The 57671-nt window shown below is 38.6% G+C and carries 52 protein-coding genes and 1 tRNA gene (1 of these 53 cut by a window edge); 38 read left to right on the top strand and 15 right to left on the bottom strand.

The annotated features are described in order from the left end of the window. Nucleotides 1-60 precede the first annotated feature (60 nt). The gene (locus tag ACH6EI_RS20705; protein ID WP_028412335.1) at nucleotides 61-597 is read left to right on the top strand and encodes a phosphatidylglycerophosphatase A family protein; all 537 of its coding nucleotides are present in this window, start codon (nucleotides 61-63) and stop codon (nucleotides 595-597) included. A gap of 125 nt (nucleotides 598-722) precedes the next feature. On the opposite strand, the gene ACH6EI_RS20700 is transcribed toward ACH6EI_RS20705, so the two are convergent. Both ACH6EI_RS20700 and ACH6EI_RS20695 read right to left on the bottom strand, forming a co-directional pair. After that, complete coding sequence (locus ACH6EI_RS20700; RefSeq protein ID WP_028412334.1) at nucleotides 723-1202, bottom strand: GNAT family N-acetyltransferase; 480 nt, start codon at nucleotides 1200-1202, stop codon at nucleotides 723-725. Between the two features lie 169 nt (nucleotides 1203-1371). Then, a complete protein-coding gene (locus ACH6EI_RS20695; protein WP_014461544.1) occupies nucleotides 1372-2217 on the bottom strand; it encodes a MurR/RpiR family transcriptional regulator in 846 nt (281 codons plus the stop codon). Nucleotides 2218-2367: 150 nt separating this feature from the next. On the opposite strand from ACH6EI_RS20695, the gene gnd reads away from it, so the two are divergent. From gnd to ACH6EI_RS20670, 5 genes are all read left to right on the top strand, one after another. Then, entirely contained in the window at nucleotides 2368-3267 is a 900-nt protein-coding gene (gene gnd, locus ACH6EI_RS20690; RefSeq protein WP_099000221.1) for a phosphogluconate dehydrogenase (NAD(+)-dependent, decarboxylating), read from the top strand. A 25-nt stretch (nucleotides 3268-3292) separates the two neighbouring features. Continuing rightward, nucleotides 3293-4834 (top strand): gluconokinase, encoded by a 1542-nt coding sequence (gene gntK / locus ACH6EI_RS20685; protein ID WP_028412332.1) that lies wholly within the window; start codon nucleotides 3293-3295, stop codon nucleotides 4832-4834. 278 nt (nucleotides 4835-5112) lie between these two features. Further along, nucleotides 5113-6639 carry an NCS1 family nucleobase:cation symporter-1 gene (locus ACH6EI_RS20680; RefSeq protein WP_033578068.1) on the top strand — a complete coding sequence of 509 codons (1527 nt, stop codon included), beginning with the start codon at nucleotides 5113-5115 and terminating at the stop codon, nucleotides 6637-6639. Nucleotides 6640-6908: 269 nt separating this feature from the next. Continuing rightward, nucleotides 6909-8237, top strand: a complete 1329-nt coding sequence (locus ACH6EI_RS20675; RefSeq protein ID WP_034269380.1) for a GntT/GntP/DsdX family permease — start codon at nucleotides 6909-6911, stop codon at nucleotides 8235-8237. A gap of 154 nt (nucleotides 8238-8391) precedes the next feature. After that, a complete protein-coding gene (locus ACH6EI_RS20670) occupies nucleotides 8392-9003 on the top strand; it encodes a DUF1349 domain-containing protein (RefSeq protein ID WP_063248132.1) in 612 nt (203 codons plus the stop codon). Between the two features lie 38 nt (nucleotides 9004-9041). On the opposite strand, the gene ACH6EI_RS20665 is transcribed toward ACH6EI_RS20670, so the two are convergent. Then, nucleotides 9042-9662: a YitT family protein gene (locus ACH6EI_RS20665; RefSeq protein ID WP_028412328.1), complete on the bottom strand. Its 621-nt coding sequence runs from the start codon at nucleotides 9660-9662 to the stop codon at nucleotides 9042-9044. A gap of 172 nt (nucleotides 9663-9834) precedes the next feature. Here ACH6EI_RS20665 and ACH6EI_RS20660 point away from each other — a divergent pair, with 172 nt between their 5' ends. Then, nucleotides 9835-10284, top strand: coding sequence for an Lrp/AsnC family transcriptional regulator (locus tag ACH6EI_RS20660; RefSeq protein ID WP_028412327.1), 450 nt, complete (start codon nucleotides 9835-9837; stop codon nucleotides 10282-10284). 27 nt (nucleotides 10285-10311) lie between these two features. Here ACH6EI_RS20660 and ACH6EI_RS20655 read toward each other — a convergent pair whose 3' ends face one another. Then, entirely contained in the window at nucleotides 10312-11067 is a 756-nt protein-coding gene (locus ACH6EI_RS20655) for an arylamine N-acetyltransferase family protein (RefSeq protein WP_028412326.1), read from the bottom strand. A gap of 334 nt (nucleotides 11068-11401) precedes the next feature. Between ACH6EI_RS20655 and ACH6EI_RS20650 the strand changes: the two genes are divergently transcribed. From ACH6EI_RS20650 to ACH6EI_RS20635, 4 genes are all read left to right on the top strand, one after another. After that, nucleotides 11402-11473 (top strand) — tRNA-Val (locus tag ACH6EI_RS20650). A 160-nt stretch (nucleotides 11474-11633) separates the two neighbouring features. Then, nucleotides 11634-11987, top strand: coding sequence for a hypothetical protein (locus tag ACH6EI_RS20645; protein WP_034269391.1), 354 nt, complete (start codon nucleotides 11634-11636; stop codon nucleotides 11985-11987). 194 nt (nucleotides 11988-12181) lie between these two features. After that, nucleotides 12182-13627, top strand: a complete 1446-nt coding sequence (locus tag ACH6EI_RS20640; RefSeq protein WP_034269394.1) for a DEAD/DEAH box helicase — start codon at nucleotides 12182-12184, stop codon at nucleotides 13625-13627. A 64-nt stretch (nucleotides 13628-13691) separates the two neighbouring features. After that, complete coding sequence (locus ACH6EI_RS20635) at nucleotides 13692-14321, top strand: copper homeostasis protein CutC (RefSeq protein WP_033578077.1); 630 nt, start codon at nucleotides 13692-13694, stop codon at nucleotides 14319-14321. Between the two features lie 289 nt (nucleotides 14322-14610). Here the strand turns inward: ACH6EI_RS20635 and ACH6EI_RS20630 are convergent, their stop codons facing one another. Then, nucleotides 14611-16002 (bottom strand): amino acid permease, encoded by a 1392-nt coding sequence (locus ACH6EI_RS20630; RefSeq protein WP_394530540.1) that lies wholly within the window; start codon nucleotides 16000-16002, stop codon nucleotides 14611-14613. A gap of 446 nt (nucleotides 16003-16448) precedes the next feature. On the opposite strand from ACH6EI_RS20630, the gene ACH6EI_RS20625 reads away from it, so the two are divergent. From ACH6EI_RS20625 to lrgB, 15 genes are all read left to right on the top strand, one after another. Continuing rightward, nucleotides 16449-16787 carry a YflT domain-containing protein gene (locus ACH6EI_RS20625; RefSeq protein ID WP_048020044.1) on the top strand — a complete coding sequence of 113 codons (339 nt, stop codon included), beginning with the start codon at nucleotides 16449-16451 and terminating at the stop codon, nucleotides 16785-16787. A gap of 272 nt (nucleotides 16788-17059) precedes the next feature. After that, nucleotides 17060-17782: an MBL fold metallo-hydrolase gene (locus ACH6EI_RS20620; RefSeq protein WP_028412321.1), complete on the top strand. Its 723-nt coding sequence runs from the start codon at nucleotides 17060-17062 to the stop codon at nucleotides 17780-17782. 4 nt (nucleotides 17783-17786) lie between these two features. Then, nucleotides 17787-18365: a TetR/AcrR family transcriptional regulator gene (locus ACH6EI_RS20615; RefSeq protein ID WP_047751634.1), complete on the top strand. Its 579-nt coding sequence runs from the start codon at nucleotides 17787-17789 to the stop codon at nucleotides 18363-18365. A gap of 259 nt (nucleotides 18366-18624) precedes the next feature. After that, nucleotides 18625-20574, top strand: a complete 1950-nt coding sequence (locus ACH6EI_RS20610; protein WP_033578082.1) for a BglG family transcription antiterminator — start codon at nucleotides 18625-18627, stop codon at nucleotides 20572-20574. Nucleotides 20575-20733: 159 nt separating this feature from the next. Beyond that, entirely contained in the window at nucleotides 20734-21039 is a 306-nt protein-coding gene (locus tag ACH6EI_RS20605) for a PTS sugar transporter subunit IIB (RefSeq protein ID WP_028412318.1), read from the top strand. 13 nt (nucleotides 21040-21052) lie between these two features. Beyond that, nucleotides 21053-22411 (top strand): PTS cellobiose transporter subunit IIC, encoded by a 1359-nt coding sequence (gene celB, locus ACH6EI_RS20600; RefSeq protein WP_098113868.1) that lies wholly within the window; start codon nucleotides 21053-21055, stop codon nucleotides 22409-22411. A gap of 13 nt (nucleotides 22412-22424) precedes the next feature. Next, a complete protein-coding gene (locus ACH6EI_RS20595; RefSeq protein ID WP_034269415.1) occupies nucleotides 22425-22754 on the top strand; it encodes a PTS lactose/cellobiose transporter subunit IIA in 330 nt (109 codons plus the stop codon). Continuing rightward, nucleotides 22751-24079, top strand: a complete 1329-nt coding sequence (locus ACH6EI_RS20590; protein WP_034269418.1) for a 6-phospho-beta-glucosidase — start codon at nucleotides 22751-22753, stop codon at nucleotides 24077-24079. The genes ACH6EI_RS20595 and ACH6EI_RS20590 overlap by 4 nt, the downstream gene beginning before the upstream one ends. A 114-nt stretch (nucleotides 24080-24193) precedes the next feature. Next, complete coding sequence (locus ACH6EI_RS20585; protein WP_397377918.1) at nucleotides 24194-25543, top strand: sigma 54-interacting transcriptional regulator; 1350 nt, start codon at nucleotides 24194-24196, stop codon at nucleotides 25541-25543. 217 nt (nucleotides 25544-25760) lie between these two features. Next, nucleotides 25761-27083 carry an MFS transporter gene (locus tag ACH6EI_RS20580; RefSeq protein ID WP_098113870.1) on the top strand — a complete coding sequence of 441 codons (1323 nt, stop codon included), beginning with the start codon at nucleotides 25761-25763 and terminating at the stop codon, nucleotides 27081-27083. Nucleotides 27084-27118: 35 nt separating this feature from the next. Further along, on the top strand, nucleotides 27119-28549 hold the full coding sequence (locus ACH6EI_RS20575) for an amidase (protein ID WP_223546315.1): 1431 nt from the start codon (nucleotides 27119-27121) through the stop codon (nucleotides 28547-28549). A gap of 106 nt (nucleotides 28550-28655) precedes the next feature. Continuing rightward, on the top strand, nucleotides 28656-30407 hold the full coding sequence (locus ACH6EI_RS20570; protein ID WP_099330626.1) for a sensor histidine kinase: 1752 nt from the start codon (nucleotides 28656-28658) through the stop codon (nucleotides 30405-30407). A 1-nt stretch (nucleotide 30408) separates the two neighbouring features. Further along, nucleotides 30409-31149, top strand: a complete 741-nt coding sequence (locus tag ACH6EI_RS20565; RefSeq protein ID WP_098113872.1) for a LytR/AlgR family response regulator transcription factor — start codon at nucleotides 30409-30411, stop codon at nucleotides 31147-31149. A gap of 162 nt (nucleotides 31150-31311) precedes the next feature. Further along, complete coding sequence (lrgA, locus tag ACH6EI_RS20560; protein ID WP_028412310.1) at nucleotides 31312-31746, top strand: antiholin-like murein hydrolase modulator LrgA; 435 nt, start codon at nucleotides 31312-31314, stop codon at nucleotides 31744-31746. A 33-nt stretch (nucleotides 31747-31779) separates the two neighbouring features. Beyond that, on the top strand, nucleotides 31780-32460 hold the full coding sequence (gene lrgB, locus ACH6EI_RS20555) for an antiholin-like protein LrgB (RefSeq protein ID WP_028412309.1): 681 nt from the start codon (nucleotides 31780-31782) through the stop codon (nucleotides 32458-32460). Between the two features lie 51 nt (nucleotides 32461-32511). Here lrgB and ACH6EI_RS20550 read toward each other — a convergent pair whose 3' ends face one another. Next, a complete protein-coding gene (locus tag ACH6EI_RS20550; protein WP_033578088.1) occupies nucleotides 32512-32946 on the bottom strand; it encodes a hypothetical protein in 435 nt (144 codons plus the stop codon). Between the two features lie 337 nt (nucleotides 32947-33283). Here ACH6EI_RS20550 and nirB point away from each other — a divergent pair, with 337 nt between their 5' ends. Both nirB and nasC read left to right on the top strand, forming a co-directional pair. After that, nucleotides 33284-35629 carry a nitrite reductase large subunit NirB gene (gene nirB, locus ACH6EI_RS20545; protein ID WP_098113873.1) on the top strand — a complete coding sequence of 782 codons (2346 nt, stop codon included), beginning with the start codon at nucleotides 33284-33286 and terminating at the stop codon, nucleotides 35627-35629. 19 nt (nucleotides 35630-35648) lie between these two features. Continuing rightward, nucleotides 35649-37799: an assimilatory nitrate reductase catalytic subunit NasC gene (gene nasC, locus ACH6EI_RS20540; protein WP_098113874.1), complete on the top strand. Its 2151-nt coding sequence runs from the start codon at nucleotides 35649-35651 to the stop codon at nucleotides 37797-37799. A 49-nt stretch (nucleotides 37800-37848) separates the two neighbouring features. Here the strand turns inward: nasC and ACH6EI_RS20535 are convergent, their stop codons facing one another. The 7 genes from ACH6EI_RS20535 to ACH6EI_RS20505 form a co-directional block, all read right to left on the bottom strand. Beyond that, entirely contained in the window at nucleotides 37849-39030 is a 1182-nt protein-coding gene (locus ACH6EI_RS20535; RefSeq protein WP_098113875.1) for an MFS transporter, read from the bottom strand. A gap of 237 nt (nucleotides 39031-39267) precedes the next feature. Continuing rightward, on the bottom strand, nucleotides 39268-39981 hold the full coding sequence (gene budA / locus ACH6EI_RS20530) for an acetolactate decarboxylase (protein ID WP_028412303.1): 714 nt from the start codon (nucleotides 39979-39981) through the stop codon (nucleotides 39268-39270). A 16-nt stretch (nucleotides 39982-39997) separates the two neighbouring features. Further along, nucleotides 39998-41677: an acetolactate synthase AlsS gene (gene alsS, locus ACH6EI_RS20525; RefSeq protein WP_098113876.1), complete on the bottom strand. Its 1680-nt coding sequence runs from the start codon at nucleotides 41675-41677 to the stop codon at nucleotides 39998-40000. 227 nt (nucleotides 41678-41904) lie between these two features. Continuing rightward, nucleotides 41905-42069: an aspartyl-phosphate phosphatase Spo0E family protein gene (locus tag ACH6EI_RS20520; RefSeq protein WP_080754377.1), complete on the bottom strand. Its 165-nt coding sequence runs from the start codon at nucleotides 42067-42069 to the stop codon at nucleotides 41905-41907. 863 nt (nucleotides 42070-42932) lie between these two features. After that, nucleotides 42933-43130 (bottom strand): YwbE family protein, encoded by a 198-nt coding sequence (locus ACH6EI_RS20515; protein WP_013055498.1) that lies wholly within the window; start codon nucleotides 43128-43130, stop codon nucleotides 42933-42935. Continuing rightward, complete coding sequence (locus ACH6EI_RS20510; RefSeq protein WP_028412301.1) at nucleotides 43130-43309, bottom strand: hypothetical protein; 180 nt, start codon at nucleotides 43307-43309, stop codon at nucleotides 43130-43132. The genes ACH6EI_RS20515 and ACH6EI_RS20510 overlap by 1 nt, the downstream gene beginning before the upstream one ends. Before the next feature lie 84 nt (nucleotides 43310-43393). Next, nucleotides 43394-43762, bottom strand: a complete 369-nt coding sequence (locus ACH6EI_RS20505; RefSeq protein WP_013055500.1) for a winged helix-turn-helix transcriptional regulator — start codon at nucleotides 43760-43762, stop codon at nucleotides 43394-43396. Nucleotides 43763-44090: 328 nt separating this feature from the next. Here ACH6EI_RS20505 and ACH6EI_RS20500 point away from each other — a divergent pair, with 328 nt between their 5' ends. From ACH6EI_RS20500 to ACH6EI_RS20465, 8 genes are all read left to right on the top strand, one after another. Further along, a complete protein-coding gene (locus ACH6EI_RS20500; protein WP_014461498.1) occupies nucleotides 44091-45290 on the top strand; it encodes an MFS transporter in 1200 nt (399 codons plus the stop codon). A gap of 56 nt (nucleotides 45291-45346) precedes the next feature. Then, nucleotides 45347-46303 (top strand): LLM class oxidoreductase, encoded by a 957-nt coding sequence (locus tag ACH6EI_RS20495; protein WP_028412299.1) that lies wholly within the window; start codon nucleotides 45347-45349, stop codon nucleotides 46301-46303. 262 nt (nucleotides 46304-46565) lie between these two features. Then, a complete protein-coding gene (locus ACH6EI_RS20490) occupies nucleotides 46566-47492 on the top strand; it encodes an ACP S-malonyltransferase (protein WP_033578095.1) in 927 nt (308 codons plus the stop codon). 37 nt (nucleotides 47493-47529) lie between these two features. Next, nucleotides 47530-49182, top strand: a complete 1653-nt coding sequence (gene mdcA, locus ACH6EI_RS20485; protein WP_098113878.1) for a malonate decarboxylase subunit alpha — start codon at nucleotides 47530-47532, stop codon at nucleotides 49180-49182. A 5-nt stretch (nucleotides 49183-49187) separates the two neighbouring features. Beyond that, on the top strand, nucleotides 49188-50045 hold the full coding sequence (locus ACH6EI_RS20480) for a triphosphoribosyl-dephospho-CoA synthase (protein WP_028412296.1): 858 nt from the start codon (nucleotides 49188-49190) through the stop codon (nucleotides 50043-50045). 27 nt (nucleotides 50046-50072) lie between these two features. After that, nucleotides 50073-50375, top strand: a complete 303-nt coding sequence (locus tag ACH6EI_RS20475; RefSeq protein ID WP_028412295.1) for a malonate decarboxylase subunit delta — start codon at nucleotides 50073-50075, stop codon at nucleotides 50373-50375. Next, nucleotides 50362-52062, top strand: a complete 1701-nt coding sequence (mdcD, locus tag ACH6EI_RS20470; protein WP_098113879.1) for a biotin-independent malonate decarboxylase subunit beta — start codon at nucleotides 50362-50364, stop codon at nucleotides 52060-52062. Before ACH6EI_RS20475 ends, mdcD begins: the two co-directional genes overlap by 14 nt. Next, on the top strand, nucleotides 52050-52658 hold the full coding sequence (locus ACH6EI_RS20465; protein WP_028412293.1) for a malonate decarboxylase holo-ACP synthase: 609 nt from the start codon (nucleotides 52050-52052) through the stop codon (nucleotides 52656-52658). The genes mdcD and ACH6EI_RS20465 overlap by 13 nt, the downstream gene beginning before the upstream one ends. A gap of 39 nt (nucleotides 52659-52697) precedes the next feature. Here ACH6EI_RS20465 and ACH6EI_RS20460 read toward each other — a convergent pair whose 3' ends face one another. Both ACH6EI_RS20460 and ACH6EI_RS20455 read right to left on the bottom strand, forming a co-directional pair. Then, nucleotides 52698-53636 (bottom strand): response regulator, encoded by a 939-nt coding sequence (locus tag ACH6EI_RS20460; protein ID WP_108674393.1) that lies wholly within the window; start codon nucleotides 53634-53636, stop codon nucleotides 52698-52700. Between the two features lie 4 nt (nucleotides 53637-53640). Next, nucleotides 53641-54891 (bottom strand): ATP-binding protein, encoded by a 1251-nt coding sequence (locus ACH6EI_RS20455; protein ID WP_394530710.1) that lies wholly within the window; start codon nucleotides 54889-54891, stop codon nucleotides 53641-53643. Nucleotides 54892-55157: 266 nt separating this feature from the next. Between ACH6EI_RS20455 and ACH6EI_RS20450 the strand changes: the two genes are divergently transcribed. Continuing rightward, nucleotides 55158-56147, top strand: a complete 990-nt coding sequence (locus ACH6EI_RS20450) for a glutaminase (protein WP_014461490.1) — start codon at nucleotides 55158-55160, stop codon at nucleotides 56145-56147. Between the two features lie 103 nt (nucleotides 56148-56250). Continuing rightward, nucleotides 56251-57671: the 5' portion of an alanine/glycine:cation symporter family protein gene (locus tag ACH6EI_RS20445; RefSeq protein ID WP_014461489.1), read on the top strand. Its footprint extends 10 nt past the window's final position; only the first 1421 of its 1431 coding nucleotides appear in the window; the start codon lies at nucleotides 56251-56253; its stop codon lies off the right edge, out of view.

The raw sequence follows: 57671 nt of genomic DNA, 5'->3' as shown, positions 1-57671 counted from the left end.
TAGCGGCTCTCATCGAATTTAGTATAAAGAGAGACAACAACTTGAAAAGGAGAGAGAGACATGACAGCGAAAAAAATCCCAACGAGCAAAGAAGTAGCAAAGGCAACATTTAATTTGCTGGAAGAGCGTGGCGTAACAGTTTTGGATATTGCTGAAATTGTGTATGATTTACAGCTTCCTTATCATCCAGCTCTAACCATTCAGGAATGCGCTGAAAGCGTAGAGAGAGTACTGCAAAAGCGAGAAATTCAGCATGCCCTTCTAGTTGGAATCGAACTTGATAAGTTAGCTGAGCAAAATAAATTATCAGAACCTCTTCAAAGTATTGTAGAACAAGACGAAGGGTTGTTTGGCGTTGACGAAACGATTGCTTTAGGTGCCGTTTTAACCTATGGCAGTATCGCTGTTACGACCTTTGGCTATTTAGATAAAGTAAAAGTAGGTATTATTGAAAAGCTGGACTGTAAAAAAGAAAAAGGAGTTAATACCTTTTTAGATGATTTGGTAGCGAGCGTAGCTTCTAGTGCGGCAAGTCGTTTGGCTCACCGTCAGCGTGATGAACAAGAACAGCTGCAAGAAGGCAATCCGGCTACGTAATAAACTTCTTTTAGTATGTATATAAGCTGCGTAAATTAACGCGTTAAAATGATTTAGTCTTTTATTTGAATAACGGAGGCTAGGCACGTAGGAGATACGTGCCTAGCCTCCGTTAATGGAACGATTTATGGCTGTAGTGAAGTAGTCATAAGATAGCTTAAGTTTTCCAGTCCAAGACTTTCATAAAAAGCACGTGCTTTTTCGTTAAATGCCCATACGGTAAGCTGGAGGTCATTTGCTCCTTTTTGTACAGCCCACTGTTTCGTAGCAGAAAAAAGACCTTTTCCTACCCCATAATTTTGAAAGCCTTTTTTTACACCAAAATATTGGATGTATGCTGTGTAGGAAAGCGGAGCTAACGTGGTGGGAGGGTTATATTTTAATTCAACAACAGACGCTCCAATAATTTGATTTCGATATTGAGCTACAAGAATATCAATGGTTGCATAATAAAGGGTAGCTTGATATTGTTCAGGAGATAAAACAGCCATTTGGTTATCAAACATAGAAGGAAGCGCATTTGCGTGGAGTTCTAGTGATTCTCCTAATATTTTATTTACTTCTGTATAATCATCTAGTTTTGCAGTGCGATAGATAATATCCATACACACTTCACCTACTTTTTAAAAGTTGTGCTTTATCATATGTAGCAACTTAGAAAATGTTAAATGAGAATGAAAACCTGAAAATTTTAAGTGAAGAACCGCACTAAACAGAGCATATATTTTATGCTCTGTTTGATGTTGTAGTTGAAGAATATATAAGGGCGAAACATTAAATTCTAGTTTCAGCAATAGCATCGCGTACTTTTTCAAGCGAATGTTTAGAGGTGTCTTTATTCGCAATCATTACATTAACATACAAAGCATCAATGAGGCTTAGCTGTCCAATTCTCGAGGCGAGAGCTTCAGATCGATATTCGGTTTCTTCTGAACTTGTATAAAGAGAAACGTCAACGTTTTGACTTAATGGAGATTTAGGAAAACCCGTGATCCCGATCGTTTTGGCACCGTTCGCTTTTGCTGTATTTAAAATGTTCATCGTGTCTTTATTTGTTCCCGAATGAGAAATCACTACCGCTACATCTTGTTTCGTCAATTGAGAAGCGGACATAAGCTGGAAATGGGAATCGATAAATGCAAACGTTTTAATTCCTGTTCGCACAAATTTATGAAAAGCATCCATAGCCACGACTGAAGAGCCTCCCGTGCCATAAAATTGAACTTTATCGGCCTTCATTAAAAGTTTGACGGCTTTTTCAATAGCATTGCCCTCTAGTATTTGTAATGTATTCTCAAGCGTTCGCACGTTGGAGCGAAAGATTTTTTCAGCGATCGTTTTTTCATTATCCGTTTCAGCAATTTCCTCGTGAATCTGCTGAATAGGCGTCATAATTTCAGCAGCCAGCGCTATTTTCATCGCCTGATAGCCCTTGAAGCCAATTCGTTTACAAAAGCGAAAGACTGTTGCATCAGCTACATTTAAATCGTCTGCTACTTCGTTAATGGTACTGTGAATAATTTGTTCCGGCTGTTCTAAAATATAATTTGCAATTTTTTTCTCTTTTTCACTGAATCTAGCATAGTGAGAACGAATTTTTCCTAAACAATTTTGCGTCATAACTGATGTTCCTTTCCACGAATTTAGTAGTAAAAAGAGTATAGCACAAAAATATGTGTGAAAAAAATTTTCTTGTAAACGATTGCAAAATGAAAAATAATTCGTATAATGGAGGTAATGTGAAATTTTTTTTCAAAGGGAGTTTATAAAATGAAAATTGGATTAATCGGTTTAGGAAAAATGGGATATAATTTATCATTAAATTTAATGGACAATCATCATGAAGTTGTAGCTTATGATGTGAATAAAGAAGCGGTAGAAAAACTTTCAAATGAAGGAGCAGCTGGTGCCTTTACTATTGAAGAGCTAGTCAACGAACTTCCCCCTTCACCTAAAGTTGTATGGGTTATGGTTCCGGCTGGAGAAGTAACGGAAAATGTGATTACAGAACTAAAAGACCTTCTGTCAGAAGGAGATATTGTAATAGATGGAGGAAACTCTAATTATAAAGAATCTGTTCGACGTGCTCAGGATCTTCAGGAAAAAGGTATTTACTTCTTTGATGTAGGGACAAGCGGCGGAATGGAAGGTGCAAGAAACGGAGCGTGTACAATGATTGGCGGAGATGCAGAAGCATTCCGTACAATTGAACCAATTTTTAGTGGTATTTGCGTAGAAAATGGATTTATGTACGCAGGCAAAAGCGGAAGCGGTCACTTTTTAAAAATGGTTCATAATGGTGTAGAATATGGAATGATGCAATCCATTGCTGAAGGATTTGAAGTTCTGGAAAAAAGTCAGTTTGATTTCGACTATGAAGCCGTAGCGCGCGTTTGGAATAACGGATCTGTCGTTCGCTCTTGGTTAATGGAACTAACGGAAAATGCGTTTTCAAAAGATCCTAAACTAGATAGTATTAAAGGAGTCATGCAGTCTTCTGGTGAAGGGAAATGGACCGTAGAGACTGCCCTTGATCTTCAAACGGCAACTCCTGTTATTGCTTTATCGCTAATGATGCGCTATCGTTCATTAGAGGAAGATACATTTACAGGAAAAGTTGTAGCAGCACTTCGAAATGAATTCGGCGGTCACGGTGTTGTAAATAAGTAAAGTAGTAAAGTAGGGGGACAGCAGCATGAGCAAAAAATATGCAATAGGTGTAGATATCGGAACAACGAGTACAAAGTCTGTATTATTTTCAGTAGACGGTACAGTCATTGCTAACCATGGGATTGAGTATCCACTATACTCGCCTACGCCCGCGATGGCTGAGCAAGATCCTGAAGAAATTTTTCAAGCAGTTGTACGTACCATTCAAACGGTTGTAAAAACAAGCGATGTAAAACCTGAGGATATTTTATGCGTTTCATTCAGCTCAGCTATGCACAGTGTTATTGCCGTTGATCAGCAGGGAAAGCCGCTGACAAAATGTATTACGTGGGCCGATAATAGAAGTGCAGAATGGACGGAAAAAATTAAAAATGAATACAACGGCCATGAGATTTATTTACGTACAGGCACGCCTATTCACCCGATGTCGCCACTTTCCAAGCTAACATGGCTTTCTAATGAACAGCCTGAATTAGTGAAGGGAACACATAAGTTTATTTCAATTAAAGAATATGTATTCTTTAAGTTGTTTAACGAATATGTGATCGACTATTCGATTGCATCAGCAACAGGTTTATTTAATCTGAAAAATCTTGCGTGGGATGAAGAAGCATTAAAAGTAGCAGGTGTGACGACAGATCAGCTATCCACTCCTGTTTCAACTATGCATCAAGTGAAAGGGCTAAACACAGAGCTTGCAGTTGAGATGCACTTACTGCCGGATACGCCCTTTATTGTAGGTGCAAGCGATGGCGTATTATCAAACTTAGGTGTAAATGCGATTGAACCAGGCGTTGTTGCAGTAACAATTGGGACAAGCGGAGCTATTCGAGCAGTCACTGACAAGCCAGTAGTCGATCCTAAAGGTCGTATTTTCTGTTATGCGTTGACAGAAGACCACTGGGTAATTGGCGGCCCTGTAAATAACGGAGGCATGATTTTTAGATGGGCTCGTGATCAATTTGGAGCGTCGGAAGTCGAAACAGCTAAACGTCTTGGAAAAGATCCATATGAAGTATTAACGGATATTGCGGCTTTAGTGAAACCTGGAGCAGACGGCTTATTGTTTCATCCATACCTGTCAGGAGAGCGTGCGCCGCTTTGGGATGCAAATGCTAAAGGTTCGTTCTTTGGCCTAGGTTTGCATCATAAAAAAGAACATATGATTCGCGCCGTATTAGAAGGCGTTATTTTTAACTTGTATACGGTATTATTGGCACTTGAAGAGTTAATTGGAGAACCTACGAAAATTCAGGCAACAGGCGGATTTGCACGTTCCGCACTTTGGCGCCAAATGATGGCAGATATTTTTAACCAAGAAGTATCCGTGCCGGAAAGCTTTGAAAGTTCATGTCTAGGAGCAGTTATTCTTGGCTTATATAGCCTTGGCGAAGTCGACTCATTAAACGTTGTTTCCGATATGGTTGGAGCGACTAATCATCATTATCCAATCAAAGAAAACAGTGAAGTATATAAAGAGTTAACGACTATCTATATTCGTTTGGCTCGTTTATTTAAAGAAGAATACGAAAGCATTACGGCTTTTCAAAAAAAATACGTACATTAAGTTCAAAAATCATCGCTTGAAGCTTTCAGGCGATGATTTTTTGTGTGTTAGGTTATCTAACAACCAAAAGAGTTAACACTACACAATATATAAAAGTTCCCTCAAATAATGTTACAATTTGTCCAGTGTATCCCTGTTTCGCATTAAATATAATAAGGAATAACGTTAGTATTTATCACATACTAGAAGGAATCGTCACAAACGCCTTTATATTTCAGAAAATTCAAATAAAATTTGTTTTTTGAAATGAACTTATTTTATGAAAAGGGGTTTTATGGATGAAAACACAAATCGAGCAAGATGGAATTGTGACGCTCACAGATGAGACGCACAATCAGCTGAGCGGCAGCGATCTTTGGAATGAAGATTTACGTCCTACTACGATGAAAGAACATTCTTGGAAAGGAGTTAACTTTGCCACGCTTTGGATTGGGATGTGTCTGTGTATTCCAGCTTACACAATGGCGAGCGGAATGATGACGCTTGGAATGAACTGGTGGCAGGCAATTGGTACAATCTTTTTAGGAAATGTAATTGTTCTTATTCCTATTTTGCTTAATTCTCACGCTGGAACCAAGTTTGGCATTCCTTATCCGGTATTTGCCCGCCTGTGGTTTGGAGATAAAGGAGCACATATCCCAGCACTGGCTAGGGCTATTGTGGCTGCTGGATGGTTTGGAATTAATACATGGATTGGAACGGAAGCAATTGATACACTGCTAAGCGCTTCATTTTCATCTTGGAATGGTTTAGCTGGTCATACAGCCATTGTATTTGCTCTCTTTTGGCTTTTAAATGTAGGAGTGGCGTATAAAGGACCGCAAGCAATTAAAGTGTTAGGAGCGATTGCTGCTCCGGTTATTGGTATTTCAGCTATTATTCTTTTTATATGGGCTTATACAAACTCAGGAGGGTGGGGACCCATTTTATCTACGCCTTCTAAATTTACATCCACCGGAGAATTTCTAGCTGTATTTTTCCCTGCTTTAACCGGAGTCATTGCATTTTGGGCGACGCTCGCTTTGAACATTCCGGATTTTTGTCGATATGCTAGAAGCCAGAAATCCCAAATGGTTGCGCAAACCTTCTCCTTGCCGTTGACGATGAGTGTTTTTTCATTTATTGGAATTGCTGTTACCTCGGCAACCATCGTTATATTCGGAGAAGCTATTTGGGATCCAGTGGCGTTAGTAGCTAAATTCCCTCCGTTTATCATTTTCTTAGGAACAATCGTTATCGTGCTTTCTTCTTTAACGATTAATGTGGGAGCAAATATTGTGGCGCCGGCCCGTGCAATTGAGAATCTGAATCCAAAGAAAATCACGTTTGCGATGGGAGCGCTAGTAACCGGTATCTTTGCTATTTTGCTTCAGCCATGGTACATCATGTCTAATTTCGGGAATTATATCTTTGGATGGCTTGGAACATACGGAGCGCTGCTTGGTCCTATAGACGGCATCGCCATTGCTGACTACTGGCTTGTAAGAAGGAGACAGATGGCATTAAAGGATTTATACGAGGTAAACGGTCGCTATAGTTATTCAACTGGTTTTAATAAAAACGGTATTTATGCATTAGTAATTGGCGTGGCCATACCTGTTTTAGGCTTACTGATTCCTGGACTGCGCTTTTTATGGGATAATGCCTGGACATTTGGTCTATTCATTTCTATCATCGCCTATACGTATCTCATGAGAGGAGATAAAAGTGTATTAGCGCCGGGAGAATATGAAGAAATAACGTTAAAAACAAGCGAAAAACCAATTATCGACAGTCAAACCGCTGATCCCACCATCACTAAATAAATAAGATAAATCCAATCATTAACATGATTGGATTTTTTTATGAGTTGAAACTCTATGGAAGAAAATTGATAAAATTTTTTTGAGTTTTTTTATTGATTTAAGAATTTTTTTTTCATATAATTTAAGTAATAAAAAGATGAAATCGTTTTCTGATTTAATTAATGTAAACGATTTCGATAATTAAAACGTATTTTTTAAAAAATTAACAGGTTTAGAGCTTTTTTGCTACATAAAGAAAGCGTTTACTTAAGGGGAAGGTGGAAAGCAAGATGGATGCATACTTATTAGCTATTACGGTTGTCGCAATTGTTATTGTTATTGTAGGTGTTTCAGTTTTTAAATGGCATGCGTTTATCAGTTTAACGGTTGCGAGTTTGTTTTTAGCAATTGCTTCTGGGTTATCAATGGATAAAATTGTTGCCGCTTACGAAACGGGAGTGGGCGGTGTTTTAGGACACTTAGTAGGAATTTTAGCACTGGGAACAATTTTAGGTAAGCTGATGGCTGATTCAGGCGCTGGCATGCAGGTAGCGGATTATTTTGTAAGAATATTCGGTGTGAAAAGATTGCCGTGGGCAATGCTAGTAGCAGGTTTCATTATTGGTATTCCTGTTTTCTTCGAAGTAGGAATTTTAATCTTACTGCCTTTAGTTATTTCGATTCATAAAACAACAAAACAAAATATATTATTGATTGCTCTGCCAGTTATTGCAGGATTATCAATTGTTCACGGTCTCGTTCCTCCTCATCCGGGAGCGATGGCAGCTATTAGTATTTACGGAGCAAATACGGGGAAAGTGCTTTTATACGCGTTAATCATTTCAATTCCAGCAGCAGTTATCGCTGGACCAGTTTTTGCAAAATGGGTTAACAAACGAGTAATTCCAGAAGGAGAGCCGGATTTAATTCGTATCACGACAACATCTAAAGATCTTCCTGGTACAGGCGTTTCATTCTTTGTTATTTTACTTCCTGTTTTATTAATGGTTTTAGCAGCAATAGTGCCTATTATTAACGGATTGCCAAGCGGCGTAGTGAAGTTTGTAGAATTAATAGGAAGTCCATTAATTGCACTTTTAATTTCTTGTTTTGCAGCGTTTTACCTGCTTGGAAAACGTCAAGGTATGACAAAAGATGTGATTAAAAAACTAACGGAAGAATGCTTGCTTCCTGTAGGATCTATTGTCTTGATTATTGGTGCAGGCGGTGGCTTCAAACAAGTATTAATCGATAGTGGAGTAGGTACAACGATTGGTCAAATGTCTGAACATCTATCTCTATCACCACTTGTACTTGCATTTTTAATTGCTGGATTAATCCGTATCGCTACAGGTTCAGCAACAGTTGCATTAACAACAGCGGCGGGTATTGTTTCACCGATCATTGAGCACATGTCTGGTGTTAATTTAGAACTTCTGGTTATTGTTACGGGCGCGGGTTCACTAATGTTCTCTCACGTTAATGATGCTGGATTCTGGATGGTGAAGGAGTATTTAGGATTAACAGTAAAAGAAACGTTCAAAACATGGACTGTTCTGGAAACGCTTCTATCCTTTATTGCTTTTGCAGGAGCACTTATTCTAAATGCAATAATCTAAAAATAAGACTCTTTTACTCTATGTAAAAGAGTCTTATTTTTTTATGAAAGAAAAGAATTTACTAGAAAAATAATCAAAATATTTTATTTATTCGTTAAATTATGGCAAAATAGAAATAGAAGAACAATAGCTTCTAAGAAGGGAATGACAGAGAGTGAGTAATCAACTAGTATTTTTCACAAACTTTTCAGAAGGAAAATTAGATTCAGACGTTTCTTGGTATTGTCCACCAGCTCAATTTCAAATTGATACGGAAACGAATCGATTAGTGATTAAAACAGACGCTAAAACAGATTTTTGGCAGCGTACTCATTATGGCTTTGAAGCGGACAATGGACACTTTCTTTATCGTGAAGTAGAAGGCGACTTTGAAATCATGACAAAGGTGCATACATATCCAGTTAATCGCTACGATCAAGCAGGTCTCATGATTCGTGTATCAAAAGATACGTGGATCAAAACGTCAGTTGAATACAATCCCGATGGCCCTAACCAATTAGGAGCAGTCGTAACCAACCAGGGCTTCTCAGATTGGTCCAGTCAAAATTTTACTCAAAACAAATCAGCGCTTTATTTTAAAATTCAGCGCAAAAATGATGATTACACCGTTTGTTATTCAAGTGATGGAGATTCCTGGACTCAGCTCCGAATCGCTCACTTATTGCACTCATCCAAAGAACCTGTTCAAGTTGGGATTTACGCTTGTAGTCCTCAAGGAGAAGGATATGAGGCCCAATTTGATTTTATAAAAGTAGAAAAGCTTTAAACGAAAACCACGATTTAGTCACAGTTAAATCGTGGTTTTTATTTAGAGAGCACATTATCTAAAGGCTGTGTGGCAGCAGTGGGTGTCGATTGATTGTGTAAAGCAATTTTTTGTTTGAAATAGCTGATGACAAACCCTGTAATCGCAATGGACATAAAAGAGAAAATTCCTTTTGAAAATCCAATTGAATACATGCTCGACAGCACGACGAGGAAATCAAATGAAAAATTCACTTTTCCAGGATCCCAACCGAATTTTCGCTGCGCGAATAACGCTAGAATATTAGCACCCCCAAGAGAAGCTCCGTTCATAAATAAAATGGATAAGCCAAGACCGGCAATTAGTCCGCCCGTAACAGCACCCATCAGGCTGGGAAGTGTAAAAGCAGGAAGCAAGTGATCGAGTGAAGTGAGAAGTGATAGCAAAGACACTGATCCTATAGTTGTGACGGTAAATTTCCATCCCATTTGAAAGAAGGAAAAGAGATAAAAAGGAATATTAATGAGAAAAAAAATCACCGCAAACGACAAAGGAAGGGCATATGATAAGCTAAGAGACAGACCAGCTGTTCCCCCCGTCACTACGTGAGAGTGCCGCAAAATAAGAACACCAATACTTGCAATCGTACATCCAAGAATAATCCATAAAACTTTTTTCATAAATAAACCCCTTTGTTTGTTTTTTCGGAATTTTCATTTTCAATTATCTACTTTAATGATAGGATATTAAATAAAGAAAACACATGTATAAATGAAGGAAATAATACTTGTTCTGTTATCAACTTGAATAAAGATTTTATTTATTATATTCATTTTGAAAGGAAAGGTTTGTATGGATCAAATCGATGTACAATTATTGTCTATTTTGCAAAGAGACGGGCGTATGACGATTAGTGATTTATCAAAAAAGCTGGCTCTTAGCCGTCCAAGCGTATCAGAAAGGCTGCAGCGCCTTCAGGAACGAGGAGTGATACAGCGTTTCAGCGCTACGGTGTCTCCGAAAGCTTTAGGGAGAGATACACAGCTGTTTATTCAAGTAAGCGAATTAAAAAGAAAACCAGAGGAATTTGAAGACTTTATTGAGCAAAATGAAGATGTGCTTGAATGTCATCGCGTAACGGGACCGGTTTCTTATTTTATCAAAGCAGCCGTGTCTGGAATGGATGGACTTAGAATGCTCGTGGATGAACTGATTCCTTATGGAAATGTGAATACCTCAATTATTTTAAAGTCGCCTGTAGAAAACAGGATGATTACTCCTATACAAAAACCGACCCCATAAGAGGCCGGTTTTTTGTGTAAGGACATATTAATAAAACCCTTTAATAATATAAAAATGATTTTGCAAAATATCAGGAACTTCTTCTTCTGAAACGTTTCTTTTCGTCTTTTTTCCGCTGTCTGTTACAGTTAGTGTTTCACCAGAGAGGGTAATTCGCCCTGTAGGTGTTGCGATCGTAACAAGGCGTTTGTGTACAAACGGAGAATCAGCTGACGTTTGATTGAACTCACACATGGGAGTAAAGTCTGTCAGTTTCTTAGGAAGCGTAGACACACGGTACAGCGTTTTCCATACATCATCTTCCCATCGCTGCAAATCATACATATGCTCAGCAACGTTTGTCATACGATAAGAGCCGCTTACATCTCTTACTACTTCGCCATTTAAAGGCATTGGCTTGCGAACAGAATCTCCAAATCCAACGTCTACGATATAAGACTGATTTTTAACTGTCACAAGGTTTGTAGCGTGACTTCCTTCAATGGTCCACGTGCCATCGGGTTTTTTGACGGTAGCTGAAACGTACGAGACTTCATAACCGCTTTCTTTTAACAGCCAGCCAAATAAACCGTTTAATTCGTAGCAAAATCCTCCGCGCAAATTTACAATTACTTTTTGAAAGATCCGTTCTAAATCAATGATAATAGGAGTTTGAGACAAAACGTCTAAGTTCTCAAACGGAACATGAAGCATATGCTTGTTCTGTAAAGCAGCTAAGTTTTCATACGTTGGACTATCCGGTTTCTTAGCTAAAAACCGACTAAAATAATAATTAATATTCATCAAATACACCTCTTAGTGAATCATTTCTCTTTGTCTTTAAGCTTAGCAGAATATTCATGTAACAGCGTTTTTTTAATGGTTTCTTTGGAAGCAAATTCTTTCAATCTCAGCTTTTTGTTCTTTACTGACTTCTCTTAAAGGATTAGTGGCTAGAAAACATAGTGGACAGACAAAATCAAAATAAAATTCAGCGTGTGCTTTCATCCCGTCATGCTCCTTTATGGCATGTTTTTAGTTTATCAAAAGTAAAGACGGTTCTTCCAACTTGGGGACTGTGGAAAAATAGTTGACAAAATTGGATAACTCTTTCTATAATATAGTCAATACATATTACGAGCGATTAGTTCAGTGGGAGAATACATCCTTGACAGGGATGGGGTCGGGGGTTCGAATCCCTCATCGCTCATACCAAAGCCGTTTTCTTATTAATAAGAGAGCGGCTTTTTCACTTTCTTCATTGGTTTAGGAAGAATGCCACATTGTAAATCGTAATCATTACGTTTATAATAATTAAAACTAAATAAGTAAAACTATGATTTGTTTTAAAGTTGAAGGGTGGAGTGACCATGAATGAAAAGATGATGGAGGTTTTTGCAAGAGATATAATTGCTTCTCTTCCTTTTAACAAGCGAATGCTATATCAATTCATTGAGGGAGTCGAAGATCGTTTAGCGCAAAAAGCTGAGACGAAAAAACAGTTTTTAACACTCCTTAAACAGCAGTCTCCTCACCACCAAGCAGCTGAACGTTTTGGGATGAGCATTTACGAAACGGTTGCTTTAATGCACGAGATTGAAGACGAAATTAGTGAAAAGCTAGAAAAGAAATTAGATAAATACAAGTGGATAGATTGTACGGATTATGCTACATATTCAAAACAAACTATTAACAGTGCGCGCTATTATCTTATTATTTCTTAGTTAGTTTACTGATTTTGTATATTGTAGGTGTATGAACTGAAAATAAGTTGGACTTTAAAAATGAGTGTATATTCAAAAGCGGCTGATGTGATTTGAAATTTTGAGCGCGTATAGAAGAATTAAAGTATAATGAAACATAGTGCATCAGGTCATGATAAAGATAATCACTAATTTAAAATAAATGAGGGTACAAAATGAATCAAAGAAGTTTTAGTCAATACGGTCTTAGTGACAAGGTAGCTAAGGCACTTTCTAGCCTGCAATACAATCATCCTACGGAAGTACAAAGCAAGGTGCTTCCCATCGCGCTAGAAGAAAGAGATGTTGTCGTGAAGTCTCAAACAGGAAGTGGAAAAACGGCTTCCTTTGGCATTCCACTGTGTGAATTAGTTAATTGGGAAGAAAATAAGCCCCAGGCCTTAGTGTTAACGCCTACACGAGAGCTGGCTGCACAGGTAAAAGAAGATATTACCAATATCGGCCGTTTTAAGAGAATTAAAGCAGCAGCTGTCTATGGAAAATCACCATTTGCCAAGCAAAAAGTAGAATTAAAGCAAAAAACACATATTGTCGTGGGAACGCCTGGACGAGTGCTTGATCATATAGAAAAAGAAACGCTTGCATTAGAGAAAATTCGTTATTTGGTTATTGATGAAGCAGACGAAATGCTAAATATGGGTTTTATTGATCAAGTGGAAGCAATTATTCAACATCTTCCTAGTGAGCGTGTAACGATGCTTTTCTCGGCTACGCTTCCTGAAGATATTGAAGAGCTGTCTCGCAAATATATGAAGAAGCCGGTTGATGTTGAAATCAAAGCGAACGGATTAACAACAAGCACGATTGACCATTCTGTTATAACAGTACAAAATGAACGTAAATTTGAACTGCTGAAAGACGTAACTACAGTAGAAAATCCAGACAGCTGCATCATTTTTTGCCGCACGCAAGAGCAGGTAAATACGCTGTTAGATGATTTAGATGATCTTGGATATCCTTGTGATAAAATTCATGGGGCAATGGTGCAAGAAGACCGTTTTGAGGTTATGAATGATTTCAAAAAAGGGAAATTCCGCTATTTAGTAGCAACAGATGTAGCTGCGAGAGGAATTGATATTGATAATATCACGCACGTTATTAACTATGACCTTCCGTTGGAAAAAGAAAGCTACGTTCACCGTACGGGAAGAACGGGACGTGCCGGTAAAAAAGGGAAGGCTATCACATTTGTAACGCCTTATGAAGAGAGAATGCTATCGGAAATTGAAGAATATATTGGTTTTTCGATTCCAGTATCTACTCCTCCTTCTAAAGAAGAAGTACAGCAGGCAGCATTCGCTTTTAATGAAAAAATTAATGAGCGTCCAGAAGTTAAAAAAGATAAAAGCGAGTCATTAAATAAAGACATTATGAAGCTGTATTTTAACGGAGGAAAGAAAAAGAAAATTCGAGCGGTCGATTTTGTAGGAACAATCGCAAAATTAGACGGAGTAACCGCAGACGATATTGGAATTATTACGATTCAAGAAAATGTCTCGTATGTAGAGATTCTGAATGGAAAAGGTCCCAAAGTGTTGCAAGCAATGAAAAACAAAACAATTAAAGGAAAGAAATTAAAAGTTCATAAAGCGATTAAATAATAAAGGAAAGTCCATCTTTTTAAAGATGGGCTTTATTTATACAGCCAATAAAGGAGTTGAGAGTATGAAGTACATAAAAGAAGCGTGTGTAGAAGGGTATGAGCAGGCAAAAAAAGCGGAAAAGCTAGGAGCAGACCGCATTGAATTATGTGACAATCTCAGTCAAGGAGGCACTACGCCAAGTTACGGCACCATTCAACATGCAAGTGAACACCTTGATACAGATATCAACGTGATTATTCGCCCAAGAAGCGGTGATTTTTTATATTCCGAAGCAGAATTTCAAATTATGAAAAAAGACGTTAAAGCATGTAAAGACCTTGGAGTAAACGGAGTAGTATTCGGCATATTAACAGAAAAAAATGAAATCGATCACGGACGCACTAAAGAATTAATAGCAGAAGCTCGTCCTTTAAGCGTTACGTTTCATATGGCATTTGATGAGATTAAAGATAAATACAAAGCCATTGATATACTTAGTGAAATGGGAGCAGACCGCATTTTGACCAAAGGTGGGAAAGGGTCTGCTTTGCAAAACTTGCAGGTGATCCGAGAACTGATCACATACGCCAATGACCGTCTTATTATTTTGCCCGGCGGAGGAATTCATGAAGGCAACGCAGATCGGGTTATAAAAGACACACAGGCGACTGAATTACACGGAACAAAAATTGTAGGAGATTTATCGGATTAAATAAAAAGAGGCTGGGACAAAAGTATGTTAGTCAAAGTGAAAAACGAACCACTAATCAACATGTTTGATTGGTGGTTCGTTTTTTTGTGATGGTAAATATAGTTTTATGTGTTTCGTTCCTTCTAGCAGGTGATTGGAGGGCAAGGCGAAGACTCCTGCGGGAACAGCGCCCGCCCGCGGAAAGCGAAGCCTTGCACGGAAATCAACTGCGGTGTCATAAGCAGTCCAGCTCATCTATCTCACTTGTTCATCTTTAGGTTGGATCCATTTCGTTATGTCTCAACCTCTTTTATTTTGATGTGTTTTCTTTTGATGCTAAGCTGCTCGTCATTTTGGTACGCTGAAAGAAAAACGAACCTACGACGAGTAAAGCAATTAAAAGAGTTAAAAAGAACTGCGAACGCAATGAATCAATAAATGCCATGGCAATAAAGATACTAGTGATGGCAAGGATTGTAGCGTAAGTTAAGTAAGGAAACAACCACATTTTAATTTTTAATGCTTCAGGGTTTTCTTTTTCATATTTTTTTCTCATTTTAATTTGTGAAAATGCAATAACGAGGTACACAAGAAGGGCTACGCCGCCTGATGCATTCACTAAGAACAAAAAGATTTTATCTGGCGAAATATAGTTAAAGATGACGCTGATGTACGAAATAACTGTACATGCTAATATCGCGCTAACCGGTACGCCTTTTTTATTTAATTTTGAAAAGCTTTTTGGCGCATTACCATTTTGAGACATGGAAAACAGCATACGAGAGCTTGTATACAAACCAGAATTCAGACAAGAAAGGACAGCTGTTAAAATAATAAAGTTCATAATTTGAGCGGCGGCCGGTATGTTTACTAATTCAAGAATAGAGACAAATGGGCTTTTCATTAGGCTTGATGAATTCCACGGAAGAACGGTTACTAAAATAAAAATAGATCCTAAATAGAAAAATAAAATACGATAAATAACGGTATTGGTCGCAATGGTAATGGCTTTTTCAGGTTGAGAAGATTCACCTGCCGCGGTTGCAACAATTTCTGTTCCCATAAAGGAGAACATGACAAGGGCGATTCCTAAAAATACAGAGCTAATTCCATTCGGTAAAAAGCCGCCTTTATGCAAAAGATTGGAAGTGCCGGGAGAATCAATTCCTGGAATGAATCCACAAATAATAGCAATACCTAAAAATAAAAAAAGAACGATACTGACAACTTTAATGAGAGAAAACCAATATTCAAATTCTCCGAAAGATTTAACAGAGTACAGATTGGTCATCGTTAATAAAAAAGTAAGAGTCAGACTAACTCCCCAAGACGGTAAAGACGGGAACCAGTATTGAATAATATTTGCACCTGCAATGGCTTCAACAGCAATAACGATAACCCAGAAAAACCAGTAGAGCCAGCCAATTGTGTAGCCGGCCCAAGGGCCTAATGCCTCTTTTGCATAAGTGGAAAACGAACCGCTGGAAGGATTTGCAGTAGACATTTCTCCAAGCATTCGCATGACTAAAATAACGAGTAAACCAGCAAATGCGTACGAAAAAATAGAGCCGGGTCCAGCGGTGTTAATGAGTGATCCGCTTCCAATAAACAATCCAGCGCCAATAATTCCTCCAAGAGAAATCATGGTGATATGCCGGATCTTTAACTCTTTTTTTAACTGTGGCTGTGGATGGCTGTTCATTTGTAACCTCCTATATAACCTGAATTTTTAGTTAATACGGAGAATTATAGTATGTTATAAGGTGCAAGGACAGGATGTTGTTAGAAGTTCTTTCATATAAAAAAACGGATATGAATGGTTGCATTCATATCCGGCTTACTCTGACACAGACATTCATTATGCGTAGAAAGTACCTGATTAGCGCCTTTTTTCTTTATTATAATAAGCAATGCAGATGAATTTTTTATGAATGGTAGCTGAAAATAAGCTGAATGATTGTTTTAGATACGTTAATCAAAAGAGATATACATCCGATTAAAGGATAATATGGAATGATATTCAAACTCTCCGTAAAGCACTAAATGCGGGTTTTCCTTTCTGAAAACGGGTATATATAGTAGTAAGAAGTTCATTCTTTTGCTAAGTATAAAAGAAAGATGTGCGATAGAAACAGGAGGTTATAAATAATGAAACATGTTGAAGTAGTAGAAAACGGAGCGAATATTAACGAAGCAGTTAATCAATTTGCAGATAAAGGTTTTGAGAAAAATGAAGTATACGTGTTTACCTATGACAAGGAAAATTCTAAAAATTTAACAGAAGTAACGGACACAAATATTATTCGACTGTCTGAAGAAGGTCCTTTACATTCAGCAGCGAGTTTATTTTTAACAAGAGAAGATGAGCTTCGAACAAAAATGGCTGCGCTAGGTTTATCAAAAGACGAAACAAAAAAATATGAAGAAGAGTTAAAGAAAGGCAGTGCGATTGTAGTGGCTGCTACGGGAGAAAGAAAAGACGTTTAATTAGGGCAAAAGTAGTTTAGTTAAAGTAAGATTCGAACGCGGTTGATTCTCTATCAAGAATCAGCCGCGTTCGGATTTTTTTGTGGGGACGGTGTAACAAGTGATCTATACGAGCTCCTTTATTCCATTTGTTCGTCTTTAAATTCACTCGATTTCGTTATGTCTCACACTCTTTTTTGTTTTTTCCAATATATGATTGATAAAACTAATGGTATTAGTTAAAATAAAAACTAATACCATTAGTTTTTATTTTGATAATAGGGGATGAGGAAATGAGAATAGTTCGTGAGAAAATGTTGTATCAATTGACGTTTTTGCCTCGGTTTTTTCCAGTGAATTGTTATTTAGTCGAAGAGAAAGACAGTCTTACGTTAATTGATGCGGCTCTTCCTTACAGCGCGTCAGGTATTTTGAAAGCTGCAGATCAAATTGGAAAACCGATTACTCGAATTGTTTTTACTCATACTCATGAAGATCACATCGGAGCGATTGATAATGTGAAGAAAAGTTTGCCGAATGCTTCTGTTTATATGTCGCAAAGAGATTATCGATTATTTTCAGGAGACTTCACACTCAATTCTGAAGAACCTCAAAACCCAATCCGTGGAGGAATACCAAAACTAGGAAAGATTTCAACTAAAATTGATCATTTCATCGAAGAAGAGTCTTATATAGGCTCACTTGCCCCTATTTTTACACCTGGACATACACCTGGGTCTATGTCTTTTTTAGACCAGAGAACGAACGCATTAATTGCGGGAGATTCTTTCCAAGTGCGGGGAGGAGTTGCCGTATCAGGTCAGTTAAAACCGCTGTTTCCGTTTCCTGCCTTTGGAACGTGGAGCAAAGAGCTAGCGCTTAAAAGTGCAGAAAAGCTATATGAATTAAACCCGTCACTTCTTGCTGTTGGACACGGAAGAATGCTTTCTCAACCGCTAAAAATGATGGAAAAAGCAATACAACAAGCAAAAGTAAAAATAGAAAAGAGGAGATGAAGGGATGTCGCCACGACAAGGACTAGATTTCAAAAAGGTTATTCAAACAGGTGAAAATTTGGCCAATCGTGAAGGGTTTTATGCTGTTACAATTGCTTCATTAGCCAAAGAATTAGATGTTCGCCCTCCGTCTTTGTATAATCATATAAAAGGGTTAGAAGAGCTGCGCAAAGAACTGGCTTTAAGCGGACTGCAGCAGCTACACTATCTTCTAAAAAGTGCTGTTGAACATGCTTCTGCAGAAGACGCTGTTTATCAGCTAAGTAAAGCGTACGTTTCATTTGTAAGAAAGTCTCCCGGAATATACGAAGCAACGGCAACGGTGGCACCAACGATACAGGATGAAGAAGTACAAAAAGCATCTGATAACATCGTATTTTTAGTGCTGGAGGTGTTAAAACCGTATCATCTTCCGGAAAGTGAAGCCCTTCATGCTGTTAGAAGTCTCCGCAGCATTTTACATGGATTTTCTTCTTTGGAGCAAAAAGGGGGATTTGGCATGCCGTTGAGTACTGATGAGACACTAGATTTTTTAATTCGTACGTTTGTATTGGGGCTACACCGGTATGAACAGACTCCATAAATTTCATTAATGCCACTAAGCCTAACGCTTTAATGGAAATTGAAAAAAAACAGAAAGAATGATAGATTACAAATAAAGACATTTATTCCTATTGTTTTAGGGTTGTTACTGATGAAGCAGGCAAAACCTAAGCTGCAAGGACAGAAAAGGTAGTTTCTGTTTGTTGCTGTTTAGGTATTTTTTGCTTTTGTTTAAAATAACCAGCTCTTTTAATTTATTTTATAAAGGGGAAATCTTCTGAGAATGGAGAGAAACAAACATGCTTAATTCAAGAATGATCGTCATATTAAGAGAACTAATGTCCGTACAGTCTACATTATCAACCGTTACGAGCGAATATTTAGCAACAGTAAATCAGGTATCTTCTCGAACTATTCGAACGGATATAAAACAGTTAGATGACATGTTGTCTCAGTACGGGGCCAAAATTAAATCAGCTCGAGGGACGGGATATGAACTTAGCGTTTTAGATGAAAAACAATTTCATCAGCTATTAAAAGAACTTTCGGCTAATCAATTATTTGATTCAACTTCTATTCCAACCGTTCCTGATGACCGCGTGCATTATTTAATTAAAAGACTGCTGCTAGCAGACGGATATTTGAAGCTCGAAGATTTAGCAGACGAGTTATATATTAGCAAATCAACGGTTCAAAACGATTTAAGAGATGTTAAAAAACAGCTGTGTAAGTATGATATTCTTTTAGAAAAACGTCCTAACTATGGCTTGAAAGCTAAAGGGGACGAAATGAAAATGAGATTTTGTATGTCTGAGTACATATTTAACCGAAAAGATAAAGAAGTAGATATGGTATACAATGAAATATCCATCCTGCCCCAAGAATCAATCTTAACGATTAAAGCCCACATTTTAAATCAAATAAAACGATACAATATTATGGTTTCAGATATTGGATTAAATAATTTAATCATTCATTTAGCAATAGCTTGTAAGCGAATACAAGAAGAAAATTTTATCTCTTTGTATTCAGAAGACTTGCTTGAAATTATGGAGCATAAAGAATATGAAGTAGCAGCTGAAATTGTGAGGGAAATTGAAAAGGCATTCAAGATTCGTTTTCCGAAATCAGAAACAGCGTATATCGCCATTCATTTGCTAGGTACAAAAATGCTCAACAGTAGCAATCATGAAGACAAAGAAGTGAAGCAGTTTATTGCCGCAGATATTTATGAATTAACAGCGGCTATATTAGAAGCAATTGAAAAAGAGCTTCATTTAGGAATTAGTGAAGATTCAGAGTTGATTCTTGGCATGAGTTTGCATTTGAAACCGGCTATCAACCGCTATAAATATGGAATGAATCTGCGAAACCCGATGCTTGAAGGAATTAAGAGTCATTACCCTCTTGCTTTTGAAGCTGGAATTATTGCCGGGAAGGTTTTAAAAAATCGCCTTGAAATTGACATGCATGAAACGGAAATTGGCTATTTAGCTTTACATATTGGAGGGGCCATTGAACGTCGGAAAATTATCAATCAGCCTAAGCGCTGTTTGATTGTATGCGCATCGGGAGTAGGGAGTGCCAAGCTATTATCATATAAGCTGCAGGCTACGTTTGGATTAAATCTTACTATTTTAGGAACAACTCAGTATTATAAGCTTCACCAAATGTCGCTGCACTCTTTAGATTTTATTGTTAGTACCATTCCAATTCCAGAGGATCTTCCTGTTCCTGTAGTACAAGTAAGTACAATTCTAGGAAACAATGATTTTAAAAAAATTGAATGTTTAATGAAGAATAAACCGCAGTCTTCGTTAGAATACACGAAAAAAGAATTAGTATATTTACAGCAAGAATTTCAAACAAGAGAAGAAGTGCTTCATTTTTTAGGAGAGAAATTAACTCATCTAGGACTAGTTCCTTTTCAATTTATAGAATCTGTTTTTGAAAGAGAAGCTGCATCCCCAACAAGTTTTGGCAATCTCGTTGCGATTCCGCATCCTATGGTTCCTCAAACCGATACGACGTTTTGGGCCATTTGCACGTTAAAAAAACCGATTATGTGGGAAGGAAATCTTGTGCAATTTATTTGTCTTTTAAGTGTAAAAGCGAATAATCAAGGCGATTTGCAGAAGATGTACAGTTTGTTGGTTCGCGTTGTGGATGACAAGCAGGTCGTGCAGCGCTTAGTAAAGTGCAAGGATTATGAGGAGTTTATAGAGGTATTTATGAAAAATATTAGATAAAAGAAGTCCAAGAGAGGGGCTTCTTCTTTTATCTGAATGTTCAAACATAATTTTTCCGTTACTAACGGAAAAAGGTTGTGTATAAATGTAAGCGCTTTTATTTTAAGATAAAACTATCAACAAAACAGATAGCAAAATAAAAAAACGGGGGAATGACAGATGAATATTCTATTATGTTGTGCAGCTGGAATGTCTACAAGTTTACTAGTAACAAAAATGGAAAAAAGTGCTCAGGACCAAAGCACGGAGTATAAAATTTGGGCAGTTCCTGGTGACTCTGTTCGCAATCATATTGATCAAGCAGATGTACTGTTATTAGGACCTCAAGTGCGCTACTTGCTGCCGCAGCTTAAGAAGCTAGGTGAAGAAAAAGGAGTGCCAGTTGACGTTATAAATCCTGTTCACTACGGAACGTGTAATGGAGAACAAGTGTTAAAATTTGCAGCTCAACTAGTTTCAAAATAGGAGTGTGGACTACATGAGCAAATTTAATAGTATGCTTGAAAGCAAAGTAATGCCTATCGCCGGAAAAATGGCAGGTCAACGCCATTTACAAGCACTTCGAGACGGTATTGTTCTAACAATGCCGCTCATTATTATCGGTTCCGTATTTTTAATACTATCGAATTTACCGATACCAGGTTACAACGACTTTATGGCAGGGATTTTCGGAAAAGAATGGGCCACAAAAATGGCGTATCCAGTTGGAGCTACATTCGATATTATGGCGCTGCTTGCTTGTTTCGGAATAGCCTATCGATTAGCTGAAAAATATGGAGTAGACGCTTTGTCCGCAGGTGCTATTTCACTTGCTGCCTTTTTACTTGCTACTCCGTATAAAGTGTCGTTTCTCCCAAGCGGCGCTAAAGAAGCTATTTTAGTAGACGGCGGAATTCCAACCGCTTTAATGGGAAGTAAAGGACTTTTCGTAGCAATGATTGTCGCGATTCTCTCTACGGAAATTTACAGATGGTTTATTCAAAAAGATATTGTCATCAAGATGCCTGATGGAGTTCCACCCGCTGTTGGAAAATCGTTTGCCGCTCTTATTCCTGGCTTCACGGTAATAGCATTTATTTGGATTTTACGTTTGTTAGTAGAACAAACGCATTTTGGAAGTCTGCATAATATCGTTGGAGAATTGCTTGGAAAGCCTTTAGGTGTGTTAGGCGGCAGTTTAGGCGGTACGCTAGTTGCCGAGCTTGTTATTATGCTCATGTGGTCTTGTGGACTTCATGGAGCGAATATTGTCGGTGGAATTATGGCTCCAATTTGGTATGGAGCTATGGATGAAAACAGAATTGCATTTGCTAACCATGAAGTATTACCCAATATTTTCACACAGCAGTTCTTTGACATTTGGATTAATATCGGAGGCAGCGGAGCGACACTAGCTCTAGTCGTTGCCATGATTTTAAAAGCGCGCAGTCAACAAATGAAGCAGCTTGGTAAATTAGGAATAGGGCCAGCTCTTTTTAATATCAATGAGCCGATTATCTTTGGACTTCCGATGGTGATGAATCCAATGATGCTTATTCCGTTTATTATTACCCCTCTTGTGACGGTAGTAGCAACCTATATTGCCATGTCGACAGGACTGGTAGCAAAACCAGCAGGTATTGCGGTTCCTTGGACCATGCCTCCGATTATTTCTGGCTATTTGGCCACAGGAGGAAAATTATCGGGTGCAGTTATGCAAGCTATTAACATCGGCATTTCTGTTTGCATTTATTATCCTTTCTTTAGAATGTGGGATAAACAAAAATTCACTGAAGAACATGGTATACAGCCTGCAGTTGAAGGGGTACCAAGTGATACACAGAAAGATATTGTGTGAGGAGGGATAAAGAATGGAAAGCGTTCAAGAATATATTTTTAAATTAATCTTACACGGTGGAAACGGCAGAAGTTCAGCAATGGAAGCGATAGCGGCTGCCAAAAAGGGAGATTTTTCAGAAGCGCGTGAAAAGCTTACACAAGCTTCTGAAGAATTAAATGCTGCTCATCATATCCAAACGTCGTTAATTCAAGGAGAAATTAGAGGGGATAGCACAGAAATTTCTCTGCTCATGATTCATGCTCAAGATCATTTAATGAATGCGATGACGGTAAAAGAAATGGCTACTGAATTTGTAGATTTATATGAAGCAATCAAAATTTCTGGGGGGATTACATTATGACAAAAGGTATTAAAATTGTAACGATTGGCGGAGGTTCAAGCTATACGCCTGAACTAATAGAAGGGTTTATTAAACGATATGATGAACTTCCAGTTCGAGAACTGTGGCTAGTAGACGTGGAAGAAGGAAAAGAAAAATTAGAGATTGTTGGAAATTTAGCGAAGAGAATGGTGAAAAAATCAGGTTTGCCAATCGAGGTTCATTTAACGTTAAATCGAAGAGAAGCACTAAAAGATGCGGATTTCGTAACAACTCAATTTCGCGTTGGCTTGTTAGATGCACGAGCGAAAGATGAAAGAATCCCGCTTAAATACGGGGTGCTCGGTCAAGAAACAAACGGACCGGGAGGATTATTTAAAGGACTTCGCACCATTCCCGTTATTTTAGATATCTGCCGTGACATTGAAGAGTTATGTCCAGAAGCTTGGCTGATTAACTTCACAAATCCTGCTGGCATGGTAACAGAAGCTGTGCTTCGCTATAGTAACATTAAAAAGATTGTAGGACTTTGTAATGTGCCAATCGGAATGGAAATGGGGATTGCTAAGCTGCTTGATGTAGACCACTCTCGCATTCGAATTGATTTTGCTGGTTTAAATCACATGGTCTACGGATTAGATGTATATGTAGATGGTGTAAGTGTCAAAGATCAAGTTATTGATTTATTGAGTGATCCAACTAACAGCAGCTTTGTGAAAAATGTAGCAGGACTTGGATGGGAGCCAGAATTCACAAAAGCGCTAAATGCGTTAACGTGTCCATATCACATGTACTATTATAAAACGCGTGAAATGGTAGAAAAAGAGCTTGTTAATTATGAAAAAGGTGAAACCAGAGCAGAAGTCGTGAAACAGTTGGAAAAAGAGCTGTTTGAACTGTACAAAGATCCTAACCTAGACATTAAACCGCCTCAATTGGAACAGCGCGGAGGTGCTTATTATAGTGATGCAGCGGTTCGATTGATTACATCCATTTATACGGATAAAGGCGATATTCAACCTGTAAACACAGTGAACAATGGCGCTATTGCAAGCATTCCAGCTGATTCTGCTGTAGAAGTAAGCTGTATCATTACAAAAGATGGTCCAAAGCCAATTTCAGTCGGCGATCTTCCCGTACCTGTCCGCGGTCTTGTTCAAACCATTAAGTCATTTGAGCGGATTGCAGCTGAAGCAGCAGTGACAGGAGATTATGACAAAGCTATTTTAGCATTAACCATTAATCCTCTTGTTGCTTCTGATAAACTAGCTAAACAAATCGTCGATGAGATGTTAGAAGCTCATAAAGATTACTTGCCTCAATTTTTTAAAACGGTTCAAGCTTAAAGTCAAGCTGTTCGAATACAGTACGTATTCGAACAGCTTTTTTGTATAAAAGATATCTATTGTTTTTACTCTTTTCCATTTATACTAAGACACAAGACTCAGGGGGGATACAGCGTGAATAGGAAGAGAGAAGAACTAAATAGTATTGATGAAATAGCGGATGGAGAATTAAAAACTATTTTTGATATTTCTCATGATGCTATTTATATGTCTGATGGAGAAGGAAGAACATTAAAGGTAAGTTCGGGGTGTGAAAGGATATGGGGATACAAGGAAACAGAGTTGCTTGGAAAAACGGTTTATGAGTTAGAAAAAGAGGGGGCATACAGTCCATCGATTACGAGGCTTGTGTTAGAAAAGAAAGAAAAAGTATCAATGATTCAAGTTACAAAGTTGGGAAGGCGATTAAAAGTAATAGGTGCACCAATAAAAAATACGAAGGGGGACATTATTCGAGTCGTTAATATTTCAAAAGATATTACGGAACAGAACCAGTCTTTACAAAACGAAAAAAAAATTGCTCCATTTGAACATCTTCCTCAGGGTCAGATGGAAAGGTTGAATAACAAAAAGGTAAAGCAGATGTACATTTTGAGCGAAAACGAAGAAATGAAAACAGCGGTTTCTAGAGCTGAGAGAGCAGCTTTAGTAGAATCTAGTGTGTTAATCCATGGAGAAAGTGGAGTTGGTAAAGAAACCATGGCATATTTCATTCACGAGCGTAGTCCACGGAACAAAGGGCCGTTTGTAACAGTTCGTTGTGGTGCAATTTTATTATCTAATATAGAAAAGGAGATTTTTGGGCAAGGGGAGGGAATAGGAGCAATTGAAAAAGCCGGCGGCGGTACGGTTTTTTTAGATGAAATTGATTTATTGCCTTTGCCACTACAGCTGAAGTTATCTTACCTCGTAGAACAGCAATTAACATCCTCATATACTAGTGCTCGGTTTATTACGGGGACTTCAACTAATTTAACGGAAAGTATAAAAATAGGGAAATTTAGAAAAGAGCTGTATTATCAGCTAAGTATTATCCCTATTCAAATACCTCCGCTTCGAAACAGAAAAGAAGATATTATTCCATTGACGTTACATTTTTTAGAGAAAATTAATTTCTTGTATGAAAGTAAGAAAAAGCTACATCCTAGGCTGTTGAAAAAACTACAAAACTACTACAGCTGGCCAGGAAATGTTCGAGAGCTTGAAGCGTTAGTAGAGCGATTATTTGTATTAACAGAAGGAGAGTGGATTCAAGAAGAACAGTTAATGAGTGACATACTAGTAAGTGCAAAAAATGAAAAGAAAATTGAAATTCATGAGCTAATGCCTTTAAAAGCCGCGGTTCATTTAGTAGAACAAGAATTGCTGAGAAAGGCTAAGAAGAAATATAAATCCACTACACAAATAGCAAGAGCGCTGGGCGTTAATCAGTCTACAATTAGTAGGAAGCTAAGCCGCTTTTAATCGAAATAAAATGCCTATGCAAAAGTGCATAAATTATAAAAGGAGGGAGATAAACTCTGTAACTATCAAATTTTTATAAGAAATACGTTCACAAAAACTTATGCATAGACGCATAAGTTTCTTTTTTTATGAGATTGAATTTTCAGAAAATAATTGATATTAATAATAAAGTAGAGCAGTTTTATAGGCAGCATATTTTTCGTAGGGAGTGAGGAAAATGAGAGGAAAGTACAGATATTTTATTATGGGTATGATCGTATTTATGACCGTAGTGAATTATATCGACCGAGGTGCTATATCGTATGCACAAGAAGCAATTATAAGCGAGTTTAACCTAAATCCTAAAACATGGGGAGGGATATTAGGCTATTTCGGATATGGTTATATGTTTGGTGCATTATTTGGCGGAGCGTTAGCTGATAAGAAAGGACCTAAATTTGTATGGATTGTAGCAGGTATGGCTTGGTCCGTATTTGAAATAGGAACGGCTTTTGCTGGTGAAATAGGGATGGCCTTGTTTGGTGGGTCTGCTATTGCTGGATTTGCTGTTTTCCGGGTTTTATTTGGATTAGCGGAAGGGCCTACTTTTTCAACCATTAATCGTACAATGGCTAACTGGGCAGCTCCGAAAGAACGAGGATTTGCTGCTTCTATCGGATTACTTGGTACGCCGCTTGGTGCACTGTTAACTGCTCCAATTGCAGTAGCCCTGCTGTCTTTTACAGATTGGAAAACGATGTTTATTATCCTTGGGTGTATTGGTCTTGTATGGATTACGATTTGGATTAAAGTATTTACTAATCAGCCGGAAGAAAATAAAAGAGTTTCTCAAGAAGAATTAGCCGAAATACGATCCAATCAAGGTTTGCTAAAGTTTGAGAAAGAAAGTGGACAGAATGAAGAAACTGTTCCTTGGTATCACTTCTTTAAAAATCCTACGTTAGTCATGAACGCTATCGGTTACTTTGCTTTTCAATATGTGAATTTTTTAATTTTGACTTGGACTCCTAAGTATTTGCAAGATACATTTGATTTTCAATTAGGGTCACTATGGTATTTAGGTATGATTCCATGGACAGGAGCTTGCATCACCGTGCTGTTAGGAGGGAAAATATCTGATTACTTACGAGAAAAAACAGGAAGCCTGCGCATAGCAAGGTCTGGATTAGCCGTTGTCTCTCTATTTTTTACAGCTCTCTGTTTTATTTTCATGCCTACGGTTAACAGCGTAGCAGCAGTACTGACGCTAATGACAATTGGAAATGCATTTAATTTCTTGCCCAACTCTGTGTATTGGACAGTAATTATTGATACAGAGCCGTCAAAAGCAGGAACGTTTGGTGGTGTTACGCACTTTTTTACAAATATCGCCACGATTGTAGCACCGACATTAACAGGTGCGTTAGTAGCTGCTAGTGGATACGGAGCGATGTTTACTGCAGCTGCCGTAGCCGCTGTTGTTGGAATGATAGCCATGATTTTTGTGAAGCCAGGAAAGCGTATTATTAAGCCTATCATTCCTGTTAAACAAAGTAGCTAACCTTATATCATAGTAAAAAGAGGAGGCATATACTTATGCATTCAGATTCTATTTTAAACATGGATATAACAACGTTATCCTTAAAAATAAAAAATAAAGAGATCTCTCCGGTAGAGATTACAGAGTGCTTACTAGATCGTATTAAAGATATTAATCCTGCTTTAAATGCTTTTATAACGATAAACGAAGAGGCAGTAAAGCAGGCGAAAATAGCAGAAAAAGAAATTATGAATAACGAGTATAAAGGAGCGCTTCATGGTATTCCAATTGGCGTTAAAGATCTTGTATACACAAGAAATATGAAAACGACGATGGGTTCTAAAATTTATCAACATTTTACGCCGGATTATGACGCAACCGTGGTAGAGAAGCTTCATCATGCAGGAGCGATTACGATTGGAAAACTTAATACACACGAATTTGCGTATGGGCCAAGCGGAGATGTTTCATATTATGGAGCCGTAAAAAATCCGCACGATACGAAGAGGATTTCAGGAGGTTCGAGCAGTGGTTCTGGGGCAGCTGTTTCAGCTGGATTATGTTATGGAGCGATTGGTACAGATACAGGAGGATCTATTCGTATACCTTCATCTGCATGTGGCATCGTAGGGATGAAGCCAACGTTTGGTCGAGTAAGTAAGCATGGTGTTTTTCCACTTGGCGAAACGTTGGATCATGTAGGGCCGATGACGCGAACCGTTTCAGATAATGCTTTATTTTTAGAAACAATTGCCGGCTATGATACAAAAGATCTTTATTCAGTAAATAAGCCGACCGAACATTTTAGTAGATTCATTGGTTCTTCTATTTTAAAAAAAACGATTGGCATACCTTCTAATTTTTACTTCGATGCTTTAGATTCAGAAGTTGGGAATGCTTTAAAAGAGGCAGTGAAGTGTTTGGAAGAGCTAGGTGCAAGTGTAAAGTCTATTGAGCTTCCTATGCTGTCACAAGCATCTTGGGCACAGTCGAAAACGATTCAAAGTGAAGCCTATATGGTTCATGAGAAGCGAATGAAAGCGTATAGACAAGACTATCAGCTTCCCGTTCTTGAGAGGCTGGAAGAAAGCCAAAAAGTAACGGGATATGAGTATGCAAAAGCGCAGCAAATTCGCTTACAAGCTCAGAAAGAATTTCAGGACGTATTTGAAAGTGTAGATGTGTTAATTGCTCCGACGCTACCGATTCTACCTCCTTATATGGGAGAAGAAAAAGTAAGAGTTGATAATCAGATGAAGTTAGTTCGTTCGGAGCTCCTTCGCTTAACAGAACCATCTAACTTACTTGGTTTGCCTACGCTGTCGCTACCATGTGGTTATTCTCGTGATGGGCTTCCAATCGGAATGCAGCTCATAGGACCACATTTTGCTGAAGCTGCTCTCTATCAAATCGGATACGCGTTTGAACAACATCGCCATATCCCTACACTAAAATGGAATATTCAAACACAGCCAACGTTAAGCTAAAGAAAAAGGTTCATTTTTGAACCTTTTTTCTGTTTGTTCAGCTAGATTTCTAGCAGCATCAGTGTAACAATATAAAATAGAAACAGACAGCAAAGGGTGGCTAGAAATGATTCATTTATTAATTATGATGGTAGAACGAGTTGGAGTTATTGTCATTATAGGTTTTTTGCTAGCACATACAAAAGTTTTTCGGCAATTTCTCCGTAAGCAGCAAGGTTATAAAGGAAAAGCTGTACTTATTTTTATTTTTTCTCTTTTTAGCATTATTAGTAACTACACGGGAATTGAAATTCAAGGAACGATTATTCGAAATGAAGATTTATTATTAAAAGTAGATCCATCAAGCTCCATTGCAAATACGCGGATTATGGGTGTGGAAATGGGCGGTCTGCTTGGCGGTCCTTTTGTTGGTTTAGGAGTAGGACTACTTGCCGGCGTTCATCGCTTTATGTTAGGTGGGAGTACGGCGTTTAGCTGCGCTGTTTCATCCGTTTTGGCAGGAGTGTTAACTGGATATATCGGTTATGCCTACCGGAAAAAACATCGAACGATTACACCGCGCTTTGCTGCACTTGTAGGCATAGCGATGGAAACGCTTCAGATGCTGATTATTTTATTATTTGCTAAACCGTTTGATTCGGCATGGACGCTAGTGAGTATTATTGCTATTCCAATGATTATTGTAAATGGTACGGGAAGCTATATTTTCTTATCTATTATTCAGTCCATTTTACGGCAAGAAGAACAAATGAGAGCGCTTCAGACACACAAAGTATTATTAATCGCGGATCAAACTCTTCCGCATTTTCGGCAGGGTCTCACTAGTGAATCATGTGAAAATGTTGCAAATATTATTCATCGCTTCACAGGTACGGACGCTGTTTCGTTAACGGATACGCACAAAATTTTAGCTCATGTGGGAGAAGGAATTGATCACCATGTTCCTTCGCACAGTTTAATTACCGGGCTGTCTCAAGAAGTGCTGAAGACGGGAAAAATTATGAAAGCAAAATCGAGAGAACAAATTGATTGTCAGCATAAAGACTGCCCGCTTCATGCCGCAATTGTAATGCCGCTTACTTCTCACGGTACTACCATTGGAACACTAAAAATGTACTTTAAAGATGCGAGCGGGTTAAGCCGGGTGGAGGAAGAGCTGGCAGAAGGATTGGCCAAACTTTTTTCAACTCAGCTAGAGCTCGGCGAAGCAGAGCTTCGAAGTAAATTGCTAAAAGATGCGGAGATTAAAGCTTTACAGGCACAGGTGAATCCTCACTTTTTATTTAATGCCATTAATACGATATCGGCGCTTTGCAGACAGGACGTAGAAAAAGCTAGAAAACTGCTACTGCAACTAAGCGTTTATTTTCGTTCTAATTTGCAAGGTGCAAGGCAGCTGTTGATTCCGTTATCAAAAGAGCTTGACCATGTTCACGCGTACTTATCGCTTGAACAAGCCAGATTCCCTAATAAATACGAAATTGACATGTATATTGAAGAAGGACTAGATGATGTCTTGCTTCCGCCGTTTATTCTTCAAGTACTTGTGGAAAATGCCATTCGGCACGCGTTTCCGCGCAAACAAAAACACTGTCGCGTAGAAGTTTATATTGAGACAAAAGATAAATATGTATACGTAAAGGTAAAAGACAATGGACAAGGTATAGACACAAAACGATTGGAACTGCTTGGCAATGAGCCTGTTTTTTCAGAAAAAGGAACGGGGACGGCTCTCTACAATATTAAACAACGTTTACATGGATTGTTTGGAAAAGAAACGACACTGGAGTTTGACGTAACAGAAGGAACAGCAGTTTCGTTTGTTATACCAATTGAATTAAAAAGCGAGGGTATGTAATATGCTGCGAGTACTAATAGTAGACGATGAAATGTTAGCGCGAGATGAATTAAAATATTTACTCCACCGAACGAAAGAAGTAGACTTCATTGAAGAAGCTGAAAGTATCGAAGAGGCGTTGGATAAAATGATGGATGAAAAGCCGGATTTATTATTCTTAGATATACAATTGTCAGATGACAGCGGTTTTGATATTGCGAAAAGGCTTAAAAAAATGAAAAACCCGCCTGCTATTATATTTGCAACTGCGTACGATCAGTACGCTTTACAAGCCTTTGAAGTAGATGCAATTGACTATATTTTGAAGCCTTTTGATGAAGAAAGAGTGGTGCAGGCCATTCATAAATATAAAAAAATGCGTGTTCCTCATCACGTTGTTAAAGAAGAAGAACCGATAGGAGAGTCTTCTTCTCAAACGGGAAAGTTAGCGATTTCTGTAGACGATTCAATTGTGTTAGTAAATATAGAGGACATCTTGTTTGTAGGGCTAATAGAAGGAGAAGTCACCATTCAGACCATAACAGAATCCTATCATACTGCAGATACGCTGGCTATGCTAGAAAAAAAGCTCCCTTCTCAGTCGTTTGTTCGTGTGCACCGGGGTTATATCGTCAACGTACATCATATTTCCGAAGTACAGCCATGGTTTAATTCCACGTATAATTTAGTGATGAAAAACGATAAGCGAGTTCCTGTCAGCCGTACATATGCTAAAGAATTGAAGAAGCGTTTAGGAATTTAAGTAAGAAACAGCTTGCTTATGCATGTTAGCAGGCTTTTTTTTGCATTTCAAGGCTCGATTTTTGTAAGTGAGCACAAATATTCGACTCTTTGATTTGAAAACGCTTTCTAACGTGTTTTCATTTTATATAATGAAGTCAACAAACAGAGAGAGGTGAAAGAAATGAGTGCTAAAAAAGTGTATGGCTTTTTAACACAAGCATTTATTTTTTCCGTAATTATGTTGATTTCAGATTTTATTGCAGAGCATTTGCCTTTTCCGATGCCAGCTTCAGTCATTGGACTTGTGCTGTTATTTCTTGCACTCTGCTTGAAGATTATTAAACTAGAGCAAGTTGAATCACTGGGAACGGCTTTAACTTCTTTGATCGGATTTTTATTTGTACCAGCAGGTATTTCTGTTATGAATTCATTAGGTGTTATGCAGCAGTACGGCATTCAAATTTGTTTAGTTATCATCGTGGCAACGATTATTTTGTTAGGCGTTACAGGCTTATTTTCACAGCTTATACTTGGCATGACAAAAGATAATAAAGCAAAAGAAGAAATAAAAGATGTAGATATGAGTGAAAAAACAAAAAAACAGGGCATTGCGTAATATCAATTATAAAGAGACAAGGTGGTTGGAAAGATGAATCCGTATTTTGGAATCGTGGTTTCTTTAGCTGCGTACGGTATTGGAACGTATTTATTTAAAAAGTCAAAAGGGTTTTTCTTATTTACTCCTTTATTTGTGGCAATGGTGCTCGGGATTGCTTTTTTGAAACTTGGTCACTTTTCTTATGAGGAGTACAGTAGCGGCGGAAAAATTATCAGCTTCTTTTTAGAACCGGCAACAATTGCTTTTGCCATCCCTTTATATAAGCAAGCCGATAAATTAAAAAAGTACTGGTGGCAAATTCTTTCTTCTATTGCAGTAGGATCAGTTTGTTCAGTAGCCATTATTTTTGCGATTGCTAAAGGTATTCATATGGATGAAGTCGTGATGAAATCAATGCTCCCACAAGCAGCTACAACAGCAATTGCACTGCCATTGTCTCAAGATATTGGAGGGATTCCTGCTATTACTTCCTTTGCAGTTATTTTTAATGCAGTTATTGTATATGCACTGGGCGCATTATTTTTAAAAGTATTCAAAGTGAAAAATCCAATTTCAAAAGGATTAGCGCTGGGAACGTCCGGGCATGCGCTAGGAGTAGCCGTAGGGATTGAAATGGGAGAAGTAGAGGCAGCCATGGCAAGTATTGCAGTCGTTATTGTAGGTGTCGTCACAGTTGCCGTTATTCCACTTTTTGTTCAGCTAGTCATGTAATAAAAGCCTGAAGATGTCAGAAAACCTCTGACTTCTTCAGGCTTTTATTTGTTAATACACCACTCCAAAATGTCGTGATGCGCAGTTTTGGCAGGTTGTATGGTCAAAAAGACTCTCAGGAATGATAAATTCAAAACAAAATTGACATTGTTTGAATTGACTTTGTCTATAAAACATTGTCTCTAAGAAAATAGCTGTAATATGTTCGGTTATACGCTTATGGGAACGTTGTTCTAAAGTGGACCACGGAATAGACTGATGCTCTATGTAAATCGGAGAAGAAGTATAGGGTGTATCCCATTGAATGGCTTGATATCCAAACGTAAGGCCATGACGTGCTGCTGATGTAAATATGATCAGGTTTTGATGGAATTCTGGTAGAGGTAATTCTAGTTTTTGATCTTTAAGCGATCTCGTTTTGGAATGAAGGTTATACAATTTAATTTGAAAATGAATCCACTGAGTGGCGTGAACGGTTATTGACATGTTTTAAACCTCCAATTCAGACTCTTTCTTTTATCATAATTGATTCCAAAATAAATAAATAGTAGGCAAAAAGAAGATAACAAAATTTTATATAGAGTACTTATAAAGCGTAGAGAAAGGTAATGCAAGCACAGCATCCTTTTTTCTACCCCTTTTTAAAGCAGATTAATCTTCTATATAAAAGCCTGCTTTCAGCGAAAGGTATCGGCGTATTCATACGCTTTAAACAGATTTTAATGTTAGAAGTTATAACAAGGTTCATTTCTTTTAGAGAAGTTTATGAAATAATAAAAAATGTATATTTTACGGTCTGAATCTATGTGTTGGAGGTTTTTATATGACGAAACAAAAGCTGATAGTAATCGGAAACGGAATGGCGGGAATGCGCTGTGTTGAAGAAATTCTTATTCATTCTCCAGATTGTTTTGATATTACTGTTTTTGGAAGTGAGCCTCACGTTAACTATAATCGAATTTTATTATCAACCGTTTTACAAGGCAGTACAAAGCTTGAAGATATTAACATTCATTCTTTTGCATGGTATAACGAAAATAATATCACTTTATTTAAAGGAGAAAGTGTTACGCACATAGACACCAAGAGAAAAATAATAAAAACAGATAAAAACAGAGAGACGATGTACGACAAGCTTATTATTGCTACCGGTTCGAGCCCGTATATGCTCCCCGTTAAAGGGGCTGAAAAAGAAGGGGTCCTCGGTTTTCGTACCATCGAAGACTGTCGGAAAATGATTGAAATTTCTAAACGGTATAAAAAAGCAGCGGTTATTGGAGGGGGTCTGTTAGGGCTGGAAGCTGCTAGAGGACTATTAAATTTAGGAATGGATGTTCAAGTTATTCATCATTCGGGTTTTTTAATGGAGCGACAGCTAGACAGAGCAGCATCTGCTATGTTAAGAGAAGAATTGGAAAAGCAAGGCATGAGTTTTCTATTAAACAAACATACGGATGAGATTATAGGGGAAAACCGAGTAGAAGGCGTCCGATTTAATGATAACAGCAAAATTGCAGCTGATTTAGTTGTAATGGCTACAGGAGTGAGGCCAAATGTGAATCTCGCTAAAAAAAGCGGAATAGCAACAAATAGAGCAATTATCGTAAATGATTATTTGGAAACGAGCATCCCGGATATCTATGCAGTAGGTGAATGCGCTGAACATCGGGGGATGACATACGGCCTTGTTGCTCCTCTTTACGAACAAGGAAAAGTCTTAGCGCGACACCTTTGCCAAATGAAAAATGAAGGTTATGGCGGGTCCGTTCTTTCCACTCAGTTAAAAATATCAGGAATAGACGTTTATTCGGTCGGAGAGTTTAAGGAAAATCAAGGTGCAAAAGCTATTACGATTTCGAATATGTTAGATGGTATATACAAAAAAGTAGTTTTTCGCGAAGGGAGAATAGTGGGAGCCGTTCTTTTTGGGGATACCAGTGAGGCTATAAAGCTATCACAAATGATTAGTGAAAAAAAGGATTTGTCGCAAGCGGAAAAAGTACAATTATTTCCTTCTCAATATGAAAAGGAAAATGCAGCAGCTTCTATGTCAGTTACAGATATGGTATGTAACTGTAACGGTGTAACCAAGGGAGGTATTATTGAAGCAGTACAGAAACATGATTTAACGACAGTAGATGAAATAAAAAATTGCACGAAAGCTTCTGGTTCATGCGGAGGATGCAAGCCCCTTGTAACAGATCTTTTAACGTATATTCAAAGCGATGAATTTGATGAAAACATTGAACAAAAAACCTTTTGTGCTTGTACACATCTATCAGAAGATGAGCTGGTAAGAGAAATGCAGCAATATCAATTTGAAACGGTTCAGCAAGTAAGAGAAATGTTAAAGTTTAAAGACATGAAAGGCTGCTCGTTATGTGAAGGCGGTCTTCATTACTATTTAAATATGATGAATCCTCATTACGAAAATAATCGACATTCTTTATTTACTACGGAGAATGAACAGGCCGTTTTGCTTCATGACGGTACTTATGCAGTGGTACCGCAAATTCACGGTGGTCTGACAAATGTACAGGAATTAAGGAACATAGCAAATGTAGCTGAAAGGTACAACATCTCGAATATTCGTTTAACAAGTGATCAGCGCATTCAACTTATTGGAGTGAAAAAAGAATATCTTTCGTTGATAAGTGAGGAAATAGATAGAGGACTTCAGCAGCTATATGAACGTACAGTTAAAAATGTATCTGTTTATATAGGAAAAGGAACGTGTATTTGTCAGTATGAACCTGCTCTTGCTTTATCAAATGAATTAGACAAACAGCTTGAATACGTAAAGACCCCATGCGATATCAAAATCAGTATTGCTTCTTGTTTTCACATTACAGAGGATGTCACAACAAGTGATATAGGATTAAGAAGAATAGACAGAGGTTGGGAAATATATGCTGGCGGAAGCAGCACAGAAGCCAGAAGTGGGGAGCTGTTTTATGTGGCCGAAACGAACGAAGAAGCGATAGAAATCAGCTGTTCTTTGATTCAATATTACCGTGAAACGGGGAACTATTTAGAAGCTGTCGGCAGCTGGATCGAGCGAGTAGGAATTGTTCATGTCAGAGAAGTTTTGTTTGAGGCAGACAATCGAGAGTATTTAATGAAGCAGCTCAGCTCAGAACGTTCTCGTGCAATCACATATTTATTATAGGAAAGAAGGGTGACCTACGATGACTGAGATGCTGTTGAAATATTTTCGTGAGCAGCAAAAGCAAGCTGAAACCGAGCGTATCTATAATACGCAGTGTCCTTACTGCAGCATGCAGTGCAAAATGCAGTTAGTTGAACAAACACATGTAAAAAGAAAAACGTATAAAACAATTGGAAGAGACAACCCTACTTCTCAAGGAAGATTATGTATCAAAGGAATGAATGCGCACCAGCATCCTTTGCATAAAGATCGGATTCAATATCCTTTGTTAAAAGTAAACGGAGAGTTTGTAAAGATTTCTTGGAGGGAAGCTCTTGACTATATTAAAGAGCACGTTACAGAGATTCAAGAGAAGAATGGAGCAGATGCGCTAGGTGTTTATGGAAGTGCCTCTATTACAAATGAAGAAGCTTATTTATTAGGGAAATTTGCTCGAGTTGCGTTAAAAACAAAGTATATTGATTACAATGGACGCTTATGTATGTCAGCTGCTGCTTCTGCTGCTAGTAAAACATTTGGCATGGACCGAGGATTTACGAATAGCTTACAAGAGATTCCGTTTACTGAATGTATTATGTTAGCTGGAACAAATATTGCGGAATGTCAGCCAACGATTATGCCTTATTTTGAAAAAGCAAAAGAAAACGGAGCTTTTATTATTGCTATTGATCCAAGAGAGACAGGTACAACTAAAATAGCTGATTTACACCTGAAGCTTAAACCGGGGAGCGACGCGGCATTAGCCAATGGAATCTTGAAGGTCATTATCGAAGAAAATTATCTAGATGAACGATTTCTACAAGAACGTGTTAATGGATTTGAAGAGGTAATGCAATATGTGGCGTCTCTAGAATTTAGTGTCATTGAAGAAATAACGGGAGTGCCGCTTGAGAAAATGTATCAAGCTGCCCGTATGTTTGGTCAAAGAGAAACAGGAATGATTTTTACTGCTAGAGGGGTAGAGCAGCAAACAGACGGGAGTGCTGCTGTGCAGAACTTTTTGAATATTCTACTTTCTGTCGGGAAAATCGGTAAACCCCGCTGCGGATATGGAGCCATTACTGGTCAAGGAAATGGGCAAGGAGCCCGAGAACACGGTCAAAAAGCAGATCAGCTTCCAGGCTACCGTTCAATCGAAAATCACGAGCATCGGATGTATATAGCAGATGTTTGGAACATAGAGGAGAAAGATCTTCCTAGAAAAGGTGTTTCTGCATATGAAATGATTGAAAAAATTCATGACGGTGAAATTAAAGGGCTGTTTCTGGTGTGTTCAAATCCAACCGTTTCAAATCCAAACGCTAATTTTGTTAAGAAGGCTTTTGAAAAGCTTGAATTTCTAGTGGTAGCAGATATGTTTGAATCAGAAACGGCAAAATTAGCAAACTTAATTTTACCAGCATCCTCTTATTTGGAAGATGAAGGAACGATGACAAATGTAGAGGGAAGAGTTACATTGCGCGAAGCTAGCTTTCCGCGCCGTGGCGAAATCAAACACGACTGGGAAATACTATGTGAAATTGCTAAAGTTTTAGGGAAAGAGGAATATTTTTCGTTTTCATCAGCTGAAGAAATATTTAATGAACTGCGAATAGCAAGTAAAGGAGGAATCGCGGATTACTCCGGTATTACGTACGAACGATTACGAGCGGAAAAAGGAATTTTATGGCCATGCAGAAGCTTAACAGATAAAGGAACCGAGCGCCTGTTTGAAACACGTTTTGCTCATAGTGATGGAAAGGCGATGATGGTCCCTGTCTCGAATCAAGCTATTGTTCCTAAAGCAAAAATAACGAAAAAATATCCTCTCTATTTAACAACAGGGAGAGTGGTGTCACACTATTTAACGGGTGTACAAACGCGAAAAAGTGCATCTTTATCTGCTAGAAATTTCGAATCTTTTATGGAAATTCACCCTTCAACAGCGAAAAAATATGAAATATCGAATCAAGAATTAGTACAAATTGAATCTTCATATGGAAGGATTGTGGTAAGAAGTAAATTTTCAGAGGGCATTCGGCCAGATACCGTATTTGTTCCTTTTCACTGGGCGGATTCTCAAAATGTTAATAACCTTGTTTCTGAGAAATTAGATCCCGCCTGTAAGATGCCTGGCTTTAAAGTAAGTGCCGTGAATATTAGCCCTTCTGTAAAAAGAAGCAGTTATTAAAAATGCTGATGCAAAAAGCCTCTTGCAAAAAGAGGCTTTTTACGTGGAATCAGGCAAGGTGCTTTTGGTTAATACGTACATCTTGTTTTTTGAATCCAGAATAATTCAGTAAGAGACAGAATAGAGCAAAAAGCGCTAGTAAGGAAAAACCGACAACGTAATCTCCGCTTGTATCTTTTATAAAGCCTAGCACAATAGGAGGGAAAAAGCCGCCTACTCCTCCGAATGCTCCTACGATCCCCGTAACAGCTCCAATATTTCCTGTTGAAACAGATGGAACCATTTTAAAAACAGCTCCATTTCCGATACCAAGGGTAATGGCTGCAAGTAAGCAACCTGCGCTGAATAGCGCGAAGGAGCTGATGGTAAAGGCGATAAATAATCCTATTAGCAGCATTCCGGTAAAGACAAAGGTGAGTACTTTTTTTGCTCCGAATACATCCGATAAATATCCTCCAAGAGGCCGTACAAACGTTGCTAATACAACAAAAATAGCTGTTTTCAGCCCGCTGTCTACGGTTGATGCATTAAATTGATCGTGCAAAATGGTAGGGAGATAGATGCTGAATGTGACAAATCCACCGAATGTTAAAAAATAGAAAACGGACAAAAACCACGTTTCTCTAAATTTTAATACCGATAAAGATTCCTGCAGCGTTTTAGGAGAAGCAGCAGAAGGGTGGTCTGAAGTTCCTACCCATAATAAAAGAGCCATTAAAGCTACCGCAATTGCTAAACTCCAAAATACCCAAGGCAAGCCAAAAGAAGAAAAGATAAGTGGAATACTAAAGCTTGCTACCGCTGATCCTAAGTTGCCCATCCCGGCAATTCCTAAAATAAAACCTTGCTGTTGAGGTGAATACCATTTAGAGACATATGTAATGGAAATAGCAAATGTTGTTCCAGCCATGCCGATAAAAAATGCCCAAAAGAGCAGCATGGAGTAAGAATGAGTAAAGCCTGCACAAATGGTAGGGAGTAAAAGAGCAAGCATTGTTAACGAATACACTTTTCTTCCGCCAAAGCGATCTGTTAAAATTCCCATCGGAATCCGCATGAGTGAACCTAATAAGACGGGAGTGGCAATTAAGATACTTTTTTCAGCATTGGTTAATGAATACATCACTTGAATATCTGCGGCGATAGGCGCGAAGACAGACCATACTGAAAAAGCAATAATCATAGATAAAGTCGAGATAAGAAGTACAGATAAGGGCCGTTTAGAAAACATTGCTTAAAAACCTCCTTTTTTATATACAGCGTAAAGCTGTTGCAATATGGTAATTATGATACTACGCTTTCTTTCTTATGTATCATTCTGTGTTAGGCTTTCTTCCGTGGTTTTATGGGAGACCTATATTACTAATAGAAATGGGAGGAAACTTAAAGATACACGAAATGTTCATAAAAAAACTCTCATCGTCATGCGCAGCGATGAGAGTTTTTTTATCAGTAAAAGTATCGTTGCTTATTCAGCCGTCGCAATTTCTTCTTCTACATCATGGTCTTCTAAATTAGCATTTAGAAATTCACTTGTTTCCGATAAATTGAGATTTAATTTCGTTTTTTTGCAAATTTGAATGGTAACATCTTGAACGGAGACGTCTAAAACATGTCCACCTTCTTTTTTATATTCATCAATAAAGTGCAGGTGATACCCGGGAACACCGATGCCTGAAGAATATTCTGGCGTGTAAAAACCTGCTAGTGTTCCATTTACATCTGAAGATGTAAATGTAGGCTGATCAGCAGCTGCATCTACCATGGAAGGATAGGGTTTCTCTTGCTTTGCAACAGTGCGAGTTTTTACTTCTTTAAACTTCCCGTCAATACGAACTGCATAGAATAAATTCGGACTGGGAATAAGCTCGTTCATTAAGGTTTCTAGTTGTTCACGGTTCATTTCCTCTTCTACACGATAAGAGATATCTTCATAAAAGGTTGTCATAATGGCAAAAGGTGTTTTTGCATCTTCACTAATAGGTGCGGCTTTCCCATCAGCAATGTGATAAAATTCTCCGTCAAAGGCAATCATTTCACCATCCAGCTGATTAAACGTGCCGATGCCGAAATCACCTTTCTTAGCTAAATCCCTGTATGTGACAACACCGTCAAATACTCCGTCCAATAAAGCAATCATAGTGGAAGTTTGGTGAATCGTTAATTTTTCTTTATTGCTCATTCTTTACTCAGTCCTTTCAGTTAATTTGATCTGGCAGTAGCTGTGTATTTAATTTTTCATTATCTTTATAATCTACAGGCACGTCGATGATAACGGGGCCTTGTTCACGAAAAGCGCTTGCTAGAGTGTCCGAAAATTCTTCTGGTGAGTTCACTCTAAATCCTTTGGCACCAAAACTTTCAGCAAGCGTAACAAAGTCTACACTCCCGAACTCTACCGCAGATTTTCGGCCATATTTAATCTGCTGTTGAAAGCCAACCATATCGTAGGTTTGATCGTTCCAGATAATGTGAACAATTGGTAAGTTTAACCGAACGGCTGTCTCGAGCTCCATAGCTGAAAATAAAAACCCGCCGTCTCCAGACATGGACAGAACTTTTTTATGGGGGCGAACGAGTGCAGCTGAAATAGCCCAAGGCAAAGCAACACCTAGCGTTTGCATGCCGTTGCTGAATAGTAAATGCTGAGGTTCATAGGAACGAAAATAACGAGCCATCCATATGTAATGCGAACCAACGTCACATGTGATGGTAGTATCATCTTCAACAAAGTCCTGCAGAGCTTCAATTAACTGTAGGGGATGAAGGTGAGTGTCATTAGAAAACTCGTACTGATCGTCAGGTTGTTCAAGTTTGCTTTTTAGCGTTTTTAAAAAAGAAGCACTTTCTGTTGAACGTATTAAATGTGGGAGTTTATCCGTTAATATGTCGATGGTGCTTGGGATATCCCCTACTAACTCAATTTCCGGCTGATAATGGTGGTCAGCTTGTGCTTGTACATCATCTAAATGAATAATGCTTCTTTGACTTTCTGAGTTCCAAAGAGAAGGAGGGTATTCAATTGGGTCATATCCGATTGTTAAGACGACGTCAGCATGCTTCAATAAGACGTCTCCAGGCTGATTGCGAAAAAGACCTACTCGTCCAAAAAAGTGAGTTTCAAGCTCTCGTGAAACAGCTCCCGCACCTTGGAACGTTTCTACGACAGGAAGGTCATGTTCTGCTACGAGTTGACGGATTGATTCCACTGCTTTAGATTTACTTGCTCTCATACCTAAAAGTAAAACAGGTAGTTTTGCTGTGCGAATAGTGTGTATAGCTTGGGCAACAGCGTCTAAATTAGCAGCGCCAATCGTAGGAGTTTTTAGAAAGGATAGAGTGGAAGCTGATGTTTCGCCATCCATTACATCCTGCGGCAAGCTGACAAAAGATGCTCCTGAAGGAGAAGAAACAGCTTCACGAAAGGCGTCTGTTATCACTTCTGGAACGTTTGCAGCATCTTCTACCTCAACGCTGAATTTGGCGATAGATTTAAATAGTCCTTCATTGTCCATTGATTGATGCGTCTTTTTTAATCGATCTGCTCTTGGAACGGCTCCTGCTAGGGCTACCACTGGATCACCTTCAGAAGTAGCAGTGACAAGGCCAGTGGCTAAATTAGCGGCACCTGGACCTGATGTGACAAGGCAAACGCCCGGCGTACCTGTCAATCTTCCCATAGCAGCTGCCATAAACGCAGCATTTTGTTCGTGGCGGCAAACAATTACTTCCGGTCCTTTTTCTTTCAAAACATCAAATACGCCATCAATTTTGGCTCCTGGAATGCCAAAAATATAAGGCACATTCTGACTTGCCAAACTTTCTACTAGTAAATCGGCGCCTTTTTTTGTTTCGGTAGTATCAGCATTACTCATCATGCATTCTCTCCTTTAAGTTTCTTAAATAAGTTTTAAGGCCTACTGATTGAATACCCAATTTGTATGACAACTAACCAAAGGAAAGGAGAAGGTTTTTATTTTCTAAATAAAAAACTTCCCTAATTAATTAGGGAAGCAGAGATGTACCTATTGCGAATAAAACACATCTGTTTTATCTGTAGGTTTATGGTACTTGGGGGATAGCAAGTGAAAGTCCTACGCGGCTCTTATTTGGTATGGTTAAAAAGCTTTTGGTAACGAACAATTTTTTGATCTAGCTTTTGACTTAATTTTAAGATCTCACCGTGAGAATAGCTGCTTGTTTTCTTAGCTAATTGGTAAATATCTGATTGTAAGGCTCGAATTTCTTTTTCTAACTGTGGTTGCTTCATTGAAATCCTCTCCAAGTCAGAATACTTCTATCTTCTATCTTTTATCTAATAGTATGAAATTCCTTCATATTTGTAAAATGTTTTTTGTTTTGAAAAATATGAAATAGGTAAAGAGCTGCTGACAAGCTTTGTCGAGCACTTTTTTTACCTATTTTCAACAAATATGATATACTAAAGCTAGGAAAAATGACAATCCGGAGCGCACGTTCAGTTATTCTTAACAAGCGAATGAATTCTTAGCTTTGACAAGTTTAACTTGTAAGGTGAAGAAATTCATCACATAATCTTATTAGATCTGAACCTTGTTAGCCCGGATGAGGATTTGTCGAAAACGATTCACTAGAAAAAACCTTCGAGACCGCCAACTCGGAGGTTTTTTTATTTTTGTGTATGGGAAGTAAAAAAAAGACATAGACTAATAAAGAAAAAGGTCCTGCACCCATAATCGGTCGTAGTTGATTACACCTTGTCCATTTCTGCAAGGAAGCTGTCTTTTTACTATAGGGAAGTGCCGCCAAACACCATTCCCTAAAGACAATCAGCACACGAGCCTTATGGATGAAGAACCCTTTAGACGATACTTATCGGTGATTACTTATTTTACTACTGGAAAAATAGCAAAATAAGAGCGACTATGGCTCCTAAAAGCTCTACGTAAGCCGTTAGGAGCTGAACATTCTCAGCATCTAGGAAAAATGACTTGAGGATTCGTCTCAGACTATCCACCACCTTTTTTTTCCTTGCGTGAGTTCCCAAGGGAAAGAAAGGGGACGACAGTGCTTCTTTATTTTAACAAAAGTAGGAAATGATAAGTAGATTTATTTGAAGTGTAAATTAAAAAAGCATGTAAAATACATGCTTTTTTAATTTGGGTAAATTTCTTTTATGCGTCCGACTTGTCCATCTGTTAAACGAACTTTGATACCGTGCGGGTGAAAGCTTGAATTGGTCAGAATGTCTTTGACCGTTCCGTGTGTAAGTTTTCCAGAACGCTGATCTGCTTTTAAAACAATGTCGACTTCAATTCCAGGGGCTACGTCTTTTCTATTTTGTCCGTTCATTATACACCTGTTCTCTTTCGCTGATTATTCGTTTTTTTTGTTTGTTGACTCGTCAGCTTTTTGGTTGCTTGATTGGTACTGCCGTTCTTAGCTTTACTTGAAGATTGATTTTTCTTATTAGCAAGCTGCTGTTTGATAGCATCTTGAAGGCTAATTTTCTTTTTAAGTTGTTCTGTCATAAAGGTTCCTCCTGAATACGTACATCGTCTGAAAAAACAAAGAAAGTAAGGGAATGAAAAAGCTGACTATCTAGTCAGCTTTTTTTAATTAGAAACAGTGACTTCTTCTACAGGCTGCATAAGTACAGCTTCTTTATCAGGGTACGTTTTTTCAATATGATGTTCTCCCCAAGAGCATAGTGAATCAAGAATGCTTTTTAAAGACCATCCGTAATCTGTTAAAGAATATTCTACTCGAGGCGGCATTTCATTGTACATTTTTCTAACAATGATGCCGTCTGCTTCAAGCTCACGAAGCTGCTGCGTTAATACTTTTTGTGTAACGCGCGGCATAATTCTTTTTAATTCTCCAGGGCGTTTTGTCCCTTTAATTAAGTGGCAAAGAATAACGACTTTCCACTTGCCTCCAATGACTTCTAATGCCGCTTCCACTGGAATATTATATTTTTTCACGTTAACAACTCTCCTTGTTCTAGAGATAACGGTTAAATGCATGGTTTCGCATTTTTTCTGATGTTTATCATACCACTATAGTGCAGAATTTTCTAGGTGTAAGCATTTTTTTAGAATACCCAATAGTTCATGACTTTAGTATTTACGCTTATTGTAACCTCCAGGTACCTATATCACTTGAAAGTGCGTACTTTTTCTTTGGTTTTACATCGCTCATAATAACAATTGTTGATGGCCGGTTAGCGAATATATGAAGGGTACCTAAGCTAATCAGCTGTAAGAGAAGCTATTATAAAAAGTTATTATAACGAACAGGAGGCGTTAAGAAGTGAATACACTTTCACAAACACAACAAAGTAAAAAAAGCGGTGCTTTGCCGCTATTAGCGCTAGCTATTAGCGCCTTTGGAATCGGGACAACAGAGTTTGTTCCAGTAGGTTTATTATCATCGCTTGCAGATGATTTAAATATTTCCATTACACTAGCAGGGTTATTAATTTCAGGGTACGCAATGGGAGTTGCATTTGGAGCGCCCGTATTAACAGCATTAACAAGTAAAATGAGCAGAAAATCATTGCTGATGCTATTAATGGTTATTTTTATCGTAGGAAACTCAGTAGCAGCTTTATCAACAAGCTTTGGGCTGCTGCTTATAGCACGAATTATTACTGCATTTTCACACGGGATTTTCTTTTCTATCGGTGCGACTATCGCTGCTGATTTGGTGCCGGAAGATAAGCGGGCAAGTGCCATTGCTTTAATGTTTACAGGTTTGACAGTTGCAACTGTTACAGGTGTTCCACTTGGTACATTTATCGGACAAGCTTTCGGCTGGAGAGCAACATTTTGGGGAGTAGCGTTACTTGGCGTTATTGCCATTATTGCCAGTGCTCTTTTAGTGCCTAAAAACTTAAAAGAAGCGCCGCCGGCAAAGTTTAGTGATCAATTAAAAATTTTGAAAAACGGGCCGCTTTTACTATCGTTTGCTATTACTGCTTTAGGTTATGGCGGAACGTTTGTAGCTTATACGTATTTAGCACCTATTCTTGAAAAATTAACAGGATACGCACCAAGCGCAGTTAGTATCTTGCTATTAGTATACGGCGTAGCAGTAGCCATCGGAAATACGATTGGAGGAAAAGCTGCGAATAAAAATCCGTTAAAAGCATTATTTTGGATGTTTTTAATTCAAGCCGTTATCTTAGTTATTTTATCGTTTACTGCATCGTTTAAAGTAGCGGGAACAATTACGATTTTTGCCATGGGCTTATTGGCATTTATGAACGTACCTGGACTGCAAGTGCTGGTCGTGAACTTAGCTGAAAAGTATGTTCCTTCAGCAGTAAACGTAGCCTCTGCGCTGAATATTGCTGCATTTAACGTTGGAATTGCTATTGGTTCTTTTGTAGGCGGCCTGATTGTTGATTCCATTGGTCTTGTTCATACTCCTTGGATTGGAGGAGTGATGGTTTTAGGAGCGGTCTTATTAACCGCATGGAGCCGCTCAATAGAAGCAAAAGCAAAATAAAACAGAGATCATCGCCTTTTGCGATGATCTCTTAGCTATAAAAGGAGAGGAAGCAAATGACTACATTTCAACATCATAAGGCGTATCGTCGTATGTACAAGGAGAATGAGTTAACGTTAGGTTTGCATATGCCGCTTGAAAATTATCAGTATGCCACGCCTACGATGGAGAAACAAGTAGAGCTCACGCAGCTTGCAGAACAATATGGATTTACAAGCTTATGGTTCCGTGATGTCCTTCTTCAAGATCCATCATTTGGCGATCCAGCCACGGGTCAAATTTATGATATGCTTATTTATTTGACTTACCTTGCCAGTCAAACAAAAGAAATTGCTCTCAGTACATCTGCTATTGTGCTACCTTTACGCCATCCGCTTCGTGTAGCTAAAGAAATGGCAACCATTGATCAGCTTTTTCCTGAGCGTTTGATTATGGGCGTATCCTCTGGAGACCGTCAAGCAGATTTTCGAGGGTTAGGTATTCCTCATGAAGAAAGAGGAAAGCGATTTGCAGAGGCTTTTCATTATTTAGAAGAAGCGTTAAATAAAGAATTTCCATCTATCCAGTCTGCTTTGGGGTCCATTCAAGGAGCAAATGTTGTTCCTAAGCCAACGAAACGTATTCCAACGATGATCACGGGATACAGCCAGCAAAATATGGAGTGGTTTGCACAGCATGGAGACGGCTGGATGTATTATCCTCGTCATCCGCATTTTCAAGCAGAAGCCATTAAACAGTGGAGAGAACTGGTTGATATCTATCATCCAGGCGTTTTTAAACCTTTTACACAACCTATGCATCTAGATTTGGCAGAAGATCCAAATGAAATGCCAACGCCAATTCGTTTAGGATTTCGAGCAGGGCGTAATACATTAATTGAGCTTCTTTCTATTTATAAAGAAATAGGAGTTAACCATCTCTTTTTTGCTCTTTTTGATAGTAAGCGTCCGGCTGAAGAAGTCATACATGAGCTTGGTGAAGAAGTGCTTCCGCATTTCCCGTCTCATATGTAGCAAACAAAAAGAGGCTGAGACAAAAGCAGTTTACTTAAAGGAAAATCCGAACGATGAATCGTTCGGATTTTTTCATTTATCCAATTCGCTCATCTTTAGATTCCAGATTCCATTGATTTCGTTATGTCTAACTCTTTTTTTATATAGATTTCAAGTTATAGGATATATAAGAAATATGTATTAGAGTTATTGATTCTATGTTCTTTATAATAAAAGTATCCATTATCTCCTTGGGTGATATAAAGTCGAAAGGAGAAACACGATGAGTGTTGCATTTCTATTTCCAGGACAAGGTGCACAATATGCTGGTATGCTTCATGATATAAAAAATAAATGGGGATTAACGACTACGTTTGAAGAAGCAAGTGAGGCTTTAAATCAAGACGTATTATCGTTAGATTCGTCAGAAAAATTAAAATATAATAAAAATGTTCAGATATGTCTTTTTATTGCAGGAGTGGCTACGGCTAGATCGTTTAAAAATAAAGGTTACTCGCCAGACGTGGTAGGAGGGCATTCAATAGGGGCGTTTGGAGCAGCAGTTATATCTGAAGTGTTATCTTTTAAAGAAGCTCTTTTTCTTGTGGGAAAAAGAGGGGAACTGATGGGAAATGCCTATCCTGATGGTTATGGTATGGGGGTTGTAATGGGACTGCGCGAACATCAGCTTCTCTCTATTGTACATGAAATATCCACCGATGCAGCTCCTGTTTACGTAGCGAATCTAAATGCTCCTGATCAAATAACGCTTTCTGGCACTTTAAAAGCAATTGAGGAAGTTCTTGAAAAAGCATCTAAAAAAGGGGCTAGGAAAACCAAAATGCTTCATGTAACGGTGCCTTCTCACTGTCCTCTTATGGAAGGAGTTTCGAGCGAATTACGAAAAATAATAACGGAAGTGAAAGGAAAAGACCCGATCGTTCCTTTTATAGGTAATTGTAAAGCTCGGAAATTATGGAAAGCTGCTGATATTAAGGAAGATCTGGCAGCGAGTGTTGCCCTGCCCGTCCGTTGGCATGATATGACGGAAGTTATGTATGAAATGGGTACAAGATTATATATTGAAATGGCTCCAGGAAGAGTACTAACGGATTTGACTGCTAAGAGCTTTCCGGAAGCAAGGGCTATTTCTGCAGCCGAATCTACTATGAAATCTGTGTTAATTTTAATGGAGAAAGAAAAAATGTAAGCGCATTAATTTAGGAGTAGAAGAAAGGAGCTAGAACATGAGTGGAATAAAAAAAACTTCAAAATCATGGACAACCCGCCGAGATCAAAAAGCAGCTCGCCTTGCGAAAATAGACCAACTTCTTAAAGGAAAGTTATTGGATAATGAACACATTATTGAAGCGTTAGAATTGCTTATATCACCTGGAGATAAAGTAGTGCTTGAAGGAGACAATCAAAAGCAAGCATCTTTTTTATCAAAGGCGCTGAATGAAGTAAGCGCTGATAAAATAAACGGTCTTCATATGATTATGTCTAGTATTTCACGCCCGGAACATCTCGACATATTTGAGAAAGGAATTGCTGAAAAAATTGATTTTTCGTACGCCGGTGCTCAAAGTCTTCGCGTATCTCAAATGATTGAAGATGGCACGTTGAAAATGGGAGAAATTCATACATATCTAGAGCTTTACGGACGCCTTTTCATTGATTTAATTCCCAATATTGCATTAGTGGCTGCCGATAAAGCGGATGCACAAGGTAACTTATATACAGGAGCAAATACGGAAGAAACGCCGACGATTATCGAAGCAACAGCGTTTAAGGACGGAATTGTCATTGTGCAGGTAAATGAACTTGTTGAAGAACTTCCGCGAGTTGATATTCCGGCTTCTTGGATTGATTGTATCGTCGTGGCCAATCAGCCTTATCAATTGGAAGCTTTATTTACCCGAGATCCTCGTCATATTACAGAGCTCCAAATTCTAATGGCTATGATGACGATTCGAGGTATCTATGAGCGCCACAGCGTACAATCATTAAATCATGGCATTGGCTTTAATACAGCTGCAATTGAGCTTTTGCTGCCTACCTATGGAGAAAAGTTAGGGCTGAAAGGTAAAATATGCAAGAACTGGGCTCTGAACCCTCACCCTACGTTAATTCCGGCTATTGAAAGCGGATGGATTGAGAGCGTACACTGCTTTGGCGGAGAAGTAGGAATGGAACAATACACAGCAGCTCGTCCAGATGTATTTTTTACAGGACGCGACGGCAGCCTGCGCTCAAACCGTGCGATGTGTCAAGTCGCTGGTCAATATGCGGTAGATGCTTTCGTGGGATCAACTTTGCAAATAGATGGAGAAGGAAATTCTTCTACCGTCACATCTGGACGTTTATCAGGGTTTGGCGGAGCGCCTAACATGGGGCATGATCCTAGAGGCCGACGGCATTCTACGTCTGCTTGGTTGGATATGATGAACGATAAGCATGAATTAGCAAGAGGCAGAAAGCTAGTTGTACAAATGGTTGAAACCTTTCAATCAGGAAATGAGCCTGTTTTCGTTGAGTCTTTGGATGCGGTAAATGTAGCTAAACAAGCAAACTTAGCTACTGCTCCTGTCATGATTTACGGGGATGATGTGACACATGTCGTGACTGAAGAAGGAATTGCTTATTTATATAAAGCACAAAGCTTGGAAGAAAGAAAAGCAGCGCTTGAAGCAGTAGCGGGGGTAACGCCTATAGGGTTACGGCACAACCAAAATAAAGTGGAAAGAATGCGCAGAGATGGCTTAGTGGCTTTTCCGAAAGATTTACAGATTCGCCGTACGGAAGCAAAGCGTTCGCTGTTAGCGGCGAAAAGTGTAGAAGATTTAGTAGAATGGTCAGATGGTTTATATAATCCGCCTGCTAAATTTAGGAGCTGGTAAAAAATATGCGTATTCAAGAAGAGCCAAAAACAACTGTGTTTTCTTCATGCCTGATAGCTAAAATGGCAGTTACCGCTTTGGTTGATGAAGCGGTACTTACACCTAAGCCGGGGCTTGTAGATGCAGCAACAACTGGATCTCATCAAGATATGAATATTGAGACGCTGCTAGCCTCTGCTTATGCTTTACAACCGACCTTCTCACAGATTGCATTATATAGTCAAGGAAAGCAGCCGAGTCAGATGCTAAGGGAAGAAATTGCTCGAATTGGACGCGAAGGTGAACAAATTATGTACGCGGCTACGGATGGTGTCAATACACACAAGGGAGCTATTTGGGCATTAGGTCTACTTGCTTCTGCAACAGCGGTTTGCGGTATTCAAGCATCACCTGCATCCATCACAGAAGCTGCAGGAAAAATTGCTCGTTATGCAGATCGCTTTTGTACTCTGCATTCATCTAATGGACTTCGTGTGAAAAAAAAGTATGGCGCAAAAGGAGCGGCTGGAGAGGCGAAGCAAGGATTTCCTCACGTGATTCATATAGGCTTGCCTGCTTTACATAAGGCTCGCAAGCTAGGCATACATGAAACATCAGCGCGGATTGATACTTTAGTAACACTAATCGCCAATCTTGATGATACGTGTATTTTGCATCGTGCTGGTCCAGTTGTATTAGAGGAGGTTAAAATGGCGGCATCCAATGTGTTAGAAGTTGGAGGGGTATCTACATCAATAGGAAAACAGCGGCTGGAAGCGTTAGATCATATTTTTCTATCATCTAACGCTTCTCCAGGTGGAAGTGCAGATTTGCTGGCTGCTGTATTATTTTTAGATCGAATATCTCTTTTTAAAGAATCATAAACGTCTGCAGGGAGGAGTGAGTGGCTAATGGAAACGTTAGTGTTTAAATACAAAGCCGATCGAAAGTTAACTCAGCGCGCACATGTAGGCGTTGTTGGTTCAGGGGATTTAGAAATCTTAATGGTTCCTTCTGATGAAGAACATGCTCACGTATCAGTACGAACAGGAAGTGAAGGGTTTAGTGAAACCTGGAAAGCCGTATTAGATCGGTTTTTTAGTGCTCATATGATTCAAGCGAAAATTGTAATTAATGATTTCGGTGCTACGCCCGGTGTAGTCGCTTTGCGTCTTGCACAAGCTTTGGAGGTGAGTGAAAATGGGAGTGAATAATCAAAGCTTTATTGAGTTAAATGGAAGAGAACGAGCCCAGGCAATCTTAGATCAAGGTACATTTCGTGAGCTGCTCGGCCCTTTTGACGGGATCGAGTCGCCTCATTTACCTAAGCAAAATATTGTTCCTCAAAGCGATGATGGTGTCATCATAGCAAGTGGGCTAATAGCAGGGGAGCCAGCAGTTGTCATTTCAATAGAAGGAGGATTTCAAGGGGGAGGCATTGGTGAAGTATCGGGAGCTAAAATTGCAGGAGCTTTAGAATTAGCTCTTAATAATCACAAAAAAGGTGTTCCTGTTAGACCTGTTTTTCTATTCGATACAGGAGGGGTAAGGCTGCAAGAAGCGAATTATGGACTTTTGTCGATATCTGAAATTGGCTCAGCGGTAGTTGCTCTGCGTGAGCATACACCTGTTGTCGGAGTTATTTCAGGAAATGTAGGCTGCTTTGGAGGAATGTCTATCACTGCTTCACTCTTTAGTTATCTCATTATGACAAAAGAAGCAAGGTTTGGTCTTAACGGCCCGGAAGTGATCGAACAAGAAGCGGGGGTTGAAGAGTTTGATGCAAGAGACCGAAGCTTAATCTGGAAAACGATTGGCGGTATTCAACGCTATGAAACGGGGTTTGCAGATACATTAGCACAGGATGATGTTACTGCTATTCAACGAGCGGTTCAAGAGACGTTTCAAAAAAAAGAAAAAGTAGCTAGTAAAACAGAACAAGTAGATTTTTATAGGCATTTGCTTAGCAAGGTTGATCCTTCAGAAAAAATGGCTCCTTATCAATTTCAAGAATTGTATAAAGCAACAAAAAATGAACATATCCCTTCAGCAGTCTCTTACTCGTTGAACGAAGTTCCAGGTAGCATGCCTAACAGCCGCGGTCGCGTGTGGATTAACGCTTTAATAAATGATGAGGAAGCAGATTTTGAAATTCCTTCCGTTCTTTATAAAGACGCACTGCTAGGAAGAGAAAAGGTCCGATATATATCGGTTGTACCTAATCCTTATAATCGTTTCTTACGTGCACGAAAAGGGGAAGTAGGACTAGATGAAGGATGGGCAATTGCTAAGCACGTTCGTGAAGTAATAAAAGAAGATCGAAATCAATCTCCGCGCCCTATAATTGCCATTGTGGACGTACCGAGTCAAGCGTATGGCTATCATGAAGAACTTCTAGGTATTCACTATGCTTGCGGTGCTGCAGCTGATGCTTATGCAGCAGCGCGCTTAGCAGGTCATCCGGTTATTACGTTAATTGTCGGAAAAGCAATTTCAGGAGCATTTTTGGCTCATGGATACCAATCGAATCGAATTTTGGCTTTAAAAGACGAAGGAGTAAATGTTCACGCCATGTCCAAACAGTCGGCAGCGCGCATTACTAAAAGAAGTATAAAAGAACTTGAGGAAGCTTCAAAGAAAGTCCCGTCCATGGCTTATGATATTAAATCATTTGCTTCACTTGGCGCTTTATATGAGCTGGTTAGCGGTATTCAAGCAGAGCAGCCCACAGAGCGCGACGTTCAAATGATTCAAGATATTTTAATTGGAGCAGTAGAAGATGTTCGCTGTGAAGGTGTATACGATTTAAGCAGCCGGCTGCACAGTGAGCAAGCAAGAAAGGAAGGGCGAAAAGCTTCTTTATGGGTAAGAGGTGAGTTGGAAAAACAATGGAATATATAGCTCATGATTTGCTTCAGTTAAAAGAGGAAGCAAAGCTTATCAGTTATACACCTATCCCCGAGTGGGTGGAATATTCATTAGCCAAGGCTCCATTTGTAGTGGTAAGGCGTGCTGTTCACCGAGATAAACTGATACCTATTGGAGTAAGAGGAGAACGAAGGAATCAGCGTTTTGGTGCTTTTTTATCTGAGGAGGCCATTAAACAAACAATTAGGCCGGAAAATCTCGTTTCATTTTTTCAAAACGCCCAGTCTAGAAACATGCCAGCTATACGCGCTTTGGAAGAGGTGGCTATTATTTTTGAAAAATTTGCGTGGGGACCAACCGGCAGTGTAGGGTTCGAGCTTGCAAGCGGTGAAGAAGTTGTCACGACAACCAGTGATTTAGATGTACTTATTCGCCTTTCTTCTTATTTGTCGGTGAAACAAGCGGAAATGATAGTCAGTAAGCTAAAGAGATGCCCAGTTTCTGTAGATGTACAGGTAGAAACAGAAAAAGGAGCCTTTTCTCTAGCGGAATACGCAAAAGGCGAAGAGACGCTGCTTCTGCGTACTGTATATGGTCCTGCCTTAGTAAAACTGAATCAATTAGCATAAAAGACGGATGAGGGATTTGCACCTTTTCCGTCTTTTCTGTCAATACCAGCTTTTTTCTTGGCTTAACAAACGCTTGGCTTCAAGAAAAAATATTTGAATAAACTTTTTGGTGTTAATGCGAATCGGCAAAATTTTAGAATCTCCCTGCAGTTCTTTCATTTTTTTACGAACGGCTGTAAAGTCAAAAAACTTAGAAGCATAATTTTCAAACTTTGGATTTGAAAAATCTGTTAATCCAATAGAAGCAAAGTGATTCAGTGAGTGAGTAACTGCTCGTCTTATTCGCTGTTCACAAGCCTTGGTTTCACGATTAATTTCAATAGAAGACGCGTGAGCTCCCAATTTTTTCTCAGCAACATTCACAAAAATATTTTTTAGAGAAGGGAAATGTTTTTCCACACTTTCTCTTTGGTCATAAGTGTACAGAAACTGTAAAATATCCAGTAAATCTTTTGCACCATTTTCTCCTACAATACCTAACTCGGCTAATAAGAATTTTCCTACATCGTATAGATGGACTTGTTTCGTTATCGGCTGGCTTGAAGGGGGAGCGTGATGAGCTGTCGCTAAACTGTTCAAGGAGGTTTTAATATCATCGATTGATTTCTCAAGGGAGATTCGTTCCATTACTTTTCGAATAACCGTTAAAATTTCAATTCGATTAATTGGTTTTGTAATATAGTATTCAATTCCTAATGAATAGGCTTCTCCTATCAATTCTTTGGACTCTACCTGTGAAATCATAATCATTTTTCCGTTAAATGAATCTTTTAAATGACGGATCGTTTCGATCCCATCCCGTCCTGGCATAAGTAAATCGATAAATAAAATATCAATTTGTTTTAAATTTAACATAGAAGCATCTAAAAAGCTTCCGTCGACGACTTCTTCTACAACTTCTCCTAAATCCTCATCTTCAATCAGCTGACTGAGCGTTGAACGAATAGCTGAATCGTCATCTGTAATACAAAATCGCATAAACTCATCCTTTCTGAATTAGATTATGAAGGGGGATTTGAATGATAAACGTCATTCCGCTGTCTTCTTGTGTAGCTTTAATCGTACCTTCAAGCTCTTGAACAATATCTTTTACATAAGAAAGGCCAATGCCAGTAGAGGGGTTTCCAAATTGATCGTATTTTGAGGTGAAACCAGGTTCAAAAATAGCTTTTTCGTACTTCAAAGGCACGCCAGGACCGTTGTCTTGTACATGGAATTCTACATGTTCAGCTTGTCTATGTACCGATAAAACAATCCTTCCTTCATCTTTAATCGCTTCCACTGCGTTTGCTACCAAGTTATTAATGATCGATAAAATGGTATAAACGTGGTAGCTGAAATGTTCCCCGTTTACAGAGGAAAAAAAGGTAATTTGTTTGTGAAGGGAATCGGCATATTTTTTGTTAATGCGTACGATCAGCTCGATTAATTCCTCTGCTTTCATATAATTTTGGAAACTTTCATTTGAAATTGTTTTAGATAAGCCCGCAAAAATACGCTGGTTGTCTTTTTTTACTTCGTGAATATCTCCGGCAATCCGAAGCGCTTTTTTACTGAGCGTTTGGTTTAGCACAGAATGATCTTTTTCTTGCTGATTTAATACACGGTATAAATCGTACGAGGCTTTTGTAATCACTTCTGTATTATGAAGGGTCTTTTTTAAATGAACGGTTTCTTCATAAAGGCTTGTAATAAGCATTAGCATGTGCTCATTTTGTTTGCGAATTTGACGTTCTCGCGACTGTGATTCATAAATTGTCATCATATTAAAAAAGCTAAGTACAATAAAGCTGTGAGCAAAAGCAATAACGGCCATGTCGGATAATGAATCGATATGAATGGTTGTGTGCAAAACGATATACTGCGCAGTTAGTTCGACTATATCAGCAGCTATTTCAATGATGAGTCCAATTAATCCAATCACAATAGCACTATAGTTCATGCGGCTTACTTTAAAAATAAAAAATAAAAGTGCATACGTAAAGTAAAAGAAAAACGTAGGGTAATGCGTATGTGCAGAAGCCGCAAATTGAAAATGATCGAGCGTGATATAATCGAGCATGATGCGAAAGAGAACGACGCTTAAAGCGGTTAACAAGCCGCCAGATAAAACGGTTTTCCGTTTTAAAAGCAATAGGAAAAAGAAAAATGTTGGAGCTCCAAATGTAATTCGAAATGTTTCATTTAACGGATAAAATTTTAGCTCTCCCGCCAGCGGAACAGTAATGAGCATGAGCAATAAAATGTACGGATCTTTTTGAATGAAAGATTTAAAATTCAGATAATTACACCTCCTGAAGTGATTCGTGAATTAGTATACATTGTGACAGCGTCCAGCACAATGGAGAAGAGTGCCAAAGATAAAAATATAATTCCAAAAAGTTTTGTAGGTTTTTGTATGCTCTCGTAGGTTGCATTGTACATTAAAAACGAAAATGAAATCCCGCTTTATGAAAGCGCTTTAAAATAAAAAGTTAATGAAGTGATGAGGTGATTTTAATGAAAAGAGAAATTGAACAGGAAATGTCTTACTTACAGCTCACTGCAAAAGACCGGTTACAGGAGTGGGTGCAACAAATAAAAGAATTTTCGTCAGAAGGAAAAACGGCTGATTACATTCCAGCACTGAAAGGTATGGACTCGTCTCAATTAGGTATTTGTTTGATTGGTGCTGACGGAACGGTTATCCAGTCTGGCGATTATGAAGCGGTATTTACTCTTCAAAGTATTTCTAAAGTCATTAGCTTTATAGCAGCCTGCTTATGCTGCGGCATTCCTTATGTACTAGAGAGAGTGGATGTAGAGCCAACTGGAGATGCATTTAATTCTATTATAAGACTGGAAATGCATAAACCAGGAAAGCCGTTCAATCCTATGATTAACGCCGGTGCTTTAACGGTTTCATCTCTTTTATCTGGGGAGACGGCAAAAGAAAAATTAAGCTATTTGTTTGATGTGATAACAATGCTTACCGGGAAAACACCGCTCATTAATGAAACCGTCTTTGAATCAGAATGGCAAACGTCTCATCGAAATCGTGCGCTTGCCTACTATTTAAAAGAAACAAACTACTTACAAGGAGAAGTAGAAGAAGTGCTAGAGGTTTACTTAAAGCAGTGCTCAATTGAAGTAACGACTGAAGATATTGCGCTGATCGGATTAATTCTGTCATTAGACGGATATCATCCAGTGTTTCACAAACAAGTCATTCCAAAAGAAGTAGCTAAATTAACAAAAGCGCTCATGCTTACATGCGGTATGTATAATGCCTCCGGAAAGTTTGCGGCATTTGTTGGTATGCCAGCTAAAAGCGGTGTATCAGGAGGAATCATGTCATTGGTGCCACCTAATACGAAAAAGCAGTCTCCATTTCCTGACGGATGCGGTATCGGAATTTACAGTCCAGCTATTGATGAGTACGGGAATAGCGTAAAAGGCGTTATGCTGCTAAAAAAAATCGCAAAAGAATGGGATTTGAGTATTTTTTAGCCTATTTACGTACTCTTCATTCGCTTCAATAATATAAACACCAAGAGAAAAAACTTTCATGTTTTGCATTTGTTCTACCAAATTTTTTAATGAGGTGATAGGCATGCAACAAGCAATCGAAAGTATGATTAGCGTCATCAATGATTTTTTTTGGTCGAATTTATTAATTATTTTACTTGTATCAATTGGTATTTATTTTACGATTCGCTCTCGTTTTTTGCAGTTTCGCATGTTGAAAGAAATGGTACTTGTTTTGAAAGAAGGACGAGCGGCTAAAGGTGGGGGAGTCTCTCCGTTTCAAGCTTTTTGCATAAGCATGGCAGCTCGGGTAGGGACGGGAAATATTACCGGTATAGCGATTGCTATTGCTCTTGGTGGACCGGGTGCTGTATTTTGGATGTGGATTATTGCTATTATCGGTTCAGTATCAAGTTTTGTAGAAAGTACACTCGCTCAAATCTATAAAGTAAAAGGGTCAAACGGATTTCGAGGAGGACCCGCTTACTATATGGAAAAAGGGTTAAATAAAAGATGGATGGGCGGTCTATTTGCTGTACTCATTACACTATCATTTGGCCTGGTGTTTAACGCTGTGCAGTCTAATACGATTACGCTGGCATTTGAGAACTCTTTCGGAACGAGCCGCTTGTTGATTGGGATTATTATGACAGTTATATTTGCGGTAATTATTTTTGGCGGGATCAAACGCATCGCCAAGATATCGGAATACATCGTTGTCGTATTAGCCGTTTTATACATTGGAATGGCTCTGTTCATTATCTTTAAAAATATTGATCAAATGCCTGCCGTTCTATCTCTAATTGTGAAAAATGCATTTGGATTTGAACAGGCGCTTGGGGGATCAATTGGTGCAACGTTAATCAACGGAGTAAAGCGCGGACTGTTTTCCAATGAAGCAGGGATGGGAAGTGCTCCCAACGCGGCGGCAACTGCAGTGACGAGTCACCCAGTTAAACAAGGTCTTATCCAAGCATTTGGTGTCTTGACGGACACACTCGTGATTTGTACAAGCACAGCATTTATCGTTCTCTTATCCCCCGCCTATAAGCAGGGACTAAGCGGCATTGAATTAACCCAAGCTTCTCTTAGTACACATATCGGTTCTTGGGCATCAGGGTTTTTAGCTATCATGGTATTTCTATTTGCTTTTAGTACGTTAATTGGCAATTATTATTATGGAGAAACGAATATTGAATTTTTAAATTCAAATAAGATGTGGCTTTGGTCTTATCGTGTAGGTGTTTTAGCGATGGTTATTTTTGGGTCGGTCGCTCAGCTTCAGCTTGTATGGAATTTGGCAGACTTATTTATGGGGATGATGGTAGTGGTGAACTTAATTGCTATTTTTCTATTATCGAAAGTGGCGTTTTCTGCCTTGCATGACTATAATCAGCAGAAAAAGGAAGGGAAAAATCCAGTCTTTTATAAAGATGCGTTAGAAAACAATCAAAATATTGAATGTTGGGAAAGAGAATCGACTTCATCCCCTTCTGAAAAAGAGAA

The organism is Priestia sp. JSM ZJ58 (genome assembly GCF_044383985.1).
GTDB classification, from domain to species: Bacteria; Bacillota; Bacilli; order Bacillales; family Bacillaceae_H; genus Priestia; species Priestia zanthoxyli.
This window is presented reverse-complemented; position numbering and strand designations above follow the sequence as displayed.

Excerpts from the sequence above, each read along its gene's own strand:
- nasC (WP_098113874.1), top strand. The coding sequence starts at position 35,649 with ATGACTGAGATGCTGTTGAAATATTTTCGTGAGCAGCAAAAGCAAGCT.
- ACH6EI_RS20675 (WP_034269380.1), top strand. The coding sequence starts at position 6,909 with ATGGATGCATACTTATTAGCTATTACGGTTGTCGCAATTGTTATTGTT.
- nirB (WP_098113873.1), top strand. The coding sequence starts at position 33,284 with ATGACGAAACAAAAGCTGATAGTAATCGGAAACGGAATGGCGGGAATG.
- ACH6EI_RS20640 (WP_034269394.1), top strand. The coding sequence starts at position 12,182 with ATGAATCAAAGAAGTTTTAGTCAATACGGTCTTAGTGACAAGGTAGCT.
- ACH6EI_RS20590 (WP_034269418.1), top strand. The coding sequence starts at position 22,751 with ATGACAAAAGGTATTAAAATTGTAACGATTGGCGGAGGTTCAAGCTAT.
- ACH6EI_RS20450 (WP_014461490.1), top strand. The coding sequence starts at position 55,158 with ATGAAAAGAGAAATTGAACAGGAAATGTCTTACTTACAGCTCACTGCA.
- ACH6EI_RS20465 (WP_028412293.1), top strand. The coding sequence starts at position 52,050 with ATGGAATATATAGCTCATGATTTGCTTCAGTTAAAAGAGGAAGCAAAG.
- ACH6EI_RS20635 (WP_033578077.1), top strand. The coding sequence starts at position 13,692 with ATGAAGTACATAAAAGAAGCGTGTGTAGAAGGGTATGAGCAGGCAAAA.
- ACH6EI_RS20615 (WP_047751634.1), top strand. The coding sequence starts at position 17,787 with ATGTCGCCACGACAAGGACTAGATTTCAAAAAGGTTATTCAAACAGGT.
- ACH6EI_RS20575 (WP_223546315.1), top strand. The coding sequence starts at position 27,119 with ATGCATTCAGATTCTATTTTAAACATGGATATAACAACGTTATCCTTA.
- ACH6EI_RS20495 (WP_028412299.1), top strand. The coding sequence starts at position 45,347 with ATGACTACATTTCAACATCATAAGGCGTATCGTCGTATGTACAAGGAG.
- ACH6EI_RS20480 (WP_028412296.1), top strand. The coding sequence starts at position 49,188 with ATGCGTATTCAAGAAGAGCCAAAAACAACTGTGTTTTCTTCATGCCTG.
- alsS (WP_098113876.1), bottom strand. The coding sequence starts at position 41,677 with ATGATGAGTAATGCTGATACTACCGAAACAAAAAAAGGCGCCGATTTA.
- ACH6EI_RS20455 (WP_394530710.1), bottom strand. The coding sequence starts at position 54,891 with ATGCTCATTACTGTTCCGCTGGCGGGAGAGCTAAAATTTTATCCGTTA.
- budA (WP_028412303.1), bottom strand. The coding sequence starts at position 39,981 with ATGAGCAATAAAGAAAAATTAACGATTCACCAAACTTCCACTATGATT.
- ACH6EI_RS20605 (WP_028412318.1), top strand. The coding sequence starts at position 20,734 with ATGAATATTCTATTATGTTGTGCAGCTGGAATGTCTACAAGTTTACTA.
- ACH6EI_RS20550 (WP_033578088.1), bottom strand. The coding sequence starts at position 32,946 with ATGTCAATAACCGTTCACGCCACTCAGTGGATTCATTTTCAAATTAAA.
- ACH6EI_RS20460 (WP_108674393.1), bottom strand. The coding sequence starts at position 53,636 with ATGCGATTTTGTATTACAGATGACGATTCAGCTATTCGTTCAACGCTC.
- ACH6EI_RS20535 (WP_098113875.1), bottom strand. The coding sequence starts at position 39,030 with ATGTTTTCTAAACGGCCCTTATCTGTACTTCTTATCTCGACTTTATCT.
- mdcD (WP_098113879.1), top strand. The coding sequence starts at position 50,362 with ATGGGAGTGAATAATCAAAGCTTTATTGAGTTAAATGGAAGAGAACGA.
- ACH6EI_RS20570 (WP_099330626.1), top strand. The coding sequence starts at position 28,656 with ATGATTCATTTATTAATTATGATGGTAGAACGAGTTGGAGTTATTGTC.
- lrgB (WP_028412309.1), top strand. The coding sequence starts at position 31,780 with ATGAATCCGTATTTTGGAATCGTGGTTTCTTTAGCTGCGTACGGTATT.
- gntK (WP_028412332.1), top strand. The coding sequence starts at position 3,293 with ATGAGCAAAAAATATGCAATAGGTGTAGATATCGGAACAACGAGTACA.
- ACH6EI_RS20665 (WP_028412328.1), bottom strand. The coding sequence starts at position 9,662 with ATGAAAAAAGTTTTATGGATTATTCTTGGATGTACGATTGCAAGTATT.
- ACH6EI_RS20630 (WP_394530540.1), bottom strand. The coding sequence starts at position 16,002 with ATGAACAGCCATCCACAGCCACAGTTAAAAAAAGAGTTAAAGATCCGG.
- celB (WP_098113868.1), top strand. The coding sequence starts at position 21,053 with ATGAGCAAATTTAATAGTATGCTTGAAAGCAAAGTAATGCCTATCGCC.
- ACH6EI_RS20565 (WP_098113872.1), top strand. The coding sequence starts at position 30,409 with ATGCTGCGAGTACTAATAGTAGACGATGAAATGTTAGCGCGAGATGAA.
- mdcA (WP_098113878.1), top strand. The coding sequence starts at position 47,530 with ATGAGTGGAATAAAAAAAACTTCAAAATCATGGACAACCCGCCGAGAT.
- ACH6EI_RS20490 (WP_033578095.1), top strand. The coding sequence starts at position 46,566 with ATGAGTGTTGCATTTCTATTTCCAGGACAAGGTGCACAATATGCTGGT.
- ACH6EI_RS20680 (WP_033578068.1), top strand. The coding sequence starts at position 5,113 with ATGAAAACACAAATCGAGCAAGATGGAATTGTGACGCTCACAGATGAG.
- gnd (WP_099000221.1), top strand. The coding sequence starts at position 2,368 with ATGAAAATTGGATTAATCGGTTTAGGAAAAATGGGATATAATTTATCA.
- ACH6EI_RS20705 (WP_028412335.1), top strand. The coding sequence starts at position 61 with ATGACAGCGAAAAAAATCCCAACGAGCAAAGAAGTAGCAAAGGCAACA.
- ACH6EI_RS20520 (WP_080754377.1), bottom strand. The coding sequence starts at position 42,069 with ATGAAGCAACCACAGTTAGAAAAAGAAATTCGAGCCTTACAATCAGAT.
- ACH6EI_RS20625 (WP_048020044.1), top strand. The coding sequence starts at position 16,449 with ATGAAACATGTTGAAGTAGTAGAAAACGGAGCGAATATTAACGAAGCA.
- lrgA (WP_028412310.1), top strand. The coding sequence starts at position 31,312 with ATGAGTGCTAAAAAAGTGTATGGCTTTTTAACACAAGCATTTATTTTT.
- ACH6EI_RS20510 (WP_028412301.1), bottom strand. The coding sequence starts at position 43,309 with ATGACAGAACAACTTAAAAAGAAAATTAGCCTTCAAGATGCTATCAAA.
- ACH6EI_RS20595 (WP_034269415.1), top strand. The coding sequence starts at position 22,425 with ATGGAAAGCGTTCAAGAATATATTTTTAAATTAATCTTACACGGTGGA.
- ACH6EI_RS20620 (WP_028412321.1), top strand. The coding sequence starts at position 17,060 with ATGAGAATAGTTCGTGAGAAAATGTTGTATCAATTGACGTTTTTGCCT.
- ACH6EI_RS20580 (WP_098113870.1), top strand. The coding sequence starts at position 25,761 with ATGAGAGGAAAGTACAGATATTTTATTATGGGTATGATCGTATTTATG.
- ACH6EI_RS20700 (WP_028412334.1), bottom strand. The coding sequence starts at position 1,202 with ATGGATATTATCTATCGCACTGCAAAACTAGATGATTATACAGAAGTA.
- ACH6EI_RS20695 (WP_014461544.1), bottom strand. The coding sequence starts at position 2,217 with ATGACGCAAAATTGTTTAGGAAAAATTCGTTCTCACTATGCTAGATTC.
- ACH6EI_RS20475 (WP_028412295.1), top strand. The coding sequence starts at position 50,073 with ATGGAAACGTTAGTGTTTAAATACAAAGCCGATCGAAAGTTAACTCAG.
- ACH6EI_RS20660 (WP_028412327.1), top strand. The coding sequence starts at position 9,835 with ATGGATCAAATCGATGTACAATTATTGTCTATTTTGCAAAGAGACGGG.
- ACH6EI_RS20610 (WP_033578082.1), top strand. The coding sequence starts at position 18,625 with ATGCTTAATTCAAGAATGATCGTCATATTAAGAGAACTAATGTCCGTA.
- ACH6EI_RS20645 (WP_034269391.1), top strand. The coding sequence starts at position 11,634 with ATGAATGAAAAGATGATGGAGGTTTTTGCAAGAGATATAATTGCTTCT.
- ACH6EI_RS20655 (WP_028412326.1), bottom strand. The coding sequence starts at position 11,067 with ATGAATATTAATTATTATTTTAGTCGGTTTTTAGCTAAGAAACCGGAT.
- ACH6EI_RS20515 (WP_013055498.1), bottom strand. The coding sequence starts at position 43,130 with ATGAACGGACAAAATAGAAAAGACGTAGCCCCTGGAATTGAAGTCGAC.